Origin of the sequence: Roseovarius salincola, from assembly GCF_026891095.1 — a bacterium.
In the GTDB taxonomy this organism is placed as follows: domain Bacteria; phylum Pseudomonadota; class Alphaproteobacteria; order Rhodobacterales; family Rhodobacteraceae; genus Roseovarius; species Roseovarius salincola.
This window is the reverse complement of sequence record NZ_JAPTNL010000010.1, coordinates 53,471-108,405: the sequence shown is the minus strand read 5'-3', so window position 1 is coordinate 108,405 and position 54,935 is coordinate 53,471. Positions and strand designations below refer to the sequence as shown.

Below are 54,935 nucleotides of genomic sequence, written 5' to 3'. Positions count from 1 at the left end.
GCAGAACACGAAGCTGCCGCAGGTGATCCCGATTGCCGTCGGCCTGCTTGGCCCCAATGGCGACGAGGTGGTGGCGACCACGGTGCTGGAGATGACCGAGGCGCGCCAGAGCTTTACCTTCAGCGGGTTGGCCGCCGAACCCGTGCCGTCGATCCTGCGGGATTTCTCGGCGCCGGTGATCCTTGAGCGCGAGACCGGCAATCGCGAGCGCGCCTTTCTGCTGGCCCATGATACGGACCCGTTCAACAAATGGGAGGCCGGGCGCGCGCTGGCGCGCGAAGGGCTTTGCGAGATGATCGTCGCGGGCGCGCCGCCCGATGCCGCCTATCTGGATGCCGTGCAGGCGATGGCGCGCGACGATGCGCTGGACCCGGCGTTTCGCGCGCTGGCGCTTGGCCTGCCCAGCCAGGACGATCTGGCGCAGACCCTGCACGAGCGCGGTCACACGCCCGACCCGCAGGCGATCTGGGAGGCGCTGGAGACCCTGCGCCAGGCGCGCGCGCAGCATTGTCAGGACCTGGCGGCGCGGCTTCATGCGCAATACCAGGTGACCGCGCCCTACCGCCCCGATGCGCAGCAATCGGGCGCGCGGGCGCTGGCCAACGCGGCGCTCGGGCTGATCAGCCGCCTTGACGGGGGCGCGGCGGCGCAGCGCCAGTACGACACCGCCACCAACATGACACAGCAGCTATCCGCGCTTTCCTGCCTCTTGCAGGCCGGCAAGGGCGAGGACGCGGTCGCGCGGTTCTATGACCAGTGGCGCCATGACCGGCTGGTGATCGACAAGTGGTTCATGATGCAGATCATTCACGCCGACCCCGCCGAGGCCGCCGACACCGCCGCGCGCCTGACCCGCCATTCGGATTTCGACATGAAGAACCCCAACCGCTTTCGCGCCACGCTGGGGGCGCTGGCAGCCAATCCGGCCGGGTTCCACCATGCCGGCGGCGCGGGATACCGGCTGCTGGCGGACTGGCTGATCCGGCTCGACCCGGTGAATCCGCAGACCACCGCGCGGATGTGTTCGGCCTTCGAGACATGGAAACGCTATGACGCGGCGCGCCAGGCGCTGGTCGCCGCGGAACTGGACCGGATCCTTGCCACCCCTGCCCTCAGCCGCGACACGACCGAGATGGTCAGCCGCATTCGCGGCGCCTGACACGCGCGGTCAATCCTGTGTGGCGATGGTCGCGACGGGGCCGGTCCCGGCAGGGCGCTGGCGCGGGCGCACGTCGCTCATCGGGCGGCAATAGGTCTGTGCGCGGGTCCAGCGCATCATCGCGCCGCGTTTGGCCGAGCTGTGCAGCGGCCCCCAATCGGCGGCCACGCCGCGCATTCCGCGCGACACGACCCCGTCGCGCGACACCGTGCGCGCCATGATCCTGATGGCGCAGCTCAGATTGTCGGGGCCGTGCTTGAGCGCATCGCCACTGCCCGCGCGGCAGCCATAGCCGCGCGCCGTCGATGGCAGGATCTGCAACAGGCCGAACCAGCGCCCGCCACCGCCCACGGCCTGAGGGCGAAAGGTGCTTTCATGTTCGGCCAGCGCCGACAGGAACCCAACCCAGAAGGCGCGCCGCCCCTTGGTGCCTGAATCGGGATAGGCGGGGCACCAGTCGGCGATATCGCGCGGCACCGTCTGTTCGAGCGCGCGGCCATGCTGACCAAGTGCCGAAATCGCCGAGCGGGTCCACAGAGTCGAGCCTGCAACATGCTCCCATCTTGTGCGCGGAATTTCGCCGCCGCGCGCGGGTGCCGCCACGGCGGGCACGGCGGATTCCGTCTCGGCAAGGGCGGGGGCGGCCAAACCCAGCAATACAAGGCCGAAAACTGCGTGAAAACGGGTCATCCGGGCAGTGTGGCCCGTTGCGCGGGATGAATCAATCCCACCCCCGCCTTCCATATTCCCCAGCTTCACCAAAGCCTCGCCCAGATTTCGCCGGAATGCATCGACAGTTTGGTGTCGGGGGCAGCAATACAGGTCAATCGGAGCGTCCATGCCGTTCATCTCCAAATCTATCAAGGATCAGAACTCGTCCAACGACAACGATACAGGGACGAATGCCGGATTCCTTGGCGGGGCACTATCCCGGCTGCGCCGCAAGCCGGATTCAGCAATCGAAGACATGATGAAACGGATCATCCTGCCCTCGCTTCCCGTCAGCGACGAGGAAATGGCGCGCGCAACGCACCAGGACCTCGGGCTGAAACTGGCACGCCAGGAGCTTTGGGAGGATTTCTCGGATCGCGCGATCTATGCCGATGACTGCCGCCTGGCGACACCGGGCGGAGAATCGGCCGCGCTGCTTCTGGCCTTCGGGGCGCGCAGCGATGTGGTGGCCGCCGCCGAGGATGCGATCCATGACGGCGTCGCCCCGGATATGGCCGGGATCGCAGCGCTGGAGGAGGTGCTGGAAGAGCACCGCAGCAGCCATGCCGTGGCGCTGGTCGTGGCGCTGGCGCATTTCGATATCGGCTGGGCCTGGCAGATCGCCACCACCGAGGGCGACTTGCCCGCTGGCCCCGACAGCGCCGAGCGGATCGACGCGCATTTCCAGCGCGCCGCCGAATTGCTGGCGCCCTACGATCCCGAGGAACTCGATGCGCCGTCGCTGGCGGCGGCGAAATGCGCGCTTCTGGCGACCCAGCCCCATCCCGACCGCCGGGTCGCGGACGCCTACGAAAAGCTGATCGACCTCGATCCCGATTGCCAGCGCCACATGCGCGCGCTGGGGCATTACCTGTTGCCGCGTTATTACGGCAGCTACGATCAACTGGAGCTCGAGGCGCGCCGCACCGCCGCGCGCACCGGCGATGTCTGGGCCTCGGGCGCCTATAGCTGGGTCTATCTCGATGCGCTGGCGACGGACGATGCCGCGCTCAAACGCCTTGACGCCGAGTATTTCATCGAAGGCTTGCGCAATATCCTGGCGATCAAGCGCGACCAGCATGTCACCAACCAGCTTGCCGCCTTCTGCGCGATCACCATGGCGCCGGACCGCCCGCGCGCCACGCCGCTGCCTGAAAACTGCGACCAGAAGCGCGCGCTGATGCATGATTGCCTGGACTGGATCCTGTCGGAGTACCTGCAGGAACTGCACCCGCTGGTCTGGTCGCAGACGCTGATGGCGCCGGGCCTGACGCCCGCCCTGCCCTCGCGCCGCGCGCTTGTCACCAGGGGCCGGCAGGCGGCGCTGCGCGCCATCGCGCTGCGCTTTGCCGAAGAGATCGCCGACGGAAGCTCGATCGCCTTCTCGTCCTCGGGGATGTATCGCCTGCCCGCGCTTTGATCGCGGGCGGGCGTGCCGCGTCATCGCACCCTTGCCCAGCCTTCTGCCTTGGCCTAGAACGCCTGCGTCCCACCCGATGGAGAGTGACGCATGCTGGACCTGACATATGAGCCGCCCAAGCCCAAGGTGATTGCCGGGGCGAAACATGACTGGGAACTGGTGATCGGCATGGAGGTCCATGCCCAGGTCGCCTCGAAGGCGAAGCTGTTTTCGGGCGCCTCCACGCAATTCGGGGCGGAACCCAATTCCAACGTCTCTTTCGTGGATGCGGCGATGCCGGGCATGTTGCCGGTGATCAACGAATACTGCATCGAGCAGGCCGTGCGCACGGGGCTTGGCCTCAAGGCGCAGATCAACCTGTGGTCGGCTTTCGATCGCAAGAATTACTTCTATCCCGACCTGCCGCAGGGCTACCAGATCAGCCAGCTTTACCATCCGCTGGTCGGCGAAGGCGAGATCCTGGTGGACATGGAGCCCGGGATCGCGCGCAAGGTGCGCATCGAGCGCATCCACGTGGAGCAGGACGCGGGCAAGTCGATTCACGACATGGACCCGGCGATGTCATTCGTCGATCTCAACCGCACCGGCGTGGCGCTGATGGAGATCGTCAGCCGCCCCGATATCCGCGGCCCCGAAGAGGCCGCCGCCTATGTCACCAAGCTGCGCCAGATCCTGCGCTATCTCGGCACCTGTGACGGCAACATGCAGAACGGCAGCCTGCGCGCCGATGTGAACGTGTCGGTCTGCCTGCCCGGCGCCTATGAGAAATACATGGAGACGCAGGATTTCAGCCATCTGGGCACGCGCTGCGAGATCAAGAACATGAACTCGATGCGCTTCATCCAGCAGGCCATCGAATACGAGGCGCGCCGCCAGATCCAGATCGTCGAATCGGGTGGCGACGTGGTGCAGGAAACCCGGCTTTACGACCCCGACAAGGGCGAGACGCGCTCGATGCGCTCCAAGGAAGAGGCGCATGATTACCGCTATTTCCCCGATCCCGACCTCCTGCCGCTGGAGATCGAGCAGGATTGGGTCGATGCGATCCGCGACAGCCTGCCCGAACTGCCCGACGAGAAGAAGGCCCGATTCATCAACGACTATGGCGTAACCGAATATGACGCCAGCGTGCTGACGGCGGATGTGGACCTTGCCGCCTATTTCGAGGAATCGGTGGGGAGTGGCGATGGCAAGCGCACCGCCAACTGGGTCATCAACGAAGTTCTGGGGCGCGCCAACAAGGCCGATCTTGGTCCGCGCGAGATCGCTGCGCCCGAGGTGAACGCCGCGATCCTGGGCATGGTCACGCGTGACGAGATTTCCACCAAGATCGCCAAGGACGTGCTGGAAAAGCATATCGAATCCGGGCGCGCGCCCGAAGAGATCGTCGAGACCGAGGGCATGAAGCAGGTCACCGATACCGGCGCGATCGAGGCCGCGGTGGACCAGATCATCGCCGACAACCCCGCGCAGGTGGAAAAGGCCAAGGCCAATCCCAAGCTGGCGGGCTGGTTCGTCGGGCAGGTCATGAAGGCCACCGGCGGCAAGGCCAATCCCAAGGCGGTGAACGAGATCATCCAGCAGAAACTGGGGCTGGGCTGAGGGGCTTTCACCCTTGACCCGGCCACCGCCCGAGACCTTGCAGGGGGCCAGATGACGACGACAGCGCCTTTCATGTCCTCGCTTTTCGGGATCGAACCGGGCTGGATCGATCATAACGACCATCTCAACATGGGATATTATACCGTGCTGTTCGACCGCGCCGCCGACGAGGCTTTCGCGCGGTTCGGCTTTGGCCCGGATTACGTGGCGCGGGCCAATCACACTACCTTTTCGGCGGAATTCCACGTGCGCTACCTGCGCGAATTGAAGCTCGGGGACAGGGTGCGCTCGTCCTTCTGGCTGATCGCGCATGACGAGAAGCGCTTTCACAGCTTTCAGGAGCTTTACCACGAGGATGGCTGGCTGGCCGCCACCGGCGAGGGCATGACGCTGCATGTCGACCTTGCCGGGCCGCGCGTGGTGGCGATGCCCGAGGACATCCTTGGCCGCGTCGCCGCAATGGCCGCAGAGCACGCCCGCCTGCCCCGCCCCGAGGGCGTGGGCGCGCGCATCGCGATGGCGCGCAAGGGCTGAGGGACAGGGCGGAACGGATCGCCACGCATCCTGCCCCCTGATCACCCGTCACCCATATGAACACGGCGGCAAATCATCTGATGACGCAAACCGGGTGGCGGTGGCGATCACGCGCTCATCCGCAGGACGTGACCGACAGCGAGCCGAAGTGAATTGCCTGCCCGGGCATGAGGCGTAACGGTTGTGCATGTATCATCAAAGGAGACATGCAACATGATTACCCGACGCAACACACTCTTCGCCGCCGCGGCCGCGGTCGGACTGGCCCTCGCCGGAGCGGCCCAGGCAGGATCAGGCAAGGGCCACGCCCTCAATGCCGATGAAAACGGCGTCATGCTTCAGGGCTATGATCCGGTCGCCTATATCAAGCAGGAAAGCGCGGTCAAAGGCAGTGGTGAGATCACCGCCGAGCACCAGGGCGTCACCTATCATTTCGCCTCGGCAGAGAACCGCGATACCTTTGCGGCCAACCCGGACGCCTATGTGCCTGCCTATGGGGGCTATTGCGCCATGGGCACGGCAATGGGCCTGAAGCTCGACGTCAAACCCGAACTGTTCCGGGTGGTTGACGAGCGTCTTTATCTCAACACCGCCGAAGGCGCGCAGAAGAAGTGGCTGAGCGACGTCTCCGCCCATATCCGGATGGCTGACGAGAAGTGGGCCGGGATCAGGGATATCCCGGCCGATCAGCTCGAGGCGAACTGACCGTCTGTCCGGGGCGGCCGTGCTGAACCGGGTCGCTTCAGGCGCATCGCCGGCGCAGGGCACACGCGCCCTGCGCAGCTGTTTATGCGCGGTGACGATGCAGGCATAACCCGTCCGCCCGCAAGGCTTCGGTGGCTGGACATACCGGATGCGCCGGAGCGCCGGGTCACATGGTCCCATGCCCCTTGAACGCGGTGGTTTCAGGGATCAACAGACAGGCCGACAGGATCTTGCGGGTATCGTCATGGACGCTGGGGCGCTCGCCCAGCCAGCGGCTATACAGGCGATGCGCCGGGGCCTTGCCCGCCGCCATGGCGGCCAGCGAACGGGCGGTTTCGCCAGCGATGGCCGTCAGGCGCTTGCGCATGTTGGCGTGATAGGTGTCACGGTGGCGCGCCTCCATGCGCAAGTGGAAAAGCGAACTGCGCGCGCGCGGCGCGATCCGCATCGCCGCAATCGCCTGCGCGGCGCGCTGGTCAAACGCGGCGCTGGCGCGCGCAAGGCGCCGGGGCGCGCCCGACACGACGCCCAGCGCCGCATCGCTGGCCGCGCGCCGCAGGTCGGCAGCGGGTAACAGAAGCGACAACAGGCGCGCGCGCCGGAACGCGCGCCGCGCGCCGCGCGCATCACCGGCGGCAAAGCCCGCGCAGCCCTGTTCCATCAGCGATTCCCACAAGAGATCCCGCCGCCACCAGCCCGCCTGAAGCGCCACCCGCGCCCGGGGCGCGGCGAAATCAAACCCCCAGATACGCGGCGCGAACATGGTCGTTGTCATGAAGCTCATCGGCAGGGCCCTCCAGTGCCATGTTTCCCGTTTCCAGCACATAGGCATGGCTGGCCAGTTCCAGCGCCAGTTCGGCGTTCTGTTCGACCAGCACCACCGGCACGCCCTGTGCGTTGATATCCTCGATGATGCTGGCGATTTCCTCGACGATCACCGGCGCAAGGCCCATCGAGGGCTCGTCCATCAGCAACAGCCGCGGCGCGGACATCAGCGCCCGCCCGATCGCCAGCATCTGCTGTTCGCCCCCCGACATGGTCTTGGCCATCTGGCGGCGGCGTTCGCGCAGGCGTGGAAAGCGCTCGAACACGCCATCGAGATCGCGCGCCACCTTGTCATGGTCGCGGCGCAGGAAGGCGCCGGTGCGCAGGTTCTCCTCGACGGTCATGTCGGGAAAGATGCGCCGCCCCTCGGGAACATGGGCGATGCCGCGCGCGACGATCTTGTCGGCGCTCAGCCCGTCGATGCGCTGCCCGTCGAAATGGATCTCGCCCTTCAGGAGCGGCACCATCCCCGACATCGCCCGCAAGCTGGTGGTCTTGCCCGCGCCATTGCCGCCGATGATCGTGACGATGGCCCCATCGGGCACCGAAATCGAGATATCGCGCACCGCCGAGACCTTGCCGTAATTGACCGAGACATCCCTCATCTCAAGCAACATGGCGCGCGCCCCCCAGATAGGCTTCGATGACTGCCGGATGGTTTCGGATTTCCGCCGGGTTGCCCTCGGCCAGGAACTTGCCGAAGCTCATGCAGGTGATCGCGTCGCACAGCCCCATGATCGCCTGCATGTCATGTTCGACGATCAGGATGGTGATGCCATCCTCGCGCAGACGGCGCATGAGGTCCATCATGCGGCGGGTTTCCTCGGGGTTCATCCCGGTGAAGGGCTCGTCCAGTAGCATCACGTCGGGATGGCTGGCATAGGCCACCGCCATGCCCAGCGCGCGCTGATGACCATGGCTGAGCTCGCCCGCCAGCTCATCCCGCAGATGATCCAGCCCGAAGAATTCGAGCGCCTCGCGCGCACGCGCCCTCGCGCCCTCGCGGTCATCCCTGTCCCAGCCGATGACCGCGGCGAAGATATTGGGGCGAAACGGCATATGCGTGCCCACAAGGGCGTTCTCCATCACCGTCATTTCCGCGAACAGCGTCGAATGCTGGAAGGTGCGCACCACGCCCCGGCGCGCCACCTCGTGCATCCTGAGGCCGGATATGGTCTCGCCGCGCAGACGAACCTGCCCGCCGCTGGGCTTGTAGAACCCCGAGATCATGTTGAACGTCGTGGTCTTGCCCGCGCCGTTGGGGCCGATCAGCCCGTGGATTTCGCCGTGATCGACCTTGAAGCTGAGGCCATCGACTGCCGTCAGCCCGCCAAAGCGCATGATGAGATTGTCGACTTCGAGAAACTGGGTCATTCCGCCGGGCTCCTTTCCGGGGTGCCCTTTCCGGGGCGCTTGCTGGCGAGTTTCTGCACAAGGCTTTCCAGACCCTTGGGCAGGAACAGGATCGAAAGGATCATGATCAGGCCATAGATCAGCGGGCGCAGCTGCTCGAATCCCATCTCGCGCAGCACGATCTCGTTGAGAACGGTCAGCACCACGCAGCCCAGGATCGGCCCGTAAAAGGTGGCCGTGCCCCCGACAATCGCCCAGGTCAGCACGAACACCATCAGATCCACGTCAAAGGAGGTGGGGTTGATCGTGCCCACGTAATGCGCCATCAGCGCGCCGCTGATCCCGGCAAAACCGCTGGCGATGGAAAAGGCCAGCGTGCGATAGGCACGCAGGTTCACGCCCGAAGCCTCGGCCAGCCGGTCCTGCCAGTGGACCGCATGAAAGGTCAGGCCGACGGGGCTGCGCTCGATGCGCCACAGGATCCAGAGGCAGACTGCCACCACCGCGACCGACAGGTAGTAATAGCTGACCGGCTCGAAGAAATCGAAATCATAAATGCCGATGGAAAAATCCGGCATCGGGTCGATTCCCTTGATTCCCTTGGCGCCGCCGAAAGGATCGCGGAAGCGTTTCCAGAGCAGGCGGATGATCTCGCCCGCCGCAAAGGAGCCGATCAGGAAATAGAACCCCTTCATGCGAAACAGCGGGAAGGACAGGAATACCGCCAGAAGCGCCGCCGTCGCCCCCCCGAGCAGGATCGAGACCGGCACCCAGATTCCCAGCTCCTTGGTGTAAAGCGCCGAGGCATAGGCCCCGACCCCCATGATCACCACATGCGCCAGCGACCATTCGCCGGTCAGCGTGAGCAGCCGGTAGGACGAGACCAGCAGGATATTGAGGGTCAGGAAAACAAGGATTTCCTGCTGCGAGAAGCTGAGCCCATGAGGCAGCGCCAGCAATGCCGCGCCCCCCAGCACGAAGATGGAAAGGTTACGCACGATCCGCACTCCCGAAGAGGCCGGTGGGCTTGATGATCAGCACCAGCAGCATCAGGGACAAGCCCACGATGTCGGCGATCACCCCGTCATAGAAGGTGGTCACGAATGTGTGCACGATCGCATAGGCGACCGAGGCCACGACCGCGCCCTCAAGGCTGCCGACACCGCCGACGATGATGACGATGAAGGCGGTCACGATCACCGAATGGCCCATATGCGGGTTGACCGACACCAAGGGCGCGGTCAGCGCCCCCGCGATCCCGGCCAGCCCCGCGCCGATGAACATGGCGATCCGCGCGGTCTGATTGATCGAGATGCCCTGGAGTGCCGCGGCCTCGGGATCCTGCGCGGCGGCACGCAGCGCCCAGCCGAAACGGGTCTTCTTGAGGAACACCCAAAGCGCCGTCAAAAGCACCACCGCCGCGACGATCACGTAAAGCCGCGCTACCGGCATGCGCACGCGGTCGGAAAACTCGATCACGCTTTGGGTGACGGGGGGGATATGCTCCATGCGCACGCCAAAACCCATCACCGCGAGCGCCTGAAGGATCATCAAAAAGCCGATCGAGGCCACCAGCCCGCCCAGCGGATTATCCCTGAGCGGGCGGAAAAGCGCCCGTTCCATCGCAAGGCCAAGGCAGCCCACAAAGATCAGCCCCGCCGCCACCGCCACGAAGAACGGCACCGCGAGATCCGTGTAAAGCAGGACGACCGTATAGGCCCCCGCCATGTAAAGTTCGCCATGGGCGAAGTTGATCACGCCCATCACCCCGAAAATCAGCACGAGGCCCACGGCGATCAGCGAGATGTAGCTCGCCGCATAGACGGCGTTCAGGCCGGTCTGCGCAAGGAGGTCCAGCATCGGTTCTGTCTCTTCTGCTCGAGTGAGAAAAGCGCGGGGCGCGAACACATCGCCGCCCCGCGCCCGTGATCGCGCCGGATCAGCCGCGCTGGTCCCACATCTGGTCATAGGCCTTCATGTGCTTGACCAGAAGATCGCCGTGCTTGTCATACCAGGCCGGGATATTGCGGAACTCCTTGATCGTGGCCTTGCCGCCCTCGATCGCGACCACCGGCCAGTCGCCGACCAGCGCGTTCTCGATCCCGAACAGATCCTTGCCCCACCAGCGCGCATCGCCAAACGCGTGCTTGCCGGTGCCGCCATCCTTCATCGCCGCGATCACCGCGTCGGGTTCGGATGAACCCGCCTTTTCGGCCGCCGCCTTCCAGAGGTCCATGATCGAGGCATATTCCCAGCTGACCGCGCCCCACTGGCCCGGATAACGCTTGTTGTATTCGGCAAAGAAGCCGTTGGGATCCTCGAAATTCACCTGATCGGAATTCAGCGCCGGGTCATCGAAATCGGGGAACTGGAACAGGAACCCTTCCATGAATTCGGCCGATGTCTTGGCGATCATCTGGTCATAGAAATCCGCGGTGCAGGAAATGATCTGCCCCTCGTAACCCTGCTGGAAAAGCTGTTCGCAGATCGGATGGACATAATCGGAATAGCAGGTGTCCAGACAGACGATATCGGGGCTGGACGAGATCAGCCGCGTCACCACCGGCGCGAAATCCGTGGTTGCGGGGTCGAACAGCAGCGGCTCGCGCTGCATCTCGATGCCAGCCGCCTCGAAGGCGGCAAGATAGGTGGCGACCGACGGCAGGCCAAGCGCATCATCCTGCGCGCACATCACGGCCGTTTTCAGCTCGGGGCGGTTCTCGGCCATCCATTCGACGGCGGTGACGTTGTAGATCGGATGCACCTCGGCGGGCGCGATGAGCGTGGTCGTGTCGGGGCCAAGGTCGCTGGGCAGCAGCGTGGAGAACAACATCCCCGTCCGGTCGGCCACGGGCTGGACGCCGGGCCAGGTATCGCCGCCAAGCATCATGATGAAGCTGACGCCGTCCTCGCGGATCAGCTTGGTGGCGCCGGTGCGCGCCTTGGCGGGGTCATATTCATTGTCGTAGGCCACGAATTCGACCATGTAGTCGCCATCCGACAGCTTGATGCCGCCCGCGGCGTTGATCCGCTCGGCCCAGATTTCGCAGCCATCGAGCCCGGGTTTACCCCAGGCCGCAACGGCGCCCGTGAGTGGTGCAAGGAAGCCGATCTTGATCACCTTGTCCTGCGCATTGGCGATGCGCGGAAGGCTGGTCGCCGCCGCGGCCGCGGCGGTGGATTGCAGGAATGTCCGGCGCGTCAGCCCCGGCTTGCCGAATCTTGAAAACATTGTTGTTTCTCCCATGTTGGCGTGCCCGGACATCACGGTCAGGGCCGGCTTTTTGGAGGCCAACATTCTTGTCGGGATAACGCGCGGCGCGGCAGGGCTGGCGCGAGGCACAACCATACCAGTTCGCGCAAATTGGTTTGGCCTCAGGTTCAAACGCTAGCAGAGAAGCCCGACTCTGCCAAGAAAATTGGTTCATAATTCGGATCAATTGTGATTTTTGGCATAATTTCGGTTCACATATATTTGCGCAAAATGGGCCAATTCATTGAATTCATGCCACCTTTCCACGTCGCCCAAACCACAGGCATTGCCGGGCGAAGGAACCAATTTAACCGCCGATGAAACCAAATGTACGCTTCGCGCTTCCAGCGCGGCGCGATGCGCGCTAACCTGCCCCCCGCATGAGAGATGCCCGCAACAACCCGGACGGTGCAATGACCAGAAACGCCGAGGACACCGCCACGATCGTCGCCAGCCAGCCGCTGGGCGCGACGGTCCAGATCGTGGTGGACACGCTGTTCGCGCGCATCAAGTCCGAGGAATATCCCAGCGATACCCGCCTGCCCTCGGAACGCACGCTGGCCTCGGAACTGGGTGTGGCGCGCAACACCGTGCGCGAGGCGCTCGACGTGCTGGAAAATCAGAAGGCGATCCGCCGCCGCCCCGGCTCGGGCAGTTTCGTCACCTATCGCTCGACCGCCGCCGCCCATCGCGGCGACGACTCGGTCGCGGACGATACCAGCCCGCTCGATCACCTTGTGGTGCGCGGCATTCTGGAACCGGAAATGGTGCGGCTGGCGGTGGTCAACATGACCCCGCGCCAGATCACGCAGCTTTCGCAGACGCTGTCCGAGATCGAGGGGATCAACACCGATGTCGATGCGTTCATCGAGCTGGAGGAAAAGCTTTACACCCAGATCGCCGAAGGCACCGGCAACCCGCTTCTGGCGTCATGCTATCGCCTCACGATCGAGACCTACCGGCAGAGTTTCCGCACCAAGCTGCGCCGCCGCAACCTGACGCCGCGCCGCATCCAGGACTATCAGAAACGCTATAACACGCTGTTCAACGCCATCGCCTCGCGGGATGTGGCCTCGGCGGTGGAATTCATCAAGCTGCACCTTGTCGAGGAACAGAAATTGCTTTTGCAGGAATTCTAGCGCCGGCTCACATGTCGAGACTGCGGGCCTGAAGATCCGTGCCCGCATCACCGCCCCGCTCAAGCCGCTGTTGCCACATCTGCCCCAGATCCTCCATCTCGCGCCTGAGCAGCCCGGCATGGGCCGCCAGCCAGTCGGGCACCGAGCCGAAATGCACGATCCCCGCCTTGCCGCCCTGCACCGTCACCACCGGCCAGTCCCCGACCAGCGCATTGTCGATGCCGAACACATCCGCGCCCCACCATTGCGCGGGTCCGAAGGCGTGGGTGACATGGCCAAGCTGCTTCATCGCCGCCAGCACCGAGAGCGGATTGACCGTGCCGGCCTTTTCCACCGCCGCATGCCAGATATCGAGGATCGCGGCATATTCCCAGCTGACCGCGCTCCAGCTATCTGGGTAACGGGCGTTGTACTCCTCGTAGAACACATTGGGTTGATTGAAGAAAAACGCCTTTTCGCGCAGCGCCGGGTCATCGAAATCGGGAAACTGGAAGGTGACGCCTTCCATGAAACCCCGCCCCGTGCGTTCGACCAGCCGCTCGTAATGGTCGAGCGTGCAGGACAGGATCTGCCCGGGAAAACCCTGCGCATGGGCGTATTCGGTCATCGCATGGACCATCGGCGTATAGCTGGTGCACCAGCACAGGATATCGGGATCCGCATCCAGCATCGGCTGCACCAGCGCCGCCGCGTCGGTCATGTCGGGATCGTACTGGATCTCCTTGGCGATCCCGATGCCCGCCGCCTTGAACGCCGCGCGATAGGTCGCCAGCGACGGCAGGCCCAGCGCGTCGCGCTGGCTGCACAGCGCCACGGTCTTCAGGTGCGGGCGGGTCCGCGCCAGCCACTCGACCCCGGTCACCACATAGATCGGATGCACCTCGGACGGGGCGATCAGATAGGGCGTGTCGGGGCTCAGGTCGCTGGGCAGCAGCGTCGAGGTCAGGATGCGCCGGTCCATCAGGTAATCCGATACCGGGGTGAAACTGTCACCCCCCAGCATCATCAGCAGTTTCACGTCGCGCTCCTGCACCAGCCGCATCGCCCCCTCGAGCGCGCCTTGCGGATCATAGCCGCAATCATGGGCGTGAATGCGGATCGGATAGCGCCGCCCGCCGACCAGCACACCGCCCGCATTGTTCAGCCAGTCCTCCCAGATCCGGCAGCCATGCAGACCCGGCAGGCCCCAGGATTCGACCGGCCCGCTGAGCGGCGCGAGAAAGCCGATATTGACCGTGCTGTCCATTCCGACCTGCAGACGCGGCAGCGCGCCGCTGATCGCCAGACGATGTGCAAAGCTCGAAGATTCCATCATTTTCCTCGTGATCGGGCATCCGCGCCTGACCCAGACTAACATCAATTTCCACATGCAACAGGTTTGTTGTTGACAGATTGGTCCACTGTTTGGCTTATTTGAATGAACCAAAAGAACCAAACCATGATTTTGGTTCATACCAATCAGGGGAGACCAACCAGATGGCAAAGAAGCGAATTTGCGTGATCGGCGCCGGCCCGTCGGGCCTTGCCCAGCTGCGCGCCTTCCAATCCGCCGCCGAACAGGGCGCAGAGATCCCCGAGATCGTCTGTTACGAGGCCCAGTCCGACTGGGGCGGGCTGTGGAACTACACCTGGCGCACCGGCGTCGATGACAACGGCTTTCCCTGTCACGGCTCGATGTATCGCTACCTGTGGTCGAACGGCCCCAAGGAGGGGCTGGAATTCGCCGATTACACCTTTGACGAACATTTCGGCAAGGAAATCGCCAGCTACCCGCCCCGCGAGGTGCTGTTCGATTACATCAAGGGCCGGGTGGAAAAGGCCGATGTGCGCGGCTGGATCCGCTTTGACAATTACGTGCGCGATGTCAGCTACGACGATGCCACCAGGACATTCACCGTGACCGCACGCGACACCGCCAAGGACGCGGAAACCACCGAGGAATTCGACCACGTCATCGTCGCCTCGGGCCATTTCTCGACCCCGAACGTGCCCTATTATCCGGGGTTCGAATCCTATAACGGGCGCATCCTGCATGCTCATGATTTCCGCGATGCGCGCGAGTTCCAGGGCAAGGACATCCTGATCATGGGTTCGTCCTATTCGGCCGAGGATATCGGCTCGCAATGCTGGAAATACGGCTGCAGGTCGATCATCTCGTCGCATCGCTCGGGGCCGATGGGGTACAAATGGCCCGACAACTGGGATGAAGCCCCCGCCGTCGACCATGTCGAGGGCAAGACCGTGCATTTCGTCGATGGCACCAGCCGCGCGGTGGACGCGATCATCCTGTGCACCGGCTACAAGCACCATTTCCCCTTCCTGCCCGACGATCTGCGCCTCAAGACTGCCAACCGGCTGGCGACAGCGGATCTTTACAAGGGCGTCGCCTATGTGCCCAATCCGGCGCTGTTCTACCTTGGCATGCAGGACCAGTGGTTCACCTTCAACATGTTCGACGCGCAGGCCTGGTGGGTGCGCGACTGCATCATGGGCCGGATCGCCCTGCCCGACGCCGCCACGATGGAGGCCGACTGGAAACAGCGCGAGGCCGACGAGGACGCGCTCGAGGACGATTACGGCTGCATCCGCTACCAGGGGGATTATGTCGAGGAACTGATCGCCGAAACGGATTACCCCTCTTTCGATGTCGAGGCCGCCTGTCAGGCCTTCTACGAGTGGAAGAAGCACAAGAAGAAAGACATCATGGCCTTCCGCAATCACGGCTATGTCTCGCCGATGACCGGCAAGAAGGCCCCGGCGCATCATACGCCTTGGGTGGATGCGCTGGACGACAGCCTAGAGGCCTATCTGCAATCCCCAAAGCAGGCGCAACCCGCCTGACTTCGGGCCATCCCAAAGGCGCGACACAGCCATGACCCTGACCCCGCGTTTTGAAACCCCCTATGAGCGGTCCGGCGTGCTTGTGCCCGGCTTGCCGGTTCTGGAACCCGGAGTCGAACGCTACCCGGTGCCGGGCGGCGGGTCGCGCGCCGTGGCCGTCGAGGCGGGCGACGAGGTCGCGGTGCTGGACCCGCAGGGCCTTCAGGTGGGCGAACTGGTGATCTTCGCGCCTGACGGGCGCTCGGATGCCGGGATGCTGGGCGCCAGCGGCGCGGGGCGCCCGGAAGGTGTGATCGCGGCGCTGAACGGCGGCACGCCATCGGGCGCGCGGGTCGCGCGCGCGCTTGACGCGGCGGGCTTCGACCTTGGGCGCGCCGATGCCGTGCGGGTCTTTGACGAAGGCTCGCGCCCCGGCGACATGGCGCGCTTTCATGCCGCCTGCGACGGGCTGGTCATTCTCGCCGCACCCGGCGGCCCGATGCGCCCGGACGCGCAGGACGCCCCCACCGGGCTGATCCTCTATGTGCGCCGCGCCAACCTGCGCAACGCCAAGGGCGGGCTTGCCCCGCCCGATCCGCTGGCCGACCCGATCCACGATTTCAATATCCAGCCGGGCGCGGCGCAAAGCTATGAGGTCAGGAAAGGCGAATATATCCAGATCCTCGACGTGCAGGGGCGCGAATGCTCGGATTTTCAGGCCTTTTCGATGCGCGCGCTCGACAAGGGGATCGAGCGCGATATCGACCCGACCACCACCCGCACGCTGATGGGCGCGCTTTACCCCCAGCCGGGCATCTTCTCGAAATACTGGAGCGTCGATCAGGAACCGCTGGTCGAGATCGTGCAGGATACCTGCGGGCGCCATGACACGTTCGGGCTGGCCTGCACGGCGCGCTATTACGAGGATCTGGGCTATCCGGGGCATGTGAACTGTTCGGACAACATCAACGCCGACCTCGCGCAATACGCCATCCGACCGCGTGCGGGCTGGCCGGCGATCAACTTCTTCTTCAACACCATGCTGGACGAGACCAACGCCATCGGTATGGACGACCCATGGTCGCGCCCCGGCGATTTCGTGCTGTTGCGCGCGCTCACCGATCTGGTCTGCGTCTCGACCGCCTGCCCCTGCGACGTGGATCCGGCCAATGGCTGGAATCCCACCGATATCCAGGTGCGCAGCTATGGCGCGGACCAATCCTTCAGCCGCTCGATCGGCTATCGCAAAACGGCGGAGGCCGATGTGGAAGACACCAAGGAAACCGGATTTCATGGCCGCTTCGCGCGCCATACCCGCAATTTCGTCGAATATAACGGCTATTGGCTCGCCTCGGACATGACCGGCCACGGCGCGCTGGACGAATACTGGGCCTGCCGCGAAAAGGCGGCGGTGATGGATCTCAGCCCCTTGCGCAAATACGAGGTGACCGGCCCCGATTCCGAGGCGCTGATGCAGCTTTGCGTGACCCGCGACATCAAGAAACTGGCCGTCGGTCAGGTGGTCTATACGGCGATGTGCTACGAGCATGGCGGGATGATCGACGACGGCACGGTGTTCCGCCTCGGCCAGGACAATTTCCGCTGGATCGGGGGCAATGACCTGTCGGGGCTTTGGCTGCGCCAGCAGGCCCAAGAGCGCGGGCTGAACGCCTGGGTGCGCGAGTCCACCGACCAGTTGCACAATATCGCCGTTCAGGGGCCGCTGAGCCGCGAAATCCTCGCGGCGATCACATGGACGCCACCGACCCGGCCCACCATCGACGAACTGGGCTGGTTCCGCTTCACCGTCGCGCGGATCGGCGATTATGACGGCATCCCGCTGGTAATCAGCCGCACGGGCTATTCCGGTGAGCTGGGCTATGAGCTGTTTTGCCATCCGCGCGACGCGGCGGCGCTGTTCGACGCGGTCTGGGAAGAAGGCGCGCCCAAAGGGATGCTGCCGCTGGGGCTCGAGGCGCTGGACATGCTGCGCATCGAATCCGGGCTGATCTTCGCGGGCGCCGAGTTCTGCGACCGCACCGACCCGTTCGAGGCCGGGATCGGCTTTGCCGTGCCGCTCAAGACCCAGAGCGACGATTTCATCGGCCGCGCCGCGCTCGAGGCGCGTAAGGCCCAGCCCCAGCGCAAGCTGGTGGGGCTGGAGATCGAAAGCGGCATCGTGCCCTCGGGCGGCGACTGCGTGCGCCTCGGGCGCGCCCAGATCGGCGAGATCACATCGGCCATGCGCTCGCCGATCCTGGGCAAGACCATCGCGCTGGCGCGTCTTGACCTGCCCCATACCGGGATCGGCACCGCCGTCGAGGTGGGCCAGCTTGACGGCCAGCAAAAGCGCCTGAAGGCGAATATCGTGCGCTTCCCGCATTTCGACCCCACGAAGGAACGGGTGAAGGGGCATTACGACTGAGCGCAGCGCCCGGCTTCGGACCGGGCCGGGGGCGCTGCCCCCGTCGCGCATGGCGCGACTCCCCCGGGATATTTGAGAACAGAAGAAGGCCGATCACGCGCAGCCGCGCTTTGCGTCTTGCCGATATCCACGCTAGACTTTTGTCAGCCACGCGAACGGACCGGACACCCCTTGAGCCATCACCCCGAAGACGAGGGCGGCGACGCCCCCTGCTTCGCCCACCATCTCGTGGGCGGGCATCCCGTGGACCCCGCGACCGCGCGCGACGTGGCGCGGTTTCGCAAGGGCGAGCGCGCGCGTCTGCTGGAGGCGCGCAAATTATCGACGCCGGATCGCGAAGCGGCTCTGGCGGGGCTGCGCGACGGGCTCGAGAAACGCATCACGATAAGAAATGGCGTGAGGATCGCCGCCTATTGGCCGATCCGCTCCGAACCTGACCTGCGCGGCTGGATGGAAGCGGCCCATCACGCGGGGGCGCGGATCCTGCTGCCCGTCGTCGTCGAAAAGGCCGCCCCCCTCGAATTTCACCACTGGTCGCCCGGGTGTCGCATGACGCGCGGGGTCTGGAACATCCCGGTGCCCGCCGACAGCGGCGAAGACCGGCCCGATATCGTGATCGCGCCGCTGCTTGGCGTGGACCACGCGTTTTACCGGCTGGGCAATGGCGGGGGCTATTACGACCGCACGCTGGCGGCGCTCGACCCGCGCCCGCACATCGTCGGCGTCGGGCTGGCGGGCTGCACCCTGCCCACGATCTACCCGATGCCCTGGGATATCCCGATGGACGAAATCATCCTGTCGGATGGCACGATGCGGCAACGCGCGGGCGATCCCGGCTGAGCGCGACGGGTCAAAAAGGTTTTGCCCCAAGCACTTGCCGCCGCCGCGCTTGCATGCAACAACCTGTCAGACAGCGGTTGCGCCGCCCGTTCTTCGCGGCCAGCCAATCCGGCGATCCGATTGAATACCTTATGAAATCCCCTTGGTCCCCTGGCCACCTGGCCCATATCCTTCTGATCTACGCGGGTGCGCTCCTGTTCGGGCTTTTTGCCCATTGGCTGCGGTTCCCGCTGCCCTGGATGATCGGCGCGATGGTCTTTGCCTCGTCGGTGCGGATGGCCGAGCGCCCCCTCGCGGTACCCGGTCAGACCCGGCAGATCGGGCAGATCCTGGTGGCGACTTCGGTCGGACTCTCGTTCACCCCCGAGGCGGTGGGGGCGATGGTATCGCTCTTGCTGCCGATGGTGGGGGCTGCCTTTCTGACCATCGGGCTTGGCTTTGTCGTGGCGGCGTTCCTCATGCGCATCGCGCGGGTGGATGTGATTACGGCCGTGCTGTCATCGGTGCCGATGGGGCCGGTGGAAAGCGCCACGCTGGCGGTCAGGCATGATGTACCGCCCGGCCCGGTGATCTTTGCCCAGACCCTCCGGATCATGCTGCTGGTGGTGCTGATCCCGCCCGCCATCGTGGCGATCGACGGCACGATCAAGGACCCGGTCGCCGCGCTCAGCCGCATGGACTGGACCGTGCCGGGCGCGATCCTGCTCTGCGTGACGGGGGTTGCCGGTGCTCTGGCGGCGCGCGCGGTAGGGCTGGCCAATCCGTTCTTCGTCGGTTCGCTGGGGGGCGCGGCTCTGGCGGCGGCGCTCAGCCTGCCGCTCACCGCCTATCCCTATCCGGTGCTGGTGCTGGCGCAGATCTTCCTGGGGGTCTGGCTGGGCGCGGTCTTTGACCGCGACCTGCTCAGGCGTGCGCGCGGTTTCATTCCGGGGGCGATGCTGGCGTCGCTGCTCCTGATCGCGCTCTGCATCGGCATGGGGATCGGGCTGACATGGCTGACCGGCGAATCCTGGCAGGTGATGCTGCTTTCGACCGCTCCCGGCAGCGTCACCGAAATGGCCCTGACCGCCAAGATCCTGGAAGACGGGCTGGCGGTGGTCACGGCCTTTCACGTGATCCGGATCTTCATCATCCTGCCGCTTGCGGGCACGATCATCGGCGTGACCGCACGGGTCGCCGAGCGTTGGGGGCTGCGCCCGCGCTAGACGCGCGCCCTGCCCCGCACCTCAGCCCGGACGGATCGCTGATCCGATCCGCGCGCCCGCGTCGCTTGGTATGCTTTCGCGCCCCAGCGTCCGGCAAAGCAGCGCCACGGGAATAAGCCCGAACGCCACCAGCACCAGCGAGGGCACTGCCGCCTCGGCCAGCCGCTCATCCGAGGCCAGCCGATGCGCCTGCACCGCCAGCGTCTGGAAATTGAACGGATGCAGGATCAGCGTAGCGGGCAACTCCTTCATCACGTCGACAAAGACGATCAGCAATGCCGTCAGCACGCTGGTGCGCGCCACCGGCAGATGCACGCGCCACAACAGCTTCGGCCCCGATTGCCCCAGTGACCGCCCGATCGCGTCGTAGTGCATCGGCACCGTCGCCATCCCGCTGTCGAACGCATTAAGCGCCGCGGCCATGAAACGCACGAAATAGGCCGTCACCATCAGCCAGATCGACCCGGTGATCAAAAGCCCCGTGTCGATGCCGAAGCGCGCCTCCATCACCCGGTCGATGATGTTGTCGAGCGCCGCCATCGGCACCATCAGCCCCACCGCGATCACCCCGCCCGGCACCGCGTATCCAAGCCCCGCGCCCACCACCATCAGGCGCGAGCGCCGGTCAGGCCGTGTGCGGGCGCGAAAGCCGATCAGGATCGCGCCCGTCACCGTCAGCACCGCCGCGACACCGGCCAGCAGAACGGAATTCTGCGTCAGGCTCAGGTAGCGCGCGTCAAACAGGTTCTGCCCCGATCCCACCGCCATTACCGTCAGCATCACCACCGGCACGATGAACCCCAGCAGCACCGGCGCAAGGCAGAAGGCCGTCGCCAGCCAGCCCGCGAGCCCGCGCAGCCGGGGGCGCTCCATCGTCTCGAACCGCGCGCCGCGTCCGGCGGTGCGCGCCTTGCCGCGCTGCGCGCGCTCAAGCCCCGCCAGCAACAGCGCGAAACTGAGCAGGCACAGCGAAAGCTGCGCGGCCGCCGCCCTGTCGCCAAGGCTGAACCACGCCTGATAGATGCCGGTCGCGAAGGTCTGCACATTGAAGAACGCCACCGTCCCGTAATCGGCGATGGTCTCCATCACCGCCAAGAGCGCACCCCCCGCGATCGCCGGGCGCGCCATCGGCAGCGCGACGCGCAGGAACGCCTTCATCGGCGAGCGCCCCAGCGTGCGCGCCACCAGGAAGGCATTGGCCGATTGCTGCCGGAACGAGGCCCGCGCCAGCAGGTAGACATACGGGTAAAGCACGATGGTCAGCATCAGGGCCGCCCCGCCAAGGCTGCGGATTTCCGGAAACCAGTAATCGCGCGGCCCCCAGCCGGTCACATCGCGCAACAGCGTCTGCACCGGGCCGGGATGATCCAGCAGCGATGTATAGGCATAGGCCAGCACGTAGGCCGGAAAGGCCAGCGGCAGCGCCAGCGCCACCTCCAGCAGCCGCACACCGGGAAAGCGGTAGACCGTCACCAGCCATGCGGTGACACTGCCCAGAACCGCCGTCGAGACCCCGACAATCGCGACCAGCGCCAGCGTCGTGCGCGCATAGCGCGGCAGGACTGACGAAAGGATCTCGCGCCAAGTCTCCAGATCGCCGGTGAACGCCGCCAGCGCCGCCGCCACGATGGGCGCGACGCACAGGATTACGGCGATCCAGGCCAGGCGATGCAGCAGGCGTTCCGACATTCAGGCGCTCCTGGCTGATTAATCCGAGTGTTTTGATCCAGTATGGACTGCGGCGGCAAAGGTCAATCTCTGGCAGCACTCATGCGGCCTCGCCCGCAGCGCCCGTCGCAAACGCGCGCCTACCTGTCGAGGATCGCGGCCTGTTCCAGGTAAACCCCGGACGCGGCGCGCAGCGCGGCGGGGTCGTCGCCCTCGGATGCCTTGTGCACCCGCTCCAGCACCTCCGGCAGCGCGCCCAGTTCGGCATTGATGCGCGCCAGCGCAATCTCAAGCGTGTAGGTGAATTGATGCACCTCTTCCATATCGGCCGTGGTCATCGGGTCACGCTCCAGCACCGCTGCCAGCTTGCGGTTGTAGGTCACGAAATTGTCGACCGCCTGTTGCAGCGTCTCCGAAGGTTCCGGCGCGTAATGCGACACCGTTTCATCCGCCTTCACCGGCATCATGCCGCCGATCAGGATCGCCACACCGGTGGCCAGGATTTTCAGCGTATTGGTCATCGTCTTGTCCTTGCTCAGGAAGTCACCTTTATGCGGGCGGCCTCGTGAAACCCGGCCTGCCCGTCCTTTTGCTACGCCGGTCCAAGCGGCGCGTCAATATTTCCTGAGTATTTTACTCAATATTTAACCGAGACATCCCGTCGCACCCTTCAGCGTGCGCGAATCACGCCCCGCGACCATATCTGATCACATGGTCAAAACCCGCATGCGATTGAAAAATAAAGGTTTCTTTTACCCCATGAGGTTAACGCCGCGGCAACGCGGCTTTACATGCGATCAGAATCACGACAATTTCGGCGGATGTCTGGGCGCGGCAGCAGATTATAACGCCGCCCCGATGAACCAGGGAGACATTCCAATGAAACCTCTAAGACATTTCGCGACGGCTGCGGCACTCGTGCTCGGCATGGTCGGCACGGCGCCCGCGCAGACGCTCAGTTTCGCCTATGACGCCGATCCGGTGTCGCTCGACCCGCATGAGCAGCTGTCCGGCGGTACGCTCCAGCTGTCGCATATGGTCTTTGACCCGCTCCTGCGCTGGAACAGCGATCTGGGCTTTGATCCCCGCCTTGCCGAAAGCTGGGAGCGCGTCGACGACACCACCATGCGCTTCAAGCTGCGCGAGGGCGTCACCTTCCACACCGGCAATGACATGACGGCCGAAGACGTGGTCTGGACCATCGAGCGCCTCAAATCATCGCCCGACTTCAAGGGCATCTTCGCCGGTTGGGTCTCGGTTACCGCGATCGACGACTATACCGTCGAGGTCAAGACGGACGGCCCCAGCCCGCTGGTGCTGCATACCGCGACCTATGTCTTCCCGATGGACAAGGATTTCTACGAGGACGGCGGCGCCGAGATCGCCAAGCATGGCGACAGCTTCGCCAGCCAGAACCTGTCGGGCACCGGCCCCTTCACCGTGGCCTCGCGCGAACAGGGCGTGAAAACCGTCTTCGAGCGCAACCCCGATTACTGGGACACCGCCAGCCCCGGCAACGTGCAGACCGCCGTCCTGACCCCGATCAAGGAGGCGCCGACCCGTGTCGCCGCCCTGCTGTCGGGTGACGTGGACTTCATCGCGCCGGTCCCGCCGACCGATCTTGAGCGCATCAAGAACGATCCGGACACCAAGCTGGTGACCATGACCGGCACCCGGATCATCACCCTTCAGATGAACCAGAATCGCAACGAGGCGCTGGCCGACCCCAAGGTCCGCCAGGCGATCGCCTATGCCATCAACAACGAAGGCATCGTTCAGAAGATCATGAAGGGCTTCGGCACCGTCGCCGCACAGCAGTCCCCCGAGGGCTATGTCGGCCACAACCCCGATCTGAAACCGCGCTTCGACGTGGCCAAGGCGCAATCCCTGATGGAAGAGGCCGGCTACGCCGATGGCTTCTCGGCGACCATGATGTGCCCCAACAACCGCTACGTGAACGATTTCAAGATCTGCGAAGCGGCGGCGGCGATGCTGGCCAAGATCAACGTCAAGATCGACCTTACCACCATGCCCAAGGCGCAATACTGGCCCAAATACGACGAGCGCGCCGCCGACATCATGATGATCGGCTGGCATTCGGATACCGAGGACAGCGCCAACTTCAACGAGTTCCTGACCATGACCCCGGACCCCGACACCGGGCGCGGGCAGTATAACTCGGGCAATTACTCGAATGCCGAGGTGGACGAGCTGACCATCGCGTCGCTGACCGAGACCGATCCCGGAAAGCGCGCCGAGCAACTCCAGCGGGTCGAGGAAATCCTCTATAACGAGGCCGCCTTCATCCCGTTCCACTGGCAGGACCTGGCCTGGGGCGCGCGCAAGGGCGTGATGATCGAGGATGTCGTGAACGTCATGAACTTCCCCTATCTGGGCGACCTCGTCATCGAGGAATAACCGCCTGATCAATCACCGGGGCGGGCTGGCATGGTGCTGGCTCGCCCCTTTTGCAGACGGACACAGTCACGTGCATATCCTCGCTTTCCTCATACGCCGCGCCATTCAGGCCGTGATCGTGATGTTCGTCATCTCGCTGGTCGGCTTTTCCATCCAGGACAACCTGGGCGACCCCTTGCGCGAACTGGTGGGCCAGTCGGTCTCGGAAGAAGCGCGTGACGACCTGCGCGAGCAACTGGGACTCAACGATCCCTTTTTCGTGCAATATACCCGCTTTCTGGGCAACGCCCTGCAGGGCGATCTCGGCAATTCCTATTTCTTCAAGCGCCCCGCGCTTTCGGTGATCCTCGACAAGTTCCCCGCCACATTCGAACTGGTCCTCGGTGCGGTGTTCATCTTCGTGTCGCTGTCGATCCCGGCGGGCATCTACTGCGCCATCAACCGTGACTCATGGCTGTCGCGGATCATCATGTCCGGCTCGATCGTCGGCATTTCGGTGCCCGTGTTCCTGACCGCCATCGGCATGGTCTGGCTGTTCGGCGTCGAACTGGGCTGGCTGCCCGCCTTCGGGCGCGGCGACACCTACGAACTGCCCTGGGGTTGGGACACGGGCTTTCTCACATGGGACGGGCTCAGCCACCTGATCCTGCCCTCGATCACGCTTTCCTCGATCATGCTGCCGCTCTTCATCCGCCTGATCCGGGCCGAGATGATGGAGGCCATGGGCACCGAATATGTCCGCTTCGCCCGCGCCAAGGGGCTTTCGACGCGCCGCGTGCGCTATGTCCACGCCTTCCGCAACACGCTTCTGCCCGTGGTCACGGTGGGCGGGCTGATGATCGGCACGCTGATTGCCTACACGATCCTGACGGAAACCGTGTTCCAGTGGCCCGGCATGGGCTTCCTGTTTCTCGAGGCGGTGAACCGCGTCGATACCCCGCTGATCATCGCCTATATCATCATCGTGGGCCTGATCTTCGTGGTGGTGAACACCATCGTCGATTTCATCTACACGCTCATCAACCCGATGGTGAAACTTCCGGGGGCGAAGGGCTGACATGATCTCTCTCAAAGGCTTTCTCAGACGGTTCTTCTCCGACCCGGTGGCCATCGGGGCGGGGCTGGTTCTGCTGGTGCTCGTGCTGATGGCGGTGCTTGCGCCCTTCCTTGCGCCGCAAAACCCCTATGACCTCATGCAGCTCGACATCATGGACAGCGAGATGCCGCCAAGCTGGAAACCCGGTGGCGATCCGCGCTTCTGGCTGGGCACCGATGCGCAGGGGCGCGGCGTGTTCAGCACGATCATGTATGGCACCGGCATCTCGCTTGTGATCGGGATCGGCGCGGTGATCGTGCAGGCGGTGCTTGGCGTCACGCTGGGGCTGATCGCGGGCTACAAGGGCGGCTGGCTCGACAGTTTCCTCATGCGCCTCGCCGATATCCAGTTGTCGCTTTCCACGCTGATGATGGCGATCATCGCGCTGGCGCTGTTCCAGGCGGCGTTCGATGCCAATATCTATGCCGATTACGCGATCATCATGCTGATCATGGTGATCGGCATCGCCGAATGGCCGAAATTCGCGCGCACGGTGCGCTCTTCGGTGCTGGGCGAAAGGAAGAAGGAATATGTCGACGCAGCCCGCGTCATCGGCCTGCCGCCGCGCAAGATCATGTGGGGCCATATCCTGCCCAACACGCTCACGCCGGTTCTGGTGATATCGACCATCCAGGTCGCCGAGGCGATCATGATCGAGGCGTCGCTTTCCTTCCTCGGGCTCGGGATGCCGGTGGACCGCCCCTCGCTCGGCTCGCTGATCCGCTCGGGATTCGAGTTCATCTTCTCGGGCTCCTGGTGGATCACCCTCTATCCCGCCATCGTGCTGGTGGCGCTGATCCTGGCGCTGAACCTTCTGGGGGATTGGCTGCGCGACGTGCTCAACCCGAAACTCAGACGGGGGGAAGACTGATGCCCATGCTCGAAGTGCAGGACCTGCATGTCGCTTTCCCGCAGGGGCGCAAATCCGAGGTCGAAGCCCTGCGCGGCGTTGACCTGACCCTCGAGAAGGGCGAACGCCTGGGCGTCGTCGGTGAATCGGGCGCCGGGAAATCCATGCTCGCCTTCGCGATCCTGAACCTGATCGCCGAACCGGGCCGCGTAAGCCGGGGCCGGATCATGTTCCACGGCCAGAACCTTCTGGACCTGTCCGAACGCGACATCCGCGCCGTGCGCGGCAACCGGATATCGATGATCTTCCAGGACCCGATGGTCACGCTGAATCCGGTGCTCAGCATCGGCACCCAGATGATGGAAACCCTGCGCGCCCATCGCCGGATCTCGGGCGCCGAGGCCAGGAGGCTCTGCATCGCCAAGCTGCGCGAAGTGGCGATCCCCTCGCCCGAAAGCCGCCTTGATGCCTATCCGCATGAATTGTCCGGCGGGCTGCGCCAGCGCGTCGTCATCGCCATCGCGCTCCTGACCGATCCCGAACTGATCATTGCCGACGAGCCCACCACCGCGCTCGACGTGACCATCCAGGCCGAAATCATGGCCCTGATCCTCAAGCTCTGCCGCGAAAACGACGTGGCGCTGATCCTGATCACCCACGATCTTGGCGTTGTGGCCGAAGCCACCGAACGGCTGATGATCATGTATGCCGGCAAATGCGTCGAGACCGGCGCCACCGGGGCGATCATCAACGCGCCCCACCACCCCTACAGCGCGGGCCTTCTGCGGGCGCTGCCCCAGAACGCGGCGCGCGGCACCCGGCTCTACCAGATTCCCGGCTCCATGCCGCCGATCACCGCCCTGCCCGCCGGCTGCGCCTATCACCCGCGCTGTGCCCGCGCCACCGCGCTCTGCAAGGCCGAGATCCCGCCCCTCCAGAACGGCGCCGCCTGCTTCCACCCCCTCACCGCACCCGAGGAGGTCCCATGACCACCGGCCCGATCGTCGAAACCAAAGGGCTCGAGGTCCGCTTCCCTCTGCCCACCCATTTCCTGAGCCGCCAAAAGCCGGTGCTGCACGCGCTCAACGGCGTCGATATCGCCATCTCACCGGGCGAAACCTTCTGCGTGGTGGGCGAATCGGGCTGCGGCAAGACCACACTGGGGCGCGCCATCATGGGCCTGCTCGAACCATCGGCAGGCGAAATCCTGTTCCGGGGCCAGCGCATCGACGGCATGGACGAAACCACCCGAAAACCGATCCGGCGCGACATGCAGATGGTGTTCCAGAACCCCTATGCCTCGCTCAACCCGCGCCGCAACGTGTTCGAGACCCTGGCCGAACCGGTCCGCCACCTGATGCCCGAGAAATCACCCGCCGAGCTGCGCCGGCAGGTCGAAGAGGTGCTCGCCGCCACCGGCTGCGACCCCTCCTGGCAGCGCCGCCTGCCGCATGAATTCTCCGGCGGCCAGCGCCAGCGCATCGCCATTGCCCGCGCGCTGGTGACGAACCCCGCCTTCATCGTCGCCGACGAACCCATCTCGGCGCTCGACGTGTCGATCCAGGCCCAGATCCTCAACCTGCTGACCGACCTTCAAGGCGAACGCGGGCTCACTTACCTCTTCATCACCCACGACCTCAGCGTGGTCGAACATTTCGGCACCCGCGTCGCGGTGATGTATCTGGGCGCGGTGATGGAACTCGCCCCCGCCGAAACCATCTTCGACACGCCCAAACACCCCTATACACGCCTGCTGCTCGATGCGATCCCGAAGCTCCGGGGCGGCTCCTTCGACAAGCCGCGCACGCCGGGCGAACTGCCCGATCCGGTCAACCCGCCGCCCGGCTGCCCGTTCGCGCCCCGCTGCCCGATGGCCGAGGACCTCTGCCGCCGCGACCGCCCGCGCCTGCGCGAACTGCCCGACGGCACCCATGCCGCCTGCCATTTCGCCGAGTGATCAGGGCGATCACCCACCCCTTCTTCTGTTGTGAAATATCCCGGGGGAGTCGCCCAACGGGCGACGGGGGCAGCGCCCCCAAGGGGCGACAGTAAAGCGGCCCCCAAGGGGCGACAGTAAAGCGCCCCCTATTCGCCCTCATCTGCGGGCGACGCATTGAGCAGGCCATAACGCTCCTGCCCGAGGCTGTCGTAAAGCTCGAGCTGCGTCTCGAGAAAGTCGATATGCCCTTCCTCGTCCGCGATCAGCTCCTCGAACAGGTTCTTCGTGACGTAATCGGAGACGGATTCGCAGTGGTTGCGCGCCTCGATATAAAGCGCGCGCGCCTCGTGCTCGGCCGCAAGGTCGGCCTCCAGCGTCTCGCGCAGGGTCTCGCCGATGCGCAACGGGTCCAGCTTCTGAAGGTTCGGATGCCCGCCCAGAAAGATGATCCGCTCGATCAGCCTGTCGGCGTGATGCATCTCCTCGATGCTCTCTTCGCGGCTCTTGGCGGCATTGCGGCCATAGCCCCAGTCCTCCTGAAGGCGAAAATGCAGCCAGTACTGGCTGACGGCGGTCAACTCGCTGCGCAGCGCCTTGTTCAGATACTCAATGACCTTCTCGTCGCCCTTCATGATTCCGTTCTCCCTGTGTCACGGCGCGGCGCAATCCGCGCAATTCCATTGGTACCTCAAATGTGTCGCATGCCCTGAGCTTGTCAATGAAGAGCGGCAGGCATCCGCCGCAATCGGCACGCTTGCCGAGCGCGCGATAGACCTTGCCCGGCGTGATGACCGTATCCCGGTCCGCAGCCCGCATCCAGTCCACCGCGCGGCGGATGTCATGATCGGTGATCGACATGCAATGGCAGATCATCATCGTTTGAAAACCCTTGTGCTCAGATCTCTTCCACCCGTCTCAATGCCGCGTCGCGCTCGCCGGCTCGGCAAAACCGCGCCCCCGGCGCAGCCCCGCCCGGTAAAGATGGAGCCCCGCCATCCGTGCCGCCTCGCTCAGCGGCATCAACAGCGGCCCCTCGACCAGCAGCGAGGCGATCAGCATCGCGTCCTCGCGTTCGCCGGTGGCCGCCACCATGACGAAATGCGCCAGGATCGCTTCATCCGACCCGACACAGCGGCAATCCGCACCATGGCGCATCAGTTCCCTGCGGCCATGGCGCTGCACCATGCCCATCATCTCGTCAAAGGCCCGCGCTGGGACCGCGCGCCGCGCGGTCCCAGCGCGGGCAGCAGCAGCGTTTCCATCGCCACCGGTCCCTCGCCCCAGGCGCGCAGGCAGCGCACGGCCATCGCCTCGCCCAAAGGCAGCCTGTCCATCGCCGAAACCGGGAACGCCCCCACCATATCGCGATCATGCTTCATTTCGTCAGGATCAACTTGCCGGCGCGGGTGATGCGCAACGTATAGACCTTGCCATCCAGCACGATGCTGGCGGTCGTCCCGCCCTGCGTCAGTTCGCGCGCGTCATGGCAATTGGCATCGGGCAGCAATTCGGGCTGAAGGGCGGTTTGGGCGCGGATCATGGCCGCGCCTCCATCCGGTCCAGCAGCGCCTCAAGCCAGAAGTCGCTGGTGATGCCGCCCTGAAAGGCGGCGGCAAAGATGTCCCGGCGCAGATCGACGCGCCACGAATCGCGCTCGCTCATGCGGCTGGTCGGGGATGGTGGCGCCATCTGGGCGCGCAAGGATGCGGTCTCGATCATGCCAAAGCTCCAAGTCTGAAAGATCAGGTGCCGGCTGACCCGTGCGGGGTGGCTTGGCTGGTTAAACCTGACAAAAAGAATAAGTCATGTCAATTCCGATTTTTTTAGTCGGAATTTGAGGGGCACAATTTTTGACCCTCCCCGCCGCCGTGCCCCGGCCACAGAACGCAAAAACCCCGCTCCCTGCTCACTGCGCTCTGGCCATGCCGGTTTTGCCTGCCCTATAGTAAGGGGCAAAACCGGGCCGGGCAGCGAAGAGACCAGACATGTCCCTCCATCCCACGCGGCAGATGCCGATTACCTTGCGCACGCAGTCCAAGACGGATGTCCGGACCCAGTTTTCGGCACTGTGCTACAGGTACAGCAAGGACAAGCCCGAAATCCTGCTGATCACCAGCCGCCGTTCGGGGCGCTGGATATTGCCCAAGGGCTGGCCGATCGACGGGCAGACCCCCGGACAGACCGCCCTCACCGAGGCCTGGGAAGAGGCCGGCGTGATCGGCAAGCCCTCCGAGCAATGCATCGGGCTGTTTTCCTATTCCAAGACCACCGATCCCGATGGCTCGCTCCCCTGCCTGGGGCTGGTCTTTCCGATCAAGGTCAAGTCGCTGACCAAGGACTTCCCCGAAGCCGGCCAGCGCCGCCGCCAGTGGTTCCGCCCCAAAAAGGCCGCGACCCGCGTCAGCGAACCCGAACTTGCGCAAATCCTGCGCCATTTCGATCCCGGGCGGCTTCTGCGCTAGGCAGGCGGACAGAGACGCAACCCGGCGCGCATCGCCTCATACCCCCTTGATCATCAAGGGATTGGACATAAATATTAATCCAGTTTGGCGTGGACATGAGATGATTCAATTTACCCTCAAATGCGATCAGGACCACCGCTTCGACAGTTGGTTCCAATCCGCCGCCGCCTTTGAAAAGCTGGCGGCGACAGGCAATCTCAGCTGCGCAGTCTGCGGCTCGGGCAATGTTGAAAAGGCGATGATGGCGCCGCGCGTTGCCGCTGGCGGCCGCCAGAGCGAACAGCCCGCGCCCGGCGCCGGCAATGCCATTGCCGATGCGCATGCCAAGGCGCAGCAGGATGCGCCATGCACCCGGACCCGCGGCCATTCCGCCCCCCTGCGCCAGCCTGACACCCCCGCCCAGCAGGCGCTGGCCGAACTGCGCAAACATGTCGAGGCGAATTCCGAATATGTCGGCATGAATTTCGCCCATGAGGCCCGCCGCATCCATGACGGCGAAACCCCCGAACGCGCCATTTACGGCGAGGCCCGCCCCGACGAAGCCCGCAAGCTGATCGAAGACGGCGTGCCCGTCGCCCCCCTGCCCTTCGTGCCGGGGCGCAAGACCAACTGACCCCCACCACCGATCCCCGCTCAGGCTCAAAGGAATCGCTCATGCATGTCGTCATTACCGGGGCCAATCGCGGCATCGGCCGCGCCCTTCTTGACCATTACCGCGCCCTTGGCCACGATGTCACCGGCACCGCGCGCCATGACGCGGACCTCACCCCGCTCGATGTCAGCGACCCCGACAGCATCGCCGCCTTCGCCCGGCATCTCGACGGGCAGCCGGTCGATCTGCTGATCTGCAACGCCGGGCTCTATGCGGACAAGCACCACAAGCTCGATGACGGCTACCCGGCGCAGATGTGGGCCGATACCTTCGCCACCAACGTGACCGGCGTGTTCCTGACCATCCAGGCGCTCCTGCCCAATCTGCGCGCAGCACCCGGCGCCAGGGTCGCGATCATCTCAAGCCAGATGGCCAGCCAGACCCGCGCGCCGGGGCGCAGCTTCATCTACTGCGCCTCCAAGGCGGCGGCGCTCAACCTCGGGCGCAACCTCGCGGTCGATCTCAAGCCCGAGGGCATCGCGGTCGGCATATACCACCCCGGCTGGGTGCGCACCGACATGGGCGGCGAGGCGGGCGAGATCAGCGCCGACGAGTCCGCCAGCGGCCTTGCCGAACGCTTCGCCGACCTTGGCCCGGACACGACCGGCTGCTTTCAGACATGGGACGGGCGCGACCACCCCTTCTGAAACGCCGCGAAACCGCCTGTCAGGGCGGGTGAGTGGCATTGTCGCTCTTGCCCTTGCGCCCCAGCCCGCGTAAACCCCGCCCGATTGACGACAGGGACGCAGACATGCCCGTTCTCGTGATGAAATTCGGCGGCACCTCCGTCGCCACGCTGGATCGCATCCGCCGCGCCGCCAAGCGCGTCGGTGTCGAGGTGTCCAAGGGTTACGACGTGATCGTGATCGTCTCGGCCATGTCGGGCGAAACCAACAAGCTGGTGGGCTATGTCAACGAAACCTCGCCACTTTACGATGCGCGCGAATACGACGCCGTGGTCAGCGCCGGTGAAAACGTCACCGCCGGGCTGATGGCGCTGACGCTTCAGGAAATGGACGTGCCCGCGCGCAGCTGGCAGGGCTGGCAGGTGCCGGTGCGCACCACCTCGATCCACTCGGCCGCCCGGATCGAGGAGATCCCCACCGACAACATCAACGCCAAATTCGCCCAAGGCATGCGCGTCGCCGTGGTCGCGGGTTTCCAGGGCGTCAGCCCCGAGGGCCGCATCACCACGCTCGGGCGGGGCGGCTCGGACACTACCGCCGTTGCCTTCGCCGCCGCCTTCGGTGCCGATCGCTGCGACATCTACACCGATGTGGACGGGGTCTATACCACCGACCCGCGCATCGCGGACAAGGCCCGCAAACTGGATCGCATCGCCTTCGAGGAAATGCTCGAACTGGCCTCGCTGGGCGCCAAGGTGCTGCAAACCCGCTCGGTCGAACTCGCAATGCGCTACAATGTGAAACTGCGCGTGCTCAGCAGTTTCGAGGAACAGTCGGATGATGCGGGCACGCTTGTCTGCGCCGAGGAGGAAATCATGGAATCAAACGTCGTCAGTGGCATCGCCTATTCGCGCGACGAGGCGAAGATGACCCTTATCTCGGTCGCCGACCGCCCCGGCATCGCCGCCGCCATCTTCGGGCCGCTCTCCGAGGCCGGGGTCAATGTGGACATGATCGTGCAGAACATCTCGGAAGAGGGGCGCACCGACATGACCTTTTCCTGCCCCACCGATCAGGTCCTGCGCGCCGAAAAGGCGCTGGCCGCCGCCAAGTCGCATGGCGAGATCAACTACCACGACCTTGTCGCCGACACCAATGTCGCCAAGGTCTCGGCGGTCGGAATCGGCATGCGCAGCCAGTCGGGCGTGGCCGCCACGATGTTCCGCACGCTGTCGAACGAGGGGATCAACATCAAGGTGATTGCAACCTCCGAGATCAAGATTTCCGTCCTGATCGACCGGAAATACATGGAACTTGCCGTTCAGGCGCTGCATGATGCCTTCGAATTGGATAAAGTGGCCTGACGCCTGCACCTTCCCGGAACAGGCGCCTGGATTTTCCACCACAGCGGCCAGGGACGCACGGCATTCGCGATGAGTCATAATTTCCAGACAGACAGCCGCCAGATGCTGGGGCGCCTGCGCGCCGTCATGGCCGAGGACGCCGCCGGGCAACAGCGGCTGGATCGCATCACCACGCTCATCGCCGAGGAAATGCGCACCCAGGTCTGCTCGATCTACCTCTTTCGCGACGAGGACACGCTGGAACTCTGCGCCACCGAGGGCCTCAATCCGCAAGCGGTGCATGAAACACGCATGCGCCTTGGCGAAGGGCTTGTCGGGCGCGTCGCGCGCACCGGCAAGATCATCAACACCGATGACGCGCCGGGCACGCGCGGCTTTCGCTTCATGCCCGAAACGGGCGAAGAGGCCTATTCCTCGTTCCTGGGCGTGCCGATCCAGCGGCTTGGCGAAATGCTGGGCGTGCTGGTGGTGCAATCCAAGGCCAGACGCTCCTATTCCGACGATGAGATCTACGCGCTCGAAGTTGTGGCCATGGTCATTGCCGAAATGGCCGAACTGGGCGCCTTCGTGGGCGAAGGCGCGGCGATGTCGGCGCGCCACCAGCAGCCGGTCCTGTTCCGCGGCACCTCCGCCCAGGAAGGCGCGGCGCAGGGGCATGTCTGGCTGCACGAGCCGCGCGTCGTCGTCACCAATCCGATCGCCGACGATCCGCACCGCGAACTGGAACGGCTGCGCGAGGCGGTCGAAACGCTGCGCGTCGGTGTCGACCGGATGCTCTCGGACGCGGCCAGCGGCGACAATGAACAGCTCAAGGTGCTGGAAACCTACCGCATGTTCGCCAATTCCAAGGGCTGGATGCGGCGCATGGAAGAAGATATCGGCCGCGGCCTCTCGGCCGAGGCCGCCGTCGAAAAGGAACAATCCACCGCCCGCGCCCGCATGACCCGCGTCACCGACACCTATCTGCGCGAACGGCTGCATGATCTTGACGATCTCAGCAACCGCCTGCTGCGCATCCTGACCGGACAAGGCAACCAGACCGGCGCCGAAATGCCCGCCGATCCGATCCTGATCGCGCGCAATATCGGCCCGGCCGAATTGCTGGATTATGGCCGGGCGCTCAAGGGGATCGTGCTCGAGGAAGGTTCGGTCGGCAGCCATGCGGCGATCGTCGCGCGCGCGCTGGCCATTCCGCTGGTGATCCATGCCCAGCGCGTCACCACCGAGGCGCTCAACGGCGATCCCGTGCTGATCGACGGCGATCAGGGCATCGTTCACCTGCGCCCCGACGACACCGTGGTCAGCGCCTTTCGCGACAAGATGGCGATGCAGGCGCAGGCGCAGGAACGCTATACCTCGATCCGCGAAAAGCCCGCCGAAACACTCTGCGGCACGCGCATCGCGCTGCATATGAATGCCGGCCTGATGGCCGACCTGCCCTCGCTCGACAGTTCCGGGGCCGAAGGCGTCGGGCTGTTTCGCACCGAGCTTCAGTTCCTGGTGCGCAGCCACATGCCCAAACGCGCCGAGCTGAGCGAGCTTTATGCGCGGGTGATGGATGCCGCGCGCGGAAAGCGGGTGGTGTTTCGCACGCTCGATATCGGCTCGGACAAGGTGCTGCCCTACATGAAGGCCGTGAACGAGCCCAACCCGGCGCTTGGCTGGCGCGCGGTGCGGGTCGGGCTCGACAAGCCGGGGGTGATGCGCATGCAACTTCAGGCGCTGATCCGCGCTGCGGCCGGGCGGCCGCTCAGCGTGATGTTCCCCTTCGTCGCCCAACGCGAGGAATACACCGCCGCGCGCGCCGAAATGGACAAGGCGCTGGAACGCGAGCGGATCCTGGGAAACCCACAGCCCGAAAGCGTCGAGGTGGGCGCGATGCTGGAAACCCCCTCGCTCGCCTTTGCGCCGGACAGTTTCTATACCGAGGTGGATTTCCTGTCGATCGGGGGCAACGATCTCAAGCAGTTCTTCTTCGCCGCCGACCGCGAAAACGAGCTGGTGCGCCGCCGCTATGACATACTGAACGTGAGTTTCCTGACCTTCCTCGAAGGTATCGTGAACCGTTGCACGGCGCTTGGCACACCGCTCAGCTTTTGCGGCGAGGATGCGGGCCGCCCGATCGAGGCCGCCTGTTTCGCCGCCATCGGCCTGCGCACCCTGTCGATGCGCCCGGCCTCGATCGGCCCGGTGAAGTCGATCCTGCGGCGTACTGACCTTGTCGAGCTTCAGGGCGTGATCCACGCGGCGCGCAGCGCCGGGGTGCAATCGGTGCGCGCCGATGTCATGGACTACCTGCGCGGTAAGCTCTGATTGGGGGCTCTGCCCCCGCCGCGGCCAGAGGCCGCGACTCCCCCGAGATATTTTCCGCCAGATGAAGCGGCTTGCGTTTGGTACGGATTGACGGCGAACTTGTACCGAAAGGCCGCGCACGGCGCGTTAACCGGGCCCTTTGCGGTGCATGATACCGACGCGATACCGACGGCGTGCCGACACGATACCGAAGGCGGTTTCGCCTTTTAAGATTGGGGTCTGCTGGTGATTCGGGCGCGGGTCAGCCCAGGCGGGCGACACGGGCGCAGAAATCCTCGACCAGCGCGGCGTGATCCCGGTCCGCCTCGATCGCCAGCCGCCTCAGCCCGAAATGCACATGCGCCATCTGCTGGTAATAGCTGGTATAGGCGTAATTGGTCGCCGCCCCCGCCGCCGCGCCCAGCACCGGCACCGTCTGCGCCGCCAGCTTCTGCCCCAGCACCGTCGCCAGCCGGGGCGCCACGCGGGCGATCAGCGCCCGCACCGTGGTGCCGCTTACCGCCAGCCTTGTGCTGAGAAAGGCAAGGTCGCTCCCGTCATCATGGTCAAGCGGGCCGGCCGCCGCGAAGACCTGCACGCAATCAAAGCGAACCCCTTGTTCCTGCGGGGAAAATCCGTGCTCTGCGGCGACGTCCTGAATGGCGCGCAAAAGCACCGTGGTGGTAAAGGGAAGTTCGGCCAGCGCAGTCGGCAAGCCGCCCCAGCCCCCGGCCGCACCCATGGCCGTGGTGACCACGCGGGTCATCCAGGACGAGCTTTCAGGCACCACCCCGCGCGAGCGATGCGCAGCCTCCATCGCGCTCATCAGCGCTTGCTCGGTGGCGCCTTCCAGGCGGCCCCGCACCGTGACGGGAAGCCGCTCAAGCAGCCCCTCGGCCTGACCGCCCACCATGTTGAGGATCTGGATGCCGGGATTGGAGGCACGCGCATGGCGCGCCGCCAACGCGTCGAGGCGCTGGCCGATTTCATGGGCATCTATCTGTTTTTCAATGATTTCCATGGCCGCGCCTCCGCAAGGTTCCGATTGAAAGATTGCCCCTGCACGCGCCTTTTTCAAGCGCCGCGCGTCACCTTTCCGCGAATGCCCGCCCAGGCATCCTTGCTCAGCGCCGCGCCCAGCACCCTGTCGGGGTTGGTGGGGGGCGGCATCTCGACCCCGTCCAGCCGGTGAAACCCGAAGCGCCCGTAATAGGGTTCGTCGCCCACCAAAAGGACCCGCTCCCAACCCTGCGCCGCCGCCAGCGCCAAACTCTCGCGGATCAGCCAGCCGCCCAGCCCTTCGCCCTGACGGGTCGGGTGCACCGCGACCGGCCCCAGCAACAACGCCTTTTTCGCGCCCACCAGCACCGGCCAGAACCTTATGGCAGCCGCCAGGATACCCTGCCCGTCACGCGCCACCAGGCTGAGCCCGCGCACGGGCGGCACGTCATCGCGCAACCGGTAGGAGGACAGCGCCTCGCGGCCCGGCGCGAAGCACAGATCATAGAGAGCCTCGACCTCCCACCAGTCCTCATCTGTTTCGGGGCTGAGCTCGAACACCCGGCAACTCCTTGCGAAATCAGCTGGATTTGCGCCTAGCACGGCGTTAGGTCTGGCACAAACCCGGAAATGAAAGCGACGAGGCACCCCAGATGTTCTACCGCCCCGAAGACGGCCACGGCCTGCCGCACAACCCCTTCAACGCCATCGTGACGCCCCGGCCGATCGGCTGGATTTCAAGCCGCGATGGAGTCGGGCGGGACAACCTCGCGCCCTATTCCTTTTTCAACGCCGTCGCCTATGTGCCGCCGCAGGTGATGTTCGCCTCGACCTCGGTCAAGCCGGACCGCGGCGACACCAAGGACAGCGTCGCCAATATCCGCGAGACCGGGGTTTTCTGCGTGAGTATCGTGGAATACGCCATGCGCGACGCGATGAACCAGACCTCCGGCCCCTGGGACAGGGAGGTCGATGAATTCGACCATGCCGCCATCGAAAAGGCTGAATGCGACACCATCGCCTGTGCCCGCGTGGCGGGCGCGCCCGCCAATCTGGAATGCAGGCTGACGCAGATCGTGACGCTGCCGGGCGAGGCCAATTTTGTGGTGTTCGGCGAAGTCACCGGCATCCATATGCGCGATGACTGCCTGAAGGACGGGATCTTCGACGTGCTCGCCTTCAACCCGCTGGCCCGCATGGGATACCGGGATTACAGCGTGGTGCGCGAAAAGTTCAGCCTCAAGCGTCCGGGCGAATGACCGCCCGGATCTAGCGCAGCAGGAAGGCGTCCGAGAACCCGGCGCCGCGCACCGTGCGCAGTGCGGCGTGCAGGTCGGGCTGGTTCGCGAAGGGTCCGGCCAGAACCCGCGTATAGGTCTTGCCGCCCCGCCGAAACGTTGACAGCCGCGCGGGCAGCCCGCTGCGCGACAGGCGCTGCGCAACGCGCATGGCATTGCCCTTCTGGCTGAACATGCCCGCCTGCACGAAGCGGTGGCTTGCGGGCGCCTTGGGCGCTGCCGCCGGGGCCTGCGAGCGGGTGGAGAGGACCGGCTTTGCCACCTGACGGCGCACGACCCGGACGGGGTCGGACTCGGGGGCAGCGCGGGGCGCGGTCTTGGTGGCCACCTGTCGAACGGGGATCGGATCGGCCACGACACGTCCCGCCGTCTGAACCGCAACGCCGGCCGCCCGCTGCTGTGCGAAGCTCGTGTAGGGATAACGCAGCCCCGGATACTTGTAGGTCACGTCCCGGTTGGTGGCGGTATCAATCAGATAGCGCGGCACCGTGCTGGACCACATGACCTCCATCTGCGCTTTGCCCTCAAAGGTCTGGTGCGCGCGGTAGGGGTTCAGGCGGTCATCATCCCAGACCCGCTTGTAGCCTTCGGAAACCGATATTCCGTTGCTTTTCTGCTGCTGCGCGTAGACATGGCGGGGCACCACCCGTACATTGGCGGCGGCTTGCGGGGCGCGGCGGACTTTGTGTTGCACGGGTTGCGCCAGAAGCGCGGTGCCGGCCAGCGGCGTCTTCGCGGGCCGCGATGCCTTGGACGCTGCCTGAACAGGGGCGACCCGCACATAATGCATCTCGGCGCCCGATCCGCCACCACCCGTGATATAGGTGACATGCGGCCCGCCCTGTGGACCGCAACGCACATCTTCGCCCCCCATGTAGCGCTGCGAGACCGGGCTGAGTCCCGGGCAGGCGGAGACAGCTTCTGCCGGGGCCGACCGGATGATGCGGGCCGGGGCCTTGGCTGTCTTGACCGCAACGGGGCGCGCCGGTGCCGTGACTGTCCTTGCCGAGGACGCGGGCGCGGGCGCTGTGACCACCCCGACGGGCGGTGCAGACACAGGGGCCGCGACCGCAGGCGCACGCACCACCTTGGGTGGTGCCTGTTTGGCGACCTGCCGAACCTTCTGAGGCTGGGGCTGGGGTTTGGCCTTGGGCTGGGGTGCGGCCTTCGCCGGTGCCTTGGCAGCGGTCCGGGTCTTGGCGGGGGCCGCCGCGGGAGCTTGCGCCGTTCTGGTCTTTGCCAATGATGGCTTGGCGCCGCAGATCATCTTGCGCTGGCGCGTGACGCGCGGAATCCATGTCGTATTGCCGCTGACACCGGCACGCAGGAACACACAGCCATTACTGTCGACATATTGCCTGCCACTGTAGGATGCGGGTGGAAACTCGGCCGGAACCGGGAGTCCCGACGTCGGTTGAGCTTCTGCGAATTCAAGCCCGAAACCTGCGACGATGGCAGCCATCGTCAATACTCTGATCACTCTCATGTTGTCCCCCAAGACAGACGCGACAAGAGTGCCCCATTTGTGACGCCTAGTAAACAGTCAATAGCTTATTTTGTGCCATACATTCTGTCACCCGCATCCCCTAGTCCCGGAAGAATATAGCCCTTCTCATTAAGCCTTTCGTCGAGAGCGGCGGTCACGATGGGAACATCGGGATGGGCTTCCTTCATCCGGGCAACGCCTTCGGGCGCGGCCAACAGACACAGGAACCGGATATTGTGTGCGCCCGACTGCTTGAGAAGGTCAACCGCTGCCGCCGAGGAATTCCCCGTCGCCAGCATCGGATCGACGACGATCACCATGCGCTCGTCAAGATAGTCGGGAACCTTGAAGTAATATTGCACCGGCTTGAGCGTCGCCTCGTCGCGGTAAAGCCCGACGAACCCGACCCGCGCCGAGGGAATAAGCTCCAGCATCCCGTCCAGCAGGCCGTTGCCCGCGCGCAGGATCGACACCAGCGCCAGCTTGCGCCCCGCCAGAACCGGCGCGTCCATTTCCTGCAAAGGGGTCTCGATGCGCCGGTTTGTCATGTCCAGCTCATATGTGACTTCATAGGCCAGTAACTGGCTGATCTCGCGCAGAAGCTGCCTGAACACGGCGGTCGAGGTGGACTTCTCGCGCATGAGAGTGAGCTTGTGCTGCACAAGCGGATGGGTAACGACGGTCAGGTGCTGTTTCATCGGATCTTCCTCGGCGGAGTGCTGCGGCGGTTCTTTCCGTCATTTCAGAAAGCGCGCCAAAGGGCAACGGGCTTGCCCCCGTCGCTCAGGGCAGAAAGCTGCGGCCCGGCCCTTGCGGTGCCACGCCCAGATGCGCCGCGACGCTGGCGCCCACATCGACGAACGCCACCTGCCCGATCCGCCCCGCCCCAAGCCCCGCAATCAGAACGGGCACCTGTTCGCGGGTATGGTCGCTGCCGGGCCAGGTGGGATCGTTACCGTGATCGGCGCAGAGCAGCAGCATGTCACCCGGCGCAAGCCGCTTGAGAAGCGTGCCGATCTCATAGTCGAACCATTCCAGCGCCCGCGCATAACCCTCAACATCGCGGCGATGCCCGTAAAGACTGTCGAATTCGACGAAATTGGCAAAGGTCAGGCTACCGGATTCCGCCGTGTCGATCCCCCGGGACAGATGGCGCATCAATTCGCGGTCGTCGCCCTTCACCACGTCATCTATCCCCTGCATTGAGAAGATATCGCCGATCTTGCCGATTGCATGCACCTTTCCACCCGCCCCCTGCACCCGGTCGCACAAGGTCGGCGCGGGCGGCGGCATCGCATAGTCGCGCCGATTCCGGGTCCGGGTGAAGCCGCTTTCGGCGTCACCGGTGAATGGGCGCGCGATCACCCGGCCCACGCGCATGGCGTGCAGCATCGGCGCGATCTGGCGACAGTTGTCAAGCAGGCGCTCCAAGCCGAAACTGTCTTCATGGGCGGCAATCTGAAAGACGCTGTCGGCCGAGGTATAGCAGATCGGCCAGCCGCTGCGCATATGCTCGGCCCCGAATCGCTTGATGATATCCGTCCCCGAGGCGTGACAATTGCCCAGGGTACCCCCTGCCCCCGATGCCTTTTGCACCGCCGCCAACAACACGGGCGGAAAGGCAGGAACGCTTTCGGGAAAGAGATGCCATTCCCAGGGCAGCGGCACCCCCGCCAGTTCCCAATGCCCGGTCGGCGTGTCCTTGCCGGGCGACTGCTCGCTTGCGCAACCCCAAAGTCCTGTCGGCACGCAGCCAAGCCCGGGGGCCTCTTCGCCCGATGCCAGCCGGACCGCCGCCCCAAGGCCCAGAGCATCAAGCACCGGCAAATGCAGCCCGCCAGGCCGCGCCTTGGCGATATTGGCAACGGTATTGGCCCCTGTGTCGGCAGTCTCCCCGTTGAAGAACCGCCCGGCATCTGGCGCGCCACCAATGCCCACCGAATCCATCACCACAAGGAAGGCACGCGTCATGCTCAGCCCAGCCTTCCATGGATCAAAGAAGGGATTCGCGCAGACGCATCGCCGATCACGATCGCCTGTTCCAACCGGGCCGCCGCCCGGTCGGCGTGGTCCTCGGATGCCGCATGAACGCGCAAAAGCGGATCACCCTTGGCGACCGATGTGCCAAGCGGCAGCACCCGATCCAGCCCGACCGCAGGATTGACCCGGTCGGTTTCCACCTGCCGCCCCCCGCCAAGCCCGATCACCGCCAACCCCATGGCCTCGCCATCCATCGCCACGACGTGCCCCGTGCGGGGCGCTGGAAGATCGCGGATCACATCGGCCACCGGCAAATGGCTTTCCCAGTTCTCGACGAAATCATTCGGCCCCCCCAACGCCGCCACCATCCGGCCGAAATGCGCAGCGGCGCTACCGTCGGACAGCGTCTTGGACACCATATGCGCCCCGATCTCGCGTGCCTCGGCCAACCCGCCAAGCCTCAGCGCTTCGCCCGCAAGGTCGATGCTCAGCGCGCCCAACCGCCCATGCGTGCCGCCCTTCAGCACCCGCATCGCCTCGGCCACCTCCAGGGCGTTGCCAAGCGCGGGCGCCACCGGCTGGTTCATGTCCGACACCACCGCGCTTGTCCGGCAACCCGCCGCATTCGCTGTTTCGACCAGCGCTTCGGCCAATGCGCGCGCATCCGCATCGCATTTCATGAAGGCGCCCGAGCCGGTTTTCACGTCCAGAACCAGCCCCTCCAGCCCCGCCGCCAGTTTCTTGGACAAAATCGAGGCGGTGATCAGATCAAGGCTTTCCACCGTCGCGGTCACGTCGCGCACCGCATAAAGACGGCGATCCGCAGGGACCATCTCGGCACTGGCGCCGACGATGGCACATCCGGCGCGCGCCACCAAATCGCGAAACGCTGCCTCGTCAAGCTGGGTCGCAAGCCCCGGTATCGACTCGAGCTTGTCGAGCGTCCCACCCGTATGGCCAAGCCCCCTGCCCGAGATCATCGGTACATAGGCCCCGCAGGCCGCCAAAGCGGGCGCCAGCACAAGGCTCACGCAATCGCCGATCCCGCCGGTCGAGTGCTTGTCTATTACCGGACCATCGAGCGCCCAGTCCAGCCTGCGCCCGCTGTCACGCATCGCAAGCGTCAAGTCCGTGCGCCCCGCCTCGCCAAGACCCTTCAGAAGGACCGCCATTGCAAACGCCCCGGCCTGTGCATCGCTGACGCGCCCATCGGCCAGCCCGTTGGCAAACCATGACAGTTCCGTGCGCTCCAAGGGGCTGCCATTCCGGATTCTCGCGATGATGGCCCTGGCATCCATCGTCAGCCTTTCACGATGCTGGACGCAACAAAGGCTCCGGGCAGCAGATCGCCCAGCTTCGCGCTGCGCTGCTGGCCGTCCATCGTCGCCATGATGACCTTTGTGTCGGGGCCGGCAAACTCGGCCAGCCGCTGTCGGCACCCGCCACAGGGGCTGATAGGCTCGGCACCTTCTGCGATGATCGCCACCTCGGTCAGTTCTCTTTCGCCCGCCGCAACCATCGCGGCGATCGCGCCGGTCTCGGCACAGGTGCCCTCGGGATAGGCTGCGTTTTCGACATTGCAGCCAACATAGACCCGCCCCGACGTCGCGCGCACCGCCGCCCCGACCTTGAACCCGGAATAGCGCGCATGGGCGTTTTCACGCACAGCCCTGGCTTTTTCGAGCAGCGACATCGGCTATCCCTTCACTCTGCGGCCCGGATTGGACCGCTCGGCTTAAACATTGCGTCCCTGCGCTGCAGGATGCAAGCTGTCCGAAGGGTCCGGCAAGAACGGGATTGCGCCCGCAAAGTAATAGTTTAATGCTAAACTAAATGCCGCGAGGGAGGAAATAATGACCGACAACCCAAACGAAAACCTGCGTCAGGCGGCATTGGCCTACCATGAATTTCCAAAACCCGGAAAACTTGAAATCCGTGCCACCAAGCCTCTGGCCAATGGCCGAGACCTCGCGCGCGCCTATTCTCCCGGCGTCGCCGAAGCCTGCCTCGAGATCAAGGAAGACGAGTCCAATGCCAGCCGCTACACGGCGCGCGGCAACCTTGTCGCAGTTGTGACCAACGGGTCGGCGGTGCTGGGTCTAGGCAATATCGGAGCGCTGGCCTCGAAACCGGTGATGGAGGGCAAGGCCGTCCTGTTCAAGAAATTTGCGGACATCGACTGTTTCGACATCGAAGTGAACGAAAGCGACCCCGAGAAGCTGGCCGATATCGTCTGCGCGCTGGAGCCCACATTCGGGGCGGTCAACCTTGAAGACATCAAGGCACCGGATTGTTTCATCGTCGAAAAACTGTGCCGCGAGCGCATGAATATTCCCGTTTTTCACGACGATCAGCATGGCACCGCCATTGTCGTCGGCGCGGCGGCAACGAATGCGCTGCATGTGGCGGGCAAGCGTTTCGAGGACATCAAGATCGTCTCGACCGGCGGCGGCGCGGCGGGAATCGCCTGCCTCAATCTGCTGCTGAAGCTGGGCGTGCGGCGCAGCAATATCTGGCTTTGTGACGTTCACGGGCTTGTCTACAAGGGCCGCAGCAAAGACATGAACCCGCAGAAAGAAGCCTTTGCGCAGGATACAGACCTGCGCGAGCTTGGCGATGTGATCGACGGGGCCGACATGTTTCTTGGCCTGTCGGGACCGAATGTGCTGAAGCCCGAGCACGTGGAAAAGATGGCCGACAGCCCGATCATCTTCGCCCTGGCCAATCCGACACCGGAAATCATGCCCGACGATGTGCGCAGCGTCGCCCCCAAGGCGATCATCGCCACCGGGCGCAGTGATTTTCCCAATCAGGTCAACAATGTGCTGTGCTTTCCCTTCATCTTCCGCGGCGCGCTTGACGTTGGAGCAACCGAAATCAACGATGAGATGCAGGTCGCCTGTGTCGAGGGGATTGCCGATCTGGCCCGCGCCACCACCAGCGCCGAGGCCGCCGCCGCTTATCAGGGCGAGCCGATGACCTTCGGCGCCGATTATCTGATCCCAAAGCCTTTCGATCCGCGCCTATCGGGGATCGTTTCCACCGCCGTCGCCCGCGCCGCCATGGAAACCGGCGTCGCCGCGCGACCGATCGAGGATCTCAAGGCCTACAAGAACCGACTGGACGCTTCGGTGTTCAAATCTGCGCTGCTCATGCGCCCGGTCTTCGAGGCCGCCGCCACCGCGGCGCGCCGGATCGTCTTTGCCGAAGGCGAGGACGAACGCGTGCTGCGCGCGGCGCAGGCGATTCTTGAGGATACGACGGAACTGCCAATCCTGATCGGTCGCCCCTCGGTGATCGAGCGGCGCTGTGAGCGGCTGGGGCTCGAAATCCGCCCCGGTCGCGACCTGAGCGTCGTCAATCCCGAGGACGACCCCCGCTATCGCGATTATTGGGGCAGTTATCACGACCTGATGAAGCGTCGCGGCGTGTCTCCCGATCTGGCCAAGGCGATCATGCGCACCAATACAACTGCCATCGGCGCGGTGATGGTGCATCGCGACGAGGCCGACAGCCTGATCTGCGGCACGTTCGGCGAATACCGGTGGCATCTGAACTATGTCACACAGGTTCTGGGAACCACGGAACTACGCCCGCACGGCGCGCTGTCGCTGATGATCCTCGAGGATGGCCCGCTGTTCATCGCCGACACCCATGTGCATTCGCTGCCCACCCCCGACCAGTTGGCCGAAGCCGCGATCGGTGCCGCGCGCCATGTGCGCCGCTTCGGTATCGTTCCCAATGTCGCGTTCTGTTCGCAGTCGCAATTCGGCAATCAGGCCGAAGGTTCCGGCAAGCGCCTGCGAGCCGCCATCGAGATCCTCGATTCGGCACCGCGCGATTTCGCCTATGAAGGCGAGATGAACATCGACGCTGCACTCGACCCCGAATTGCGCGAGCGCCTTTTGCCCGACAACCGCATGAGCGGTGCGGCCAATGTGCTGATCTTCGCCCATGCCGATGCGGCCTCGGGCGTGCGCAACATCCTCAAGATGAAGGCGGGCGGGCTCGAGGTCGGGCCGATCCTGATGGGCATGGGCAACCGCGTCCATATCGTCACCCCGGGCGTCACAGCACGCGGTCTTTTGAACATGGCGGCGATCGCCGGAACACCGGTGCGCCATTACGGCTAAGCAGACGAATCCATGCAGGATCAGTTTGCAGGGATTTATTTGCAGATTTGCAGAGCTTTGTTTTTTTGCCCTAACACCGCATGAATTTAACGGGTTTGCAAAAATTTGCAGCATAATGTCCGCCAAATCTGCAAATTTCATGCGATAATCTGCCACGCGCTGGATCAACTCACTTGCCGCAACGTCGCCTCGCCCGTAACACAACGGGAACGGACCGGAGGAGGACACGATGGCATACAAGGACATCTACGAGAGCTGGAAGCGCGACCCCGAAGCGTTCTGGATGGAACAGGCCAAGGCGATCGACTGGGACAAGATGCCCTCGAAGGCGCTTTTCGATGATGATGCGCCGCACTACGAATGGTTTGCCGACGGCATGGTGAACACCTGCTACAACGCCGTGGACCGCCATATCGATCAGGGTCGCGGTGACCAGGTCGCGATCATCCACGACAGCCCGGTCACCCATACCAAGCACGAAATCACCTACAAGGAACTGCGCGACCGAGTCGCCAGCCTTGCCGGGGCCTTGCGGGCCAAGGGGATCGAAAAAGGCGACCGCGTGATCATCTACATGCCGATGGTTCCCGAGGCGCTCGAAGCGATGCTGGCCTGCACCCGCCTTGGCGCTATCCACTCGGTGGTCTTTGGCGGATTCGCAGCCCATGAACTCGCTGTGCGGATCGACGACTGCAAACCCAAGGCGATCATCGCCGCCTCCTGCGGGATCGAGCCCGGTCGCGTTGTCCATTACAAACCGCTTCTGGACGGCGCTATCGAACAGGCCACACACAAGCCCGATTTCTGCGTGATCTTCCAGCGCGAACAGGAAGTCGCCCATCTGGAGGAAGGGCGCGATTTTGACTGGCACAGCTTTCAGTATGGCGTTGAGCCCGCCGACTGCGTCCCCGTCGAGGGCAACCACCCCGCCTATATCCTCTACACCTCTGGCACCACCGGCGCGCCCAAGGGCGTGGTTCGCCATACGGGCGGGCACCTGGTGGCGCTGAACTGGACGATGAAGAACATCTACAATGTCGATCCAGGGGACGTGTTCTGGGCTGCCTCGGACGTGGGCTGGGTCGTGGGGCATTCCTATATCTGCTACGCGCCGCTGATACATGGCAATACGACCATCGTGTTCGAAGGCAAACCCGTAGGCACGCCCGATGCGGGCACGTTCTGGCGCGTTATCAGTGAACACAATGTGCGCAGCTTCTTCACAGCGCCCACGGCTTTCCGCGCGATCAAGCGCGACGACCCCAAGGGCGAACTGATCAAGAACTACGATATTTCCTGTCTGCGCGCTCTCTATCTTGCGGGCGAGAGGGCCGATCCGGACACGATCGAATGGGCGAAAGACGTGATGGGCGTCCCCGTCTATGACCATTGGTGGCAAACCGAGACCGGCTGGACGATTGCCGGCAATCCCGCCGGCATCGAAGCCATGCCCGTCAAGGTCGGTTCACCCACCGTTGCGATGCCCGGCTATGACGTGCAGATACTGGACGAGGCCGGGCATGAAATGCCCGCCGGGGAGCTGGGCGCCATCGCCATCAAACTTCCCCTGCCCCCCGGCACCCTGCCGACGCTTTGGAATGCCGAAGACCGCTTTCGCTCATCCTATCTGAACCACTTCCCCGGCTATTACGAAACCGGCGACGCGGGCATGAAGGACGAGGACGGATACCTCTGGATCATGGCGCGTACCGATGACGTGATCAATGTCGCGGGTCACCGCCTGTCGACGGGTGGCATGGAAGAGGTTCTTGCCGCCCACCCGGATGTCGCGGAATGCGCGGTCATCGGCGTGACGGACCAACTCAAGGGGCAGTTGCCGCTTGGTTTCCTGTGCCTGACAAAGGGCGTCAACCGGTCCCATGACGAGATCGTCAAGGAAAGCATTGACATGGTGCGAGACCAGATCGGCCCTGTCGCCGCGTTCAAGCTGGCTCTGGTCGTGGACCGCCTGCCCAAGACGCGCTCGGGCAAGATCCTGCGCGCCACGATGGTCAAGATCGCCGATGGCGCACCGTTCAAGGCGCCCGCCACGATCGACGACCCTGCGATCCTCGATGAAATCCGTGAGGCGCTGCAAACCATCGGCTACGCCAAGGACTGAGATTTCCTTTTGCCCCCATCCCCCGGAGCGTCCGCGCGCCGGGGCACATCATTACCCTTCCGCACGCTGTGCATCGAGCACGGTCACCTGGATCGGGCTGACCGACAGAGCCTTTACAGGGTCCAACTCGGGCGCGCCGCCCCGGTTGACGCCGGCAATCACGCCCGAACCGGCAACGAACAGCCCCAACACCAGCGCAAGGCGCTTGCGCGTCGAAAGGCGGGCTGGTGTTTTGCTGTGAGGTTGCATGGTCGTCCTCCTGGTATGCTGATCCGTGGCGGCCCGCACCTGGCAGGCAGCCTCACAATGCGGAGAGAAGGGCAAGACAGGCAATATCGGGCGCGTGCTATCGGATAACATCACGCCAAGTCGTTGATTTTTAATTAATGTCGGAAAGATCGCATTAAACGAACTGCTCGCGCAAAAGCCGCTCTTCAAGCCCGTGACCGGGGTCAAACAGGATACGGTGGGCCACGTCGGGGTCCGAATGGATTTCGACCCAGAGCACGTTCTCGACCCAGATGCTGTCAGCATCTGCCATGACCGGGCGCTTGTCCGGCTCGATCACATCAAAGCGCACATGCGCCGTTTTCGGCAGCAACGCCCCGCGCCAGCGTCGCGGGCGGAACGCCGCTACCGCCGTCAGTGCCAGCACGTCCGACCCGATCGGAAGGATCGGCCCGTGCGCGCTGTAGTTATATGCCGTGGACCCCGCAGGAGTCGCGACCAGCGCCCCGTCGCAGACCAGTTCCGCCAGCCGCAGATTGCCGTCGATGGTGATCTTGAGCTTGGCCGCCTGCGGACCCGCGCGCAGCAGCGAGACCTCGTTGATCGCAAGGGCCTCATGCAGGGCGCCATGTGCGCATTGGGCTTTCATCGCCAGCGGATTGATGACCTCTTCTTCGGCCTCCTCCAGCCGCTCGAGCAGGTCGGTTTCTGAATATTCATTCATCAGGAAACCGACCGTGCCGCGATTCATGCCATAGACCGGCGCGGGCAGGTCCTGCGTGCGATGCAGCGTCTGCAACATGAACCCGTCGCCCCCCAGAGCGACGATCACGTCGGCCTCGGCCTCGGGCGCATTGCCGTAGCGCGCGATCAGAGCCGCCCGCGCCGTCTGGGCGGAAGGCGCGTCGCTCGCAAGAAAGGCGATTTTCCTGGCCATCGTCTGCGCTGCCCCGTTTCCTAAGCACGTCTTGTTGGTCGGATCGAACCACAATTCCACCTGTTGCGCCAGATATGCCGGTGCAACAAGCCCTTTTGTCGCTTTACAACCTTTCAAACAGAGGCTGTTTCCGATAGGAAATCTGCGAAATCACACGGACGGAGTTGCACCAATGCCTCATGATGGAAACCAACCCTTTATGTCCGAAGGGTTTTTCACCGAATCCCTCGCATCGCGCGACCCCGAGATCGCCAAGGCCGTCGACCTCGAACTCGGCCGCCAGCGCGACGAGATCGAACTGATCGCCAGCGAAAACATCGTCTCCGCCGCCGTCATGGAAGCCCAGGGCAGCGTGATGACGAACAAATACGCCGAGGGTTATCCCGGACGGCGCTATTACGGCGGCTGTCAGTTCGTCGATATCGCCGAGAACCTGGCCATCGAGCGCGCCTGCAGGCTGTTCGGCTGCGGTTTCGCCAATGTGCAACCCAATTCGGGAAGTCAGGCCAATCAGGGCGTCTTTACCGCGTTGATCAAGCCCGGCGACACGATCCTGGGGATGAGCCTCGATGCAGGCGGGCACCTGACCCACGGCGCCGCCCCCAACCAGTCGGGCAAGTGGTTCAATGCCGTTCAATATGGCGTGCGAAAGCAGGACAACCTGATCGACTACGATCAGGTCGAAGCGCTGGCCCGGGAACATAACCCCAAGCTGATCATTGCGGGCGGTTCGGCCATCCCGCGCCAGATTGATTTCGCCCGCATGCGCGAGATCGCCGACATGGTGGGCGCGTATCTGCATGTGGACATGGCGCATTTCGCGGGTCTCGTAGCGGCGGGTGAGCATCCTTCGCCCTTTCCGCATGCGCATGTGGCGACCACCACCACCCACAAGACCCTGCGCGGACCGCGCGGCGGGATGATCCTCACGGATGACGAGACCATCGCCAAGAAAGTGAATTCGGCCATCTTCCCCGGCATTCAGGGCGGGCCGCTGATGCATGTGATCGCCGCCAAGGCCGTGGCCTTCGGCGAGGCGCTTCGTCCCGAGTTCAAGACCTACATGAAGCAGGTCGTGAGCAATGCGCAGGCCCTGAGCGATCAACTGATCAAGGGCGGGCTGGATACCGTGACACACGGCACCGACACCCATGTCTTGCTGGTCGATCTGCGGCCCAAGGGCGTCAAGGGCAACGCCACCGAAAAGGCGCTGGGGCGCGCGCACATAACCTGCAACAAGAACGGGGTTCCCTTCGATCCGGAGAAGCCCACCGTCACCAGCGGCATCCGTCTGGGTTCGCCTGCGGGTACGACGCGCGGGTTTGGCGAGGCCGAGTTCCGCCAGATTGCTGACTGGATCGTCGAAGTGGTCGACGGGCTGGCGGCGAATGGCGAAGAGGGCAACAGCGCCGTCGAGGAAAAGGTCAAGGGTGAAGTGGCCGTTATGTGCCAGCGCTTTCCGCTTTACCCGAACCTCTAACACACTGATTTAAAATCATTAAAAGGCCCATGCAGTGTCTCTGCGTGGGCCTTTCCCATCCCGGTCTTTGATCAGATCACGCCCTGCCAGCGCAGCAATGCCGCGATCAGAAAGGCCAGTGCAAGCAGGTTGAACACCACGCTGCCCAAGAACCCGAGGATCAGGGATTTGCGACGCTCCCCGGCGTTGATCGTTTCGAGATGGCCCCGCAGGATGGCGATGGAGTGTGCCGTTCCGGGTTGATCGACCAGCCGCGCGAGGCGTGGATTCTTCAATAAAAACTGGGCCTTGGCGATCCGCGCACCGGCACGGCGCGCAAAGCGCGGCAGGCGGCGGCCGGCGCGCTTGAGACGTTTCTCGAACGAGGGGCCGCGCACGCCGAGACGCTCGTGCAGAAGCGTTTCCAGCTTTGCGATATCCGATTCCATGGCCTTTGGATTGATCACGCGCCCTTCCCCTGACACCAGATCTAGCGCGATCACGCGGCGCGCTCAATAGGGCTGGTGCTCTGATGCCTGCACGGGTAGCGTGCGGGTATGTTGAACAGGATCGAATACGGAACACGCGGCGAGGGGCCGGGGCTGTTGATCGCGCATGGGCTTTACGGGTCGGCGCGCAACTGGGGGGTGATCTCGAAACGGCTTTCGGACAGCCGGCAGGTGGTCGCGGTCGACATGAGGAACCACGGGTCAAGCCCTTGGTTTGAAACACATTCATACCCCGATATGGCCAATGATCTGGCCGCGGTCCTGGAGGATCTGGAGGGGCCGTTCGATGTGCTGGGGCATTCGATGGGCGGCAAGGCGGCGATGGTGCTGGCGCTGACACGGCCTGAGTTGGTGAATCGGCTGATCGTGGCAGATATTGCGCCCGTGACCTATTCCCACTCCCAGATACAGTATATCGAGGCGATGAAATCGGTTGATCTGAGCCGGATCGAGAGCCGTTCGGATGTGAATGCGCAGCTGGAGGGCAAGGTGGACAACCCCGCCTTGATCAACTTTTTCACGCAATCCATTGATATAAAAACGAAAAAATGGCTGCTGAACCTTGAAACACTCGGCTCGGAGATGCCCGGAATCATGTCTTTCCCCGATATTTCAGGGCATTACGATGGAAAGGTGATGTTCCTGACCGGCGCCGACTCGGATTATGTCACAAGGGATTCAAGACCAAAAATCAAGGACTTGTTCCCCAAAGCTCAGTTTGTGAAAATTCCCGGCGCGGGCCATTGGCTCCACGCTGACAGGCCGCGCGCATTCGAGGCCGCGGTCCGCGAATGGCTGTCTTGAGAACGGTACAAAACGTCCGTTTCGTACGCCGCTTTTGTACTCAACCCCGCAGCTTGCGCGCGAGGTTGGTACACAACCGCCGAAATCACTCGCCGGAATAGAGTTCGCGCGCCACGAGCCAAGCCACCGGCGCCGCCACGACGAACCCCACCGCCGAAGAGATGATGACCGGCCAGGTCGTGTCGTAACCCGCCGCAAGCGCGGCCACCATCGCGGACCCCGCCAGAGTGGTTCCGATGAAGAGATAAAGAATCAGTCCCAGACGCAACATGAGAATCCTTCCCATTTTCAAAAGGCGCGCGCGGGATTGATGTTAAACCGCGTCGGCGCGCCGCTCCTTGATCTGCGTCAGGTTCCGTCGCCCATCAGAGCGCGCGCCACGACCCAGGCCAGCGGAAAGGCCAGCAGCAGTCCGGCCACGACCGCCCCGGCCAGCGCCCAGGGGCTCTGGAACCCGATCACGAGAACCACGACGATGCCCACCCCGGCAAGGGTGGTGCCGATGAAAAGATGCAGGATGAAGACGAGCCAAGCCATGATGCCACCGTAAGGCGCGCAGGCGGCGCGCGCCTTGATCTGCGTCAGGCATGGGCAGGCGGCAGGCGACCCGCCTGACGGCGATATTTCCCCGCTTCGTTAAACCACGCGGAAACCGTGCCGTTCAGTTGGGTGAAGCGCGCGATCCGAGATCCCAGAAGAAGGTCAACAAGCACCATGCCAATCCCATCGCCGAGCGCGTTGAAAACGCTCATCCTGTCCGATCGCAATCCGGACGACGCCCAATTGTCGACCCGGATCATGCTTGGCCGCCTGCGCATCGAGGTCCGCAACAACCCGACCCTGATCGATGCCAAGGTCGCCGAATTGATGGAGTTCGCCCGCGCCAACGCCTCTGCCGCTGACGAACTTGCCCATATCTGAACCAGACGGACATCCCCATGAAAAACGAACTTCTTTCCCTTGACGACGCCGCGGCCCGGATCGCTTCGGGCGCGGTCATGACCATCGCAGGCGACGAGGCGCTTCTGGCGCAATTGCCTAAAGGTAACTGGATTGGCGGCACCGCCGTCTATTTCGTTACCGAAACCGGCGGAGCCGTGATCCGCGACCGGCTTTACTGCACCACCTTTCCCGAGGCCACGACCGCCGATATCCGGGTTCTGGGTGCCCACGATCTGCCCAGGATCTGCGAGGGCTATGCCGAGGGCGGGATGACCTTTGTCCTGATCCCCGCCTTTTCCGAGGCGCATTCGGTCTTCGCGATGTCCGGCACCGACTATCCGGGCTTTTTCAACCAGCCACTCGTGGGCTGGATTTCAGGCGTGCATCTTGACGATATCGGCCGTGTCGCGCCCAAGGTCGTTGACGGCCTCACCGGGCAGGCGCATGACGATGCCGCCGTCGTGATGCACCTGGGACTGGAACAGGGGCTGACCCCGCAGGTCGATATCGTGAATATCTTTTCGCAGGGCGAGCAGACCGCCCCCGGCTTGCGCTTCACGCAAAGCGGTTTCTCGGCCCAAACCGTGCTGATCGACGGCGTGGAGACCCCACTGGCCGCCTATCTGCTCGACAATGGCATCGACACACGTCTGCCGCTGATGGCCAATTACGGCGGCGCGCTGATCAATGTCTCGGTTCAGAGCGTGGAGCGCGACAGCGGCATGGTGACGTTCTATGCCCCGGTGATGGAGGGGGTCGAATACCGTTTCGCCAGGCCGCTTGAGAACTATGCCCATGCCTTCGCGCAGCAGTTGGGCGAGGGCGGCGAGGGTCAATATTCGTGCAATTGCATCCTCAACTATCTCTATGGCGAGCTGGAGGGCAAACCGACCGGCAAGTTCACCGGACCGGTCACTTTCGGCGAGATTGCTTATATGCTGCTCAATCAGACCATGATGAGGCTGGAACTGAAGGCCGCGTGATCCGCGCTGGCCGGGCGATACGAATGGCCGGGGGCGGTGTCCCCGGTCCCTCCTCCGGACGCGGCCCGCGCCATACGGAATGAGGCCCGTATTGACGCACGTCAGTCACGGGCCGGTCCCTGCGTGATAGAGTCCCCATTCCAAAACAGCCGCAGGAGGAATGGCGAATGATCACGCTGGACGATATCGAGGACATGACATGCCTCAGCCGCGAGGAGATCGCGGCGGTGGCCGAGCATGAGCATCTGCCGGAGGTCAGCGCCTCGGCACTGGCGGAATACACGATGCATCTGCCGAAAGGGCCGCAGGCCGTGCAGCAGATGATCTGCGAGGATCTTCGCGATGCGTTGCACCGCGACGACCTGGATCATGCTCGTGCGCTTTACGTTGTCCTGCACGGGTTCCTGGAGGCGCATCCCGAGGCCGTGAGGGGGTCCGCCCCAAAGTGACCGGTCTCAGATCTCGGGCGCGTCGGGATCGGGCAGAAGGCCGGGCGGGCCATGCCGTTTGTGATCGAAATGCGGATCGTCGCGCTTGATCCAGCGCGAGATCAGGTGGGACACCGGCCATGTCAGCGCCGCGCCCAGACCTGCGGCCATGGCGATGGCGGGCCAGCCATAAAAGCCGAGGGTCAGTACGATCGTCACGAACGAGCCGATCAGGGTCGGCCCCGTGGCGAGAAAGAGAACAAGGCTCAAGCGGTCCATTGCGGGCCTCCTTTCGCTGTTTGCCATTGGGAAACGCGCGAAAGGGCCTGGGGTTCCGTAGCTCGGATGCCGGGGGCGGCTGGCCCGCCCCCTCATGGTGTCACTCGACGCCCAGCATTTCCTTGGCCCTGGCCAGCGTTTCGACCGAGGCGGCGTGGTCGCCCGACTTGTGCAGATCCTCGCCTTTGGCGCGCAGGTCCTTCACTTCGGCCATGTCGGCCTCCGACAGGCTGGCGCTCTGCATGGCCTCGTCGATCTTGGCCATGTCCATCGGGCATTGCCCGGCGCTCACGGGCGCTGCAAGAAGCGCCAATGCGGCGGTGAGTGCGAGATATTTCATGGTTTTTTCCTCCCGTTTCTGGTTCGCGTGTCGGAGAAATAGCGCAGCGCGCGGCGCTGGCGAACCGGTCGGCAGAATGCTGCCGCTTCAGCGTTTCCTGACAAAGGCGGTCAGGATCACGATGCGCTGGCGGTCGATACGGGCCGGGGTGCTTGGGCCGGGGTGGTGGTTGGGCCGGGGTGGAACCCCGGCCTACGGGGGGATGGACCGGGATTCTTGGGGCACGGGGTGAACCCCCGGTCAATGGCAGTGGTGGGGATGTGAACCCCGGCCTACTCGTCCATCTTGAGGGCGGAGATGAAGGCCTGTTGCGGGATTTCCACTTTGCCGAACTGGCGCATCTTCTTTTTGCCCGCCTTCTGCTTTTCCAGCAGCTTCTTCTTGCGGGTCACGTCGCCGCCATAGCATTTCGCGGTCACGTCCTTGCGCATCGCCGAGAGGGTCTCGCGGGCGATCACCTTGCCGCCGATGGCCGCCTGGATCGGGATCTTGAACATGTGGCGCGGGATCAGGTCCTTGAGCTTTTCGCACATGGCGCGGCCACGCATTTCGGCGCGGTCGCGATGGACCATCATCGAAAGCGCATCGACCGGCTCGTCATTGACCAGCACCTGCATCTTCACAAGGTTGTCGGCGCGATAGCCGGTAAT

At 64.2% G+C, this 54,935-nt stretch carries 60 protein-coding genes (2 of these 60 running past the window's edge); 28 read left to right on the top strand and 32 right to left on the bottom strand.

Annotated elements, in window-relative coordinates; genetic code table 11:
* A protein-coding gene (gene pepN / locus N5A93_RS12295) for an aminopeptidase N (protein WP_268955399.1) crosses the window boundary here: on the top strand, positions 1-1,159 show its 3' portion. The gene continues 1,394 nt to the left of window position 1, outside the view; the window shows 1,159 of its 2,553 coding nt (coding positions 1,395-2,553); the start codon falls outside the window, past its left edge; its stop codon occupies positions 1,157-1,159.
* 9 nt (positions 1,160-1,168) lie between these two features.
* Here pepN and N5A93_RS12290 read toward each other — a convergent pair whose 3' ends face one another.
* Positions 1,169-1,849, bottom strand: a complete 681-nt coding sequence (locus N5A93_RS12290; protein WP_268955398.1) for a transglycosylase SLT domain-containing protein — start codon at positions 1,847-1,849, stop codon at positions 1,169-1,171.
* A 148-nt stretch (positions 1,850-1,997) separates the two neighbouring features.
* Here N5A93_RS12290 and N5A93_RS12285 point away from each other — a divergent pair, with 148 nt between their 5' ends.
* The 4 genes from N5A93_RS12285 (at position 1,998) to N5A93_RS12270 (ending at position 6,131) form a co-directional block, all read left to right on the top strand.
* Positions 1,998-3,290 (top strand): hypothetical protein, encoded by a 1,293-nt coding sequence (locus N5A93_RS12285; RefSeq protein WP_268955397.1) that lies wholly within the window; start codon positions 1,998-2,000, stop codon positions 3,288-3,290.
* Between the two features lie 90 nt (positions 3,291-3,380).
* On the top strand, positions 3,381-4,892 hold the full coding sequence (gene gatB / locus N5A93_RS12280) for an Asp-tRNA(Asn)/Glu-tRNA(Gln) amidotransferase subunit GatB (protein ID WP_268955396.1): 1,512 nt from the start codon (positions 3,381-3,383) through the stop codon (positions 4,890-4,892).
* Positions 4,893-4,943: 51 nt separating this feature from the next.
* Positions 4,944-5,426, top strand: coding sequence for a thioesterase family protein (locus tag N5A93_RS12275; RefSeq protein WP_268955395.1), 483 nt, complete (start codon positions 4,944-4,946; stop codon positions 5,424-5,426).
* 213 nt (positions 5,427-5,639) lie between these two features.
* Positions 5,640-6,131: a YHS domain-containing (seleno)protein gene (locus N5A93_RS12270; RefSeq protein WP_268955394.1), complete on the top strand. Its 492-nt coding sequence runs from the start codon at positions 5,640-5,642 to the stop codon at positions 6,129-6,131.
* 166 nt (positions 6,132-6,297) lie between these two features.
* Here N5A93_RS12270 and N5A93_RS12265 read toward each other — a convergent pair whose 3' ends face one another.
* The 6 genes from N5A93_RS12265 to N5A93_RS12240 form a co-directional block, all read right to left on the bottom strand.
* On the bottom strand, positions 6,298-6,915 hold the full coding sequence (locus tag N5A93_RS12265) for a tetratricopeptide repeat-containing protein (protein ID WP_268955393.1): 618 nt from the start codon (positions 6,913-6,915) through the stop codon (positions 6,298-6,300).
* Positions 6,866-7,573 carry an ABC transporter ATP-binding protein gene (locus N5A93_RS12260; RefSeq protein ID WP_268955392.1) on the bottom strand — a complete coding sequence of 236 codons (708 nt, stop codon included), beginning with the start codon at positions 7,571-7,573 and terminating at the stop codon, positions 6,866-6,868. Before N5A93_RS12260 ends, N5A93_RS12265 begins: the two co-directional genes overlap by 50 nt.
* Complete coding sequence (locus tag N5A93_RS12255) at positions 7,563-8,330, bottom strand: ABC transporter ATP-binding protein (RefSeq protein WP_268955391.1); 768 nt, start codon at positions 8,328-8,330, stop codon at positions 7,563-7,565. Before N5A93_RS12255 ends, N5A93_RS12260 begins: the two co-directional genes overlap by 11 nt.
* A complete protein-coding gene (locus N5A93_RS12250) occupies positions 8,327-9,307 on the bottom strand; it encodes a branched-chain amino acid ABC transporter permease (RefSeq protein ID WP_268955390.1) in 981 nt (326 codons plus the stop codon). Before N5A93_RS12250 ends, N5A93_RS12255 begins: the two co-directional genes overlap by 4 nt.
* Entirely contained in the window at positions 9,300-10,169 is an 870-nt protein-coding gene (locus tag N5A93_RS12245; RefSeq protein WP_268955389.1) for a branched-chain amino acid ABC transporter permease, read from the bottom strand. The genes N5A93_RS12250 and N5A93_RS12245 overlap by 8 nt, the downstream gene beginning before the upstream one ends.
* Before the next feature lie 79 nt (positions 10,170-10,248).
* The gene (locus N5A93_RS12240; protein ID WP_268955388.1) at positions 10,249-11,541 is read right to left on the bottom strand and encodes an ABC transporter substrate-binding protein; all 1,293 of its coding nucleotides are present in this window, start codon (positions 11,539-11,541) and stop codon (positions 10,249-10,251) included.
* A gap of 434 nt (positions 11,542-11,975) precedes the next feature.
* Between N5A93_RS12240 and N5A93_RS12235 the strand changes: the two genes are divergently transcribed.
* Complete coding sequence (locus N5A93_RS12235) at positions 11,976-12,701, top strand: FadR/GntR family transcriptional regulator (RefSeq protein WP_268955387.1); 726 nt, start codon at positions 11,976-11,978, stop codon at positions 12,699-12,701.
* 7 nt (positions 12,702-12,708) lie between these two features.
* On the opposite strand, the gene N5A93_RS12230 is transcribed toward N5A93_RS12235, so the two are convergent.
* Positions 12,709-14,013 (bottom strand): ABC transporter substrate-binding protein, encoded by a 1,305-nt coding sequence (locus tag N5A93_RS12230; protein ID WP_268955386.1) that lies wholly within the window; start codon positions 14,011-14,013, stop codon positions 12,709-12,711.
* A gap of 164 nt (positions 14,014-14,177) precedes the next feature.
* On the opposite strand from N5A93_RS12230, the gene N5A93_RS12225 reads away from it, so the two are divergent.
* The 4 genes from N5A93_RS12225 (at position 14,178) to N5A93_RS12210 (ending at position 19,991) form a co-directional block, all read left to right on the top strand.
* A complete protein-coding gene (locus N5A93_RS12225) occupies positions 14,178-15,542 on the top strand; it encodes a trimethylamine monooxygenase (RefSeq protein ID WP_268955385.1) in 1,365 nt (454 codons plus the stop codon).
* 31 nt (positions 15,543-15,573) lie between these two features.
* Positions 15,574-17,946: a trimethylamine N-oxide demethylase gene (locus N5A93_RS12220; RefSeq protein ID WP_268955384.1), complete on the top strand. Its 2,373-nt coding sequence runs from the start codon at positions 15,574-15,576 to the stop codon at positions 17,944-17,946.
* 171 nt (positions 17,947-18,117) lie between these two features.
* Positions 18,118-18,786, top strand: coding sequence for a 5-formyltetrahydrofolate cyclo-ligase (locus tag N5A93_RS12215; RefSeq protein WP_268955383.1), 669 nt, complete (start codon positions 18,118-18,120; stop codon positions 18,784-18,786).
* A gap of 53 nt (positions 18,787-18,839) precedes the next feature.
* On the top strand, positions 18,840-19,991 hold the full coding sequence (locus N5A93_RS12210; protein WP_268955382.1) for an AbrB family transcriptional regulator: 1,152 nt from the start codon (positions 18,840-18,842) through the stop codon (positions 19,989-19,991).
* Between the two features lie 21 nt (positions 19,992-20,012).
* Here the strand turns inward: N5A93_RS12210 and N5A93_RS12205 are convergent, their stop codons facing one another.
* Together N5A93_RS12205 and N5A93_RS12200 are read right to left on the bottom strand one after the other, a co-directional pair.
* Complete coding sequence (locus tag N5A93_RS12205; RefSeq protein WP_268955381.1) at positions 20,013-21,680, bottom strand: ABC transporter permease; 1,668 nt, start codon at positions 21,678-21,680, stop codon at positions 20,013-20,015.
* A 119-nt stretch (positions 21,681-21,799) separates the two neighbouring features.
* Positions 21,800-22,180, bottom strand: a complete 381-nt coding sequence (locus tag N5A93_RS12200) for a DUF6746 family protein (protein WP_268955380.1) — start codon at positions 22,178-22,180, stop codon at positions 21,800-21,802.
* Positions 22,181-22,538: 358 nt separating this feature from the next.
* Here N5A93_RS12200 and N5A93_RS12195 point away from each other — a divergent pair, with 358 nt between their 5' ends.
* From N5A93_RS12195 to N5A93_RS12175, 5 genes are all read left to right on the top strand, one after another.
* The gene (locus tag N5A93_RS12195) at positions 22,539-24,077 is read left to right on the top strand and encodes an ABC transporter substrate-binding protein (protein WP_268955379.1); all 1,539 of its coding nucleotides are present in this window, start codon (positions 22,539-22,541) and stop codon (positions 24,075-24,077) included.
* A gap of 70 nt (positions 24,078-24,147) precedes the next feature.
* The gene (locus N5A93_RS12190; protein ID WP_268955378.1) at positions 24,148-25,134 is read left to right on the top strand and encodes an ABC transporter permease; all 987 of its coding nucleotides are present in this window, start codon (positions 24,148-24,150) and stop codon (positions 25,132-25,134) included.
* A 1-nt stretch (position 25,135) separates the two neighbouring features.
* Positions 25,136-26,044 carry an ABC transporter permease gene (locus N5A93_RS12185; protein WP_268955377.1) on the top strand — a complete coding sequence of 303 codons (909 nt, stop codon included), beginning with the start codon at positions 25,136-25,138 and terminating at the stop codon, positions 26,042-26,044.
* Positions 26,044-27,012, top strand: a complete 969-nt coding sequence (locus N5A93_RS12180; protein ID WP_268955376.1) for an ABC transporter ATP-binding protein — start codon at positions 26,044-26,046, stop codon at positions 27,010-27,012. Before N5A93_RS12185 ends, N5A93_RS12180 begins: the two co-directional genes overlap by 1 nt.
* A complete protein-coding gene (locus tag N5A93_RS12175; RefSeq protein WP_268955375.1) occupies positions 27,009-27,980 on the top strand; it encodes an ABC transporter ATP-binding protein in 972 nt (323 codons plus the stop codon). Before N5A93_RS12180 ends, N5A93_RS12175 begins: the two co-directional genes overlap by 4 nt.
* A 128-nt stretch (positions 27,981-28,108) precedes the next feature.
* Here the strand turns inward: N5A93_RS12175 and bfr are convergent, their stop codons facing one another.
* Genes bfr through N5A93_RS12145 form a run of 6 tightly spaced genes read right to left on the bottom strand, consistent with a single transcriptional unit; the run spans position 28,109 to position 29,681 of the window.
* Entirely contained in the window at positions 28,109-28,594 is a 486-nt protein-coding gene (gene bfr / locus N5A93_RS12170; RefSeq protein ID WP_268955374.1) for a bacterioferritin, read from the bottom strand.
* Positions 28,569-28,838, bottom strand: a complete 270-nt coding sequence (locus N5A93_RS12165; RefSeq protein ID WP_268955373.1) for a (2Fe-2S)-binding protein — start codon at positions 28,836-28,838, stop codon at positions 28,569-28,571. Before N5A93_RS12165 ends, bfr begins: the two co-directional genes overlap by 26 nt.
* 39 nt (positions 28,839-28,877) lie before the next feature.
* A complete protein-coding gene (locus tag N5A93_RS12160) occupies positions 28,878-29,153 on the bottom strand; it encodes a hypothetical protein (protein WP_268955372.1) in 276 nt (91 codons plus the stop codon).
* Positions 29,153-29,341 carry a hypothetical protein gene (locus N5A93_RS12155; protein WP_268955371.1) on the bottom strand — a complete coding sequence of 63 codons (189 nt, stop codon included), beginning with the start codon at positions 29,339-29,341 and terminating at the stop codon, positions 29,153-29,155. Before N5A93_RS12155 ends, N5A93_RS12160 begins: the two co-directional genes overlap by 1 nt.
* Positions 29,338-29,502, bottom strand: coding sequence for a hemin uptake protein HemP (gene hemP, locus N5A93_RS12150; RefSeq protein ID WP_268955370.1), 165 nt, complete (start codon positions 29,500-29,502; stop codon positions 29,338-29,340). The genes N5A93_RS12155 and hemP overlap by 4 nt, the downstream gene beginning before the upstream one ends.
* The gene (locus N5A93_RS12145; protein WP_268955369.1) at positions 29,499-29,681 is read right to left on the bottom strand and encodes a hypothetical protein; all 183 of its coding nucleotides are present in this window, start codon (positions 29,679-29,681) and stop codon (positions 29,499-29,501) included. Before N5A93_RS12145 ends, hemP begins: the two co-directional genes overlap by 4 nt.
* A 266-nt stretch (positions 29,682-29,947) precedes the next feature.
* Between N5A93_RS12145 and N5A93_RS12140 the strand changes: the two genes are divergently transcribed.
* The 5 genes from N5A93_RS12140 (at position 29,948) to ptsP (ending at position 35,379) form a co-directional block, all read left to right on the top strand.
* A complete protein-coding gene (locus N5A93_RS12140; RefSeq protein WP_268955368.1) occupies positions 29,948-30,424 on the top strand; it encodes an NUDIX hydrolase in 477 nt (158 codons plus the stop codon).
* A gap of 100 nt (positions 30,425-30,524) precedes the next feature.
* On the top strand, positions 30,525-31,037 hold the full coding sequence (locus N5A93_RS12135; RefSeq protein ID WP_268955367.1) for a DUF1178 family protein: 513 nt from the start codon (positions 30,525-30,527) through the stop codon (positions 31,035-31,037).
* 41 nt (positions 31,038-31,078) lie between these two features.
* The gene (locus tag N5A93_RS12130) at positions 31,079-31,723 is read left to right on the top strand and encodes an SDR family NAD(P)-dependent oxidoreductase (protein WP_268955366.1); all 645 of its coding nucleotides are present in this window, start codon (positions 31,079-31,081) and stop codon (positions 31,721-31,723) included.
* A gap of 104 nt (positions 31,724-31,827) precedes the next feature.
* Positions 31,828-33,066 (top strand): aspartate kinase, encoded by a 1,239-nt coding sequence (locus N5A93_RS12125; RefSeq protein WP_268955365.1) that lies wholly within the window; start codon positions 31,828-31,830, stop codon positions 33,064-33,066.
* Positions 33,067-33,135: 69 nt separating this feature from the next.
* Entirely contained in the window at positions 33,136-35,379 is a 2,244-nt protein-coding gene (ptsP, locus tag N5A93_RS12120; protein ID WP_268955364.1) for a phosphoenolpyruvate--protein phosphotransferase, read from the top strand.
* 241 nt (positions 35,380-35,620) lie between these two features.
* Here ptsP and N5A93_RS12115 read toward each other — a convergent pair whose 3' ends face one another.
* Positions 35,621-36,379, bottom strand: a complete 759-nt coding sequence (locus N5A93_RS12115) for an EcsC family protein (protein ID WP_268955363.1) — start codon at positions 36,377-36,379, stop codon at positions 35,621-35,623.
* Positions 36,380-36,432: 53 nt separating this feature from the next.
* Entirely contained in the window at positions 36,433-36,918 is a 486-nt protein-coding gene (locus N5A93_RS12110; protein ID WP_268955362.1) for a GNAT family N-acetyltransferase, read from the bottom strand.
* Positions 36,919-37,010: 92 nt separating this feature from the next.
* Between N5A93_RS12110 and N5A93_RS12105 the strand changes: the two genes are divergently transcribed.
* Positions 37,011-37,616, top strand: a complete 606-nt coding sequence (locus N5A93_RS12105; protein WP_268955361.1) for a flavin reductase family protein — start codon at positions 37,011-37,013, stop codon at positions 37,614-37,616.
* Positions 37,617-37,626: 10 nt separating this feature from the next.
* Here the strand turns inward: N5A93_RS12105 and N5A93_RS12100 are convergent, their stop codons facing one another.
* From N5A93_RS12100 to N5A93_RS12080, 5 genes are all read right to left on the bottom strand, one after another.
* Positions 37,627-39,141 carry an SPOR domain-containing protein gene (locus N5A93_RS12100; protein ID WP_268955360.1) on the bottom strand — a complete coding sequence of 505 codons (1,515 nt, stop codon included), beginning with the start codon at positions 39,139-39,141 and terminating at the stop codon, positions 37,627-37,629.
* Positions 39,142-39,206: 65 nt separating this feature from the next.
* Positions 39,207-39,839, bottom strand: a complete 633-nt coding sequence (gene upp, locus N5A93_RS12095) for a uracil phosphoribosyltransferase (protein WP_268955359.1) — start codon at positions 39,837-39,839, stop codon at positions 39,207-39,209.
* Between the two features lie 85 nt (positions 39,840-39,924).
* A complete protein-coding gene (locus N5A93_RS12090) occupies positions 39,925-41,112 on the bottom strand; it encodes a phosphopentomutase (RefSeq protein ID WP_268955358.1) in 1,188 nt (395 codons plus the stop codon).
* Between the two features lie 2 nt (positions 41,113-41,114).
* The gene (locus tag N5A93_RS12085) at positions 41,115-42,419 is read right to left on the bottom strand and encodes a thymidine phosphorylase (RefSeq protein WP_268955357.1); all 1,305 of its coding nucleotides are present in this window, start codon (positions 42,417-42,419) and stop codon (positions 41,115-41,117) included.
* A 2-nt stretch (positions 42,420-42,421) separates the two neighbouring features.
* Positions 42,422-42,814 carry a cytidine deaminase gene (locus N5A93_RS12080; RefSeq protein ID WP_268955356.1) on the bottom strand — a complete coding sequence of 131 codons (393 nt, stop codon included), beginning with the start codon at positions 42,812-42,814 and terminating at the stop codon, positions 42,422-42,424.
* A 160-nt stretch (positions 42,815-42,974) separates the two neighbouring features.
* Here N5A93_RS12080 and N5A93_RS12075 point away from each other — a divergent pair, with 160 nt between their 5' ends.
* A complete protein-coding gene (locus tag N5A93_RS12075) occupies positions 42,975-45,254 on the top strand; it encodes an NADP-dependent malic enzyme (RefSeq protein WP_268955355.1) in 2,280 nt (759 codons plus the stop codon).
* Positions 45,255-45,483: 229 nt separating this feature from the next.
* Entirely contained in the window at positions 45,484-47,376 is a 1,893-nt protein-coding gene (prpE, locus tag N5A93_RS12070; RefSeq protein ID WP_268955354.1) for a propionate-CoA ligase PrpE, read from the top strand.
* A gap of 51 nt (positions 47,377-47,427) precedes the next feature.
* On the opposite strand, the gene N5A93_RS12065 is transcribed toward prpE, so the two are convergent.
* Together N5A93_RS12065 and N5A93_RS12060 are read right to left on the bottom strand one after the other, a co-directional pair.
* Positions 47,428-47,625: a hypothetical protein gene (locus N5A93_RS12065; protein ID WP_268955353.1), complete on the bottom strand. Its 198-nt coding sequence runs from the start codon at positions 47,623-47,625 to the stop codon at positions 47,428-47,430.
* 154 nt (positions 47,626-47,779) lie between these two features.
* Positions 47,780-48,541, bottom strand: coding sequence for an NAD kinase (locus N5A93_RS12060; RefSeq protein ID WP_268955352.1), 762 nt, complete (start codon positions 48,539-48,541; stop codon positions 47,780-47,782).
* 172 nt (positions 48,542-48,713) lie between these two features.
* Here N5A93_RS12060 and glyA point away from each other — a divergent pair, with 172 nt between their 5' ends.
* Positions 48,714-50,021 carry a serine hydroxymethyltransferase gene (gene glyA, locus N5A93_RS12055; RefSeq protein ID WP_372921008.1) on the top strand — a complete coding sequence of 436 codons (1,308 nt, stop codon included), beginning with the start codon at positions 48,714-48,716 and terminating at the stop codon, positions 50,019-50,021.
* Positions 50,022-50,092: 71 nt separating this feature from the next.
* On the opposite strand, the gene N5A93_RS12050 is transcribed toward glyA, so the two are convergent.
* Positions 50,093-50,467 (bottom strand): hypothetical protein, encoded by a 375-nt coding sequence (locus N5A93_RS12050; protein ID WP_268955350.1) that lies wholly within the window; start codon positions 50,465-50,467, stop codon positions 50,093-50,095.
* Positions 50,468-50,557: 90 nt separating this feature from the next.
* Between N5A93_RS12050 and N5A93_RS12045 the strand changes: the two genes are divergently transcribed.
* Complete coding sequence (locus tag N5A93_RS12045) at positions 50,558-51,313, top strand: alpha/beta fold hydrolase (protein ID WP_268955349.1); 756 nt, start codon at positions 50,558-50,560, stop codon at positions 51,311-51,313.
* 85 nt (positions 51,314-51,398) lie between these two features.
* Here N5A93_RS12045 and N5A93_RS12040 read toward each other — a convergent pair whose 3' ends face one another.
* The 3 genes from N5A93_RS12040 to N5A93_RS12030 form a co-directional block, all read right to left on the bottom strand.
* Positions 51,399-51,584, bottom strand: a complete 186-nt coding sequence (locus N5A93_RS12040; RefSeq protein WP_268955348.1) for a CTP synthetase — start codon at positions 51,582-51,584, stop codon at positions 51,399-51,401.
* A gap of 77 nt (positions 51,585-51,661) precedes the next feature.
* Positions 51,662-51,850 (bottom strand): CTP synthetase, encoded by a 189-nt coding sequence (locus N5A93_RS12035; protein WP_268955347.1) that lies wholly within the window; start codon positions 51,848-51,850, stop codon positions 51,662-51,664.
* A gap of 44 nt (positions 51,851-51,894) precedes the next feature.
* Complete coding sequence (locus N5A93_RS12030; RefSeq protein ID WP_268955346.1) at positions 51,895-52,113, bottom strand: hypothetical protein; 219 nt, start codon at positions 52,111-52,113, stop codon at positions 51,895-51,897.
* Between N5A93_RS12030 and N5A93_RS12025 the strand changes: the two genes are divergently transcribed.
* The 3 genes from N5A93_RS12025 to N5A93_RS12015 all read left to right on the top strand — a co-directional run bounded on the left by N5A93_RS12025 (position 52,112) and on the right by N5A93_RS12015 (position 53,687).
* The gene (locus tag N5A93_RS12025) at positions 52,112-52,234 is read left to right on the top strand and encodes a hypothetical protein (protein ID WP_268955345.1); all 123 of its coding nucleotides are present in this window, start codon (positions 52,112-52,114) and stop codon (positions 52,232-52,234) included. The two genes, N5A93_RS12030 and N5A93_RS12025, sit on opposite strands and share 2 nt — an antisense overlap.
* Before the next feature lie 17 nt (positions 52,235-52,251).
* The gene (locus N5A93_RS12020) at positions 52,252-53,238 is read left to right on the top strand and encodes a DUF6976 family protein (RefSeq protein ID WP_268955344.1); all 987 of its coding nucleotides are present in this window, start codon (positions 52,252-52,254) and stop codon (positions 53,236-53,238) included.
* A gap of 167 nt (positions 53,239-53,405) precedes the next feature.
* Complete coding sequence (locus tag N5A93_RS12015) at positions 53,406-53,687, top strand: hypothetical protein (RefSeq protein WP_268955343.1); 282 nt, start codon at positions 53,406-53,408, stop codon at positions 53,685-53,687.
* Positions 53,688-53,693: 6 nt separating this feature from the next.
* On the opposite strand, the gene N5A93_RS12010 is transcribed toward N5A93_RS12015, so the two are convergent.
* From N5A93_RS12010 to lepA, 3 genes are all read right to left on the bottom strand, one after another.
* Positions 53,694-53,945: a hypothetical protein gene (locus N5A93_RS12010; protein WP_268955342.1), complete on the bottom strand. Its 252-nt coding sequence runs from the start codon at positions 53,943-53,945 to the stop codon at positions 53,694-53,696.
* Between the two features lie 100 nt (positions 53,946-54,045).
* Entirely contained in the window at positions 54,046-54,285 is a 240-nt protein-coding gene (locus N5A93_RS12005) for a PA2433 domain-containing protein (RefSeq protein ID WP_268955341.1), read from the bottom strand.
* Between the two features lie 272 nt (positions 54,286-54,557).
* On the bottom strand, positions 54,558-54,935 hold the end of the coding sequence (lepA, locus tag N5A93_RS12000; RefSeq protein WP_268955340.1) for a translation elongation factor 4. It continues 1,422 nt past the right edge of the window; the window shows 378 of its 1,800 coding nt (coding positions 1,423-1,800); the start codon falls outside the window, past its right edge; the stop codon is at positions 54,558-54,560.

Excerpts from the sequence above, each read along its gene's own strand:
- N5A93_RS12045 (WP_268955349.1), top strand. The coding sequence starts at position 50,558 with ATGTTGAACAGGATCGAATACGGAACACGCGGCGAGGGGCCGGGGCTG.
- N5A93_RS12270 (WP_268955394.1), top strand. The coding sequence starts at position 5,640 with ATGATTACCCGACGCAACACACTCTTCGCCGCCGCGGCCGCGGTCGGA.
- N5A93_RS12290 (WP_268955398.1), bottom strand. The coding sequence starts at position 1,849 with ATGACCCGTTTTCACGCAGTTTTCGGCCTTGTATTGCTGGGTTTGGCC.
- prpE (WP_268955354.1), top strand. The coding sequence starts at position 45,484 with ATGGCATACAAGGACATCTACGAGAGCTGGAAGCGCGACCCCGAAGCG.
- glyA (WP_372921008.1), top strand. The coding sequence starts at position 48,714 with ATGCCTCATGATGGAAACCAACCCTTTATGTCCGAAGGGTTTTTCACC.
- N5A93_RS12135 (WP_268955367.1), top strand. The coding sequence starts at position 30,525 with ATGATTCAATTTACCCTCAAATGCGATCAGGACCACCGCTTCGACAGT.
- N5A93_RS12205 (WP_268955381.1), bottom strand. The coding sequence starts at position 21,680 with ATGTCGGAACGCCTGCTGCATCGCCTGGCCTGGATCGCCGTAATCCTG.
- N5A93_RS12175 (WP_268955375.1), top strand. The coding sequence starts at position 27,009 with ATGACCACCGGCCCGATCGTCGAAACCAAAGGGCTCGAGGTCCGCTTC.
- N5A93_RS12015 (WP_268955343.1), top strand. The coding sequence starts at position 53,406 with ATGATCACGCTGGACGATATCGAGGACATGACATGCCTCAGCCGCGAG.
- N5A93_RS12040 (WP_268955348.1), bottom strand. The coding sequence starts at position 51,584 with ATGTTGCGTCTGGGACTGATTCTTTATCTCTTCATCGGAACCACTCTG.
- N5A93_RS12085 (WP_268955357.1), bottom strand. The coding sequence starts at position 42,419 with ATGGATGCCAGGGCCATCATCGCGAGAATCCGGAATGGCAGCCCCTTG.
- N5A93_RS12265 (WP_268955393.1), bottom strand. The coding sequence starts at position 6,915 with ATGAGCTTCATGACAACGACCATGTTCGCGCCGCGTATCTGGGGGTTT.
- bfr (WP_268955374.1), bottom strand. The coding sequence starts at position 28,594 with ATGAAGGGCGACGAGAAGGTCATTGAGTATCTGAACAAGGCGCTGCGC.
- N5A93_RS12255 (WP_268955391.1), bottom strand. The coding sequence starts at position 8,330 with ATGACCCAGTTTCTCGAAGTCGACAATCTCATCATGCGCTTTGGCGGG.
- N5A93_RS12235 (WP_268955387.1), top strand. The coding sequence starts at position 11,976 with ATGACCAGAAACGCCGAGGACACCGCCACGATCGTCGCCAGCCAGCCG.
- N5A93_RS12165 (WP_268955373.1), bottom strand. The coding sequence starts at position 28,838 with ATGATGATCTGCCATTGCATGTCGATCACCGATCATGACATCCGCCGC.
- upp (WP_268955359.1), bottom strand. The coding sequence starts at position 39,839 with ATGAAACAGCACCTGACCGTCGTTACCCATCCGCTTGTGCAGCACAAG.
- N5A93_RS12245 (WP_268955389.1), bottom strand. The coding sequence starts at position 10,169 with ATGCTGGACCTCCTTGCGCAGACCGGCCTGAACGCCGTCTATGCGGCG.
- N5A93_RS12105 (WP_268955361.1), top strand. The coding sequence starts at position 37,011 with ATGTTCTACCGCCCCGAAGACGGCCACGGCCTGCCGCACAACCCCTTC.
- N5A93_RS12285 (WP_268955397.1), top strand. The coding sequence starts at position 1,998 with ATGCCGTTCATCTCCAAATCTATCAAGGATCAGAACTCGTCCAACGAC.
- gatB (WP_268955396.1), top strand. The coding sequence starts at position 3,381 with ATGCTGGACCTGACATATGAGCCGCCCAAGCCCAAGGTGATTGCCGGG.
- N5A93_RS12010 (WP_268955342.1), bottom strand. The coding sequence starts at position 53,945 with ATGGACCGCTTGAGCCTTGTTCTCTTTCTCGCCACGGGGCCGACCCTG.
- ptsP (WP_268955364.1), top strand. The coding sequence starts at position 33,136 with ATGAGTCATAATTTCCAGACAGACAGCCGCCAGATGCTGGGGCGCCTG.
- N5A93_RS12030 (WP_268955346.1), bottom strand. The coding sequence starts at position 52,113 with ATGATCCGGGTCGACAATTGGGCGTCGTCCGGATTGCGATCGGACAGG.
- N5A93_RS12195 (WP_268955379.1), top strand. The coding sequence starts at position 22,539 with ATGAAACCTCTAAGACATTTCGCGACGGCTGCGGCACTCGTGCTCGGC.
- N5A93_RS12145 (WP_268955369.1), bottom strand. The coding sequence starts at position 29,681 with ATGATCGAGACCGCATCCTTGCGCGCCCAGATGGCGCCACCATCCCCG.
- N5A93_RS12275 (WP_268955395.1), top strand. The coding sequence starts at position 4,944 with ATGACGACGACAGCGCCTTTCATGTCCTCGCTTTTCGGGATCGAACCG.
- N5A93_RS12065 (WP_268955353.1), bottom strand. The coding sequence starts at position 47,625 with ATGCAACCTCACAGCAAAACACCAGCCCGCCTTTCGACGCGCAAGCGC.
- N5A93_RS12020 (WP_268955344.1), top strand. The coding sequence starts at position 52,252 with ATGAAAAACGAACTTCTTTCCCTTGACGACGCCGCGGCCCGGATCGCT.
- N5A93_RS12260 (WP_268955392.1), bottom strand. The coding sequence starts at position 7,573 with ATGTTGCTTGAGATGAGGGATGTCTCGGTCAATTACGGCAAGGTCTCG.
- N5A93_RS12140 (WP_268955368.1), top strand. The coding sequence starts at position 29,948 with ATGTCCCTCCATCCCACGCGGCAGATGCCGATTACCTTGCGCACGCAG.
- N5A93_RS12240 (WP_268955388.1), bottom strand. The coding sequence starts at position 11,541 with ATGTTTTCAAGATTCGGCAAGCCGGGGCTGACGCGCCGGACATTCCTG.
- N5A93_RS12025 (WP_268955345.1), top strand. The coding sequence starts at position 52,112 with ATGCTTGGCCGCCTGCGCATCGAGGTCCGCAACAACCCGACCCTGATC.
- N5A93_RS12060 (WP_268955352.1), bottom strand. The coding sequence starts at position 48,541 with ATGGCCAGGAAAATCGCCTTTCTTGCGAGCGACGCGCCTTCCGCCCAG.
- N5A93_RS12130 (WP_268955366.1), top strand. The coding sequence starts at position 31,079 with ATGCATGTCGTCATTACCGGGGCCAATCGCGGCATCGGCCGCGCCCTT.
- N5A93_RS12125 (WP_268955365.1), top strand. The coding sequence starts at position 31,828 with ATGCCCGTTCTCGTGATGAAATTCGGCGGCACCTCCGTCGCCACGCTG.
- N5A93_RS12005 (WP_268955341.1), bottom strand. The coding sequence starts at position 54,285 with ATGAAATATCTCGCACTCACCGCCGCATTGGCGCTTCTTGCAGCGCCC.
- N5A93_RS12115 (WP_268955363.1), bottom strand. The coding sequence starts at position 36,379 with ATGGAAATCATTGAAAAACAGATAGATGCCCATGAAATCGGCCAGCGC.
- N5A93_RS12080 (WP_268955356.1), bottom strand. The coding sequence starts at position 42,814 with ATGTCGCTGCTCGAAAAAGCCAGGGCTGTGCGTGAAAACGCCCATGCG.
- N5A93_RS12185 (WP_268955377.1), top strand. The coding sequence starts at position 25,136 with ATGATCTCTCTCAAAGGCTTTCTCAGACGGTTCTTCTCCGACCCGGTG.
- N5A93_RS12180 (WP_268955376.1), top strand. The coding sequence starts at position 26,044 with ATGCCCATGCTCGAAGTGCAGGACCTGCATGTCGCTTTCCCGCAGGGG.
- hemP (WP_268955370.1), bottom strand. The coding sequence starts at position 29,502 with ATGATCCGCGCCCAAACCGCCCTTCAGCCCGAATTGCTGCCCGATGCC.
- N5A93_RS12230 (WP_268955386.1), bottom strand. The coding sequence starts at position 14,013 with ATGGAATCTTCGAGCTTTGCACATCGTCTGGCGATCAGCGGCGCGCTG.
- N5A93_RS12075 (WP_268955355.1), top strand. The coding sequence starts at position 42,975 with ATGACCGACAACCCAAACGAAAACCTGCGTCAGGCGGCATTGGCCTAC.
- N5A93_RS12220 (WP_268955384.1), top strand. The coding sequence starts at position 15,574 with ATGACCCTGACCCCGCGTTTTGAAACCCCCTATGAGCGGTCCGGCGTG.
- N5A93_RS12090 (WP_268955358.1), bottom strand. The coding sequence starts at position 41,112 with ATGACGCGTGCCTTCCTTGTGGTGATGGATTCGGTGGGCATTGGTGGC.
- N5A93_RS12035 (WP_268955347.1), bottom strand. The coding sequence starts at position 51,850 with ATGGCTTGGCTCGTCTTCATCCTGCATCTTTTCATCGGCACCACCCTT.
- N5A93_RS12160 (WP_268955372.1), bottom strand. The coding sequence starts at position 29,153 with ATGGGCATGGTGCAGCGCCATGGCCGCAGGGAACTGATGCGCCATGGT.
- N5A93_RS12200 (WP_268955380.1), bottom strand. The coding sequence starts at position 22,180 with ATGACCAATACGCTGAAAATCCTGGCCACCGGTGTGGCGATCCTGATC.
- N5A93_RS12210 (WP_268955382.1), top strand. The coding sequence starts at position 18,840 with ATGCAACAACCTGTCAGACAGCGGTTGCGCCGCCCGTTCTTCGCGGCC.
- N5A93_RS12155 (WP_268955371.1), bottom strand. The coding sequence starts at position 29,341 with ATGAAGCATGATCGCGATATGGTGGGGGCGTTCCCGGTTTCGGCGATG.
- N5A93_RS12225 (WP_268955385.1), top strand. The coding sequence starts at position 14,178 with ATGGCAAAGAAGCGAATTTGCGTGATCGGCGCCGGCCCGTCGGGCCTT.
- N5A93_RS12100 (WP_268955360.1), bottom strand. The coding sequence starts at position 39,141 with ATGAGAGTGATCAGAGTATTGACGATGGCTGCCATCGTCGCAGGTTTC.